The sequence below is a fragment of the Psychrobacillus sp. OK028 genome (genome assembly GCF_900103605.1).
Taxonomy (GTDB): domain Bacteria; phylum Bacillota; class Bacilli; order Bacillales_A; family Planococcaceae; genus Psychrobacillus.
In genome coordinates, this window is the sequence record NZ_FNHY01000003.1 from 402,994 (window position 1) to 458,752 (window position 55,759).

Annotated in this window: 68 protein-coding genes, 4 pseudogenes and 1 other annotated feature (1 of these 73 cut by a window edge); of the genes and pseudogenes, 16 read left to right on the forward strand and 56 right to left on the reverse strand. The window is 33.7% G+C overall.

The genetic code is table 11. From position 1 onward, the window contains the following. The 3 genes in view from BLR36_RS07830 to BLR36_RS07840 are tightly spaced (at most 32 nt apart) and all read right to left on the reverse strand, a layout consistent with a single transcriptional unit that may run on beyond the window. Positions 1-101, reverse strand: partial view of an antibiotic biosynthesis monooxygenase family protein gene (locus BLR36_RS07830; RefSeq protein WP_093061179.1) — the start only. Its footprint begins 196 nt before the window's first position; the window shows 101 of its 297 coding nt (coding positions 1-101); its start codon is at positions 99-101; its stop codon lies beyond the left edge, outside the window. Next, positions 98-766 carry an HAD family hydrolase gene (locus tag BLR36_RS07835; RefSeq protein WP_139185074.1) on the reverse strand — a complete coding sequence of 223 codons (669 nt, stop codon included), beginning with the start codon at positions 764-766 and terminating at the stop codon, positions 98-100. The genes BLR36_RS07830 and BLR36_RS07835 overlap by 4 nt, the downstream gene beginning before the upstream one ends. A 32-nt stretch (positions 767-798) precedes the next feature. Beyond that, complete coding sequence (locus BLR36_RS07840) at positions 799-1,581, reverse strand: phosphotransferase family protein (protein WP_175454000.1); 783 nt, start codon at positions 1,579-1,581, stop codon at positions 799-801. A 306-nt stretch (positions 1,582-1,887) separates the two neighbouring features. Between BLR36_RS07840 and BLR36_RS07845 the strand changes: the two genes are divergently transcribed. Further along, entirely contained in the window at positions 1,888-2,040 is a 153-nt protein-coding gene (locus tag BLR36_RS07845; protein WP_093061258.1) for a Spo0E family sporulation regulatory protein-aspartic acid phosphatase, read from the forward strand. A 153-nt stretch (positions 2,041-2,193) separates the two neighbouring features. Here the strand turns inward: BLR36_RS07845 and BLR36_RS07850 are convergent, their stop codons facing one another. Further along, entirely contained in the window at positions 2,194-2,946 is a 753-nt protein-coding gene (locus BLR36_RS07850) for an SDR family NAD(P)-dependent oxidoreductase (RefSeq protein ID WP_093061259.1), read from the reverse strand. Further along, entirely contained in the window at positions 2,933-3,877 is a 945-nt protein-coding gene (locus tag BLR36_RS07855; protein ID WP_093061182.1) for an MBL fold metallo-hydrolase, read from the reverse strand. The genes BLR36_RS07850 and BLR36_RS07855 overlap by 14 nt, the downstream gene beginning before the upstream one ends. A 120-nt stretch (positions 3,878-3,997) precedes the next feature. Then, positions 3,998-4,210 (forward strand) — a binding site (T-box leader). Between the two features lie 65 nt (positions 4,211-4,275). On the opposite strand from BLR36_RS07855, the gene proC reads away from it, so the two are divergent. Continuing rightward, positions 4,276-5,091 (forward strand): pyrroline-5-carboxylate reductase, encoded by an 816-nt coding sequence (gene proC, locus BLR36_RS07860; RefSeq protein WP_093061183.1) that lies wholly within the window; start codon positions 4,276-4,278, stop codon positions 5,089-5,091. Positions 5,092-5,132: 41 nt separating this feature from the next. Here the strand turns inward: proC and rnz are convergent, their stop codons facing one another. Continuing rightward, the gene (rnz, locus tag BLR36_RS07865; protein ID WP_093061184.1) at positions 5,133-6,077 is read right to left on the reverse strand and encodes a ribonuclease Z; all 945 of its coding nucleotides are present in this window, start codon (positions 6,075-6,077) and stop codon (positions 5,133-5,135) included. A gap of 212 nt (positions 6,078-6,289) precedes the next feature. Between rnz and BLR36_RS07870 the strand changes: the two genes are divergently transcribed. Then, entirely contained in the window at positions 6,290-7,741 is a 1,452-nt protein-coding gene (locus BLR36_RS07870) for a UDP-N-acetylmuramoyl-L-alanyl-D-glutamate--2,6-diaminopimelate ligase (protein ID WP_093061185.1), read from the forward strand. Here BLR36_RS07870 and BLR36_RS07875 read toward each other — a convergent pair. The 6 genes and pseudogenes from BLR36_RS07875 to BLR36_RS07900 all read right to left on the reverse strand — a co-directional run bounded on the left by BLR36_RS07875 (position 7,729) and on the right by BLR36_RS07900 (position 12,323). Beyond that, positions 7,729-8,970, reverse strand: a complete 1,242-nt coding sequence (locus BLR36_RS07875) for a DNA polymerase IV (protein ID WP_093061186.1) — start codon at positions 8,968-8,970, stop codon at positions 7,729-7,731. The genes BLR36_RS07870 and BLR36_RS07875 overlap by 13 nt on opposite strands. 397 nt (positions 8,971-9,367) lie before the next feature. Continuing rightward, the gene (locus BLR36_RS07880; protein ID WP_093061187.1) at positions 9,368-9,859 is read right to left on the reverse strand and encodes a hypothetical protein; all 492 of its coding nucleotides are present in this window, start codon (positions 9,857-9,859) and stop codon (positions 9,368-9,370) included. 106 nt (positions 9,860-9,965) lie between these two features. Then, positions 9,966-10,304: pseudogene (locus tag BLR36_RS19010) on the reverse strand (NUDIX hydrolase); the annotation flags it as partial. A gap of 229 nt (positions 10,305-10,533) precedes the next feature. Next, positions 10,534-11,048 (reverse strand): annotated as a pseudogene (locus tag BLR36_RS07890) (DNA topology modulation protein). A gap of 131 nt (positions 11,049-11,179) precedes the next feature. Further along, the gene (locus BLR36_RS07895; protein WP_093061188.1) at positions 11,180-11,695 is read right to left on the reverse strand and encodes a hypothetical protein; all 516 of its coding nucleotides are present in this window, start codon (positions 11,693-11,695) and stop codon (positions 11,180-11,182) included. 94 nt (positions 11,696-11,789) lie between these two features. Next, positions 11,790-12,323: a hypothetical protein gene (locus BLR36_RS07900; protein WP_093061189.1), complete on the reverse strand. Its 534-nt coding sequence runs from the start codon at positions 12,321-12,323 to the stop codon at positions 11,790-11,792. A gap of 171 nt (positions 12,324-12,494) precedes the next feature. Here BLR36_RS07900 and BLR36_RS07905 point away from each other — a divergent pair, with 171 nt between their 5' ends. Next, on the forward strand, positions 12,495-12,803 hold the full coding sequence (locus BLR36_RS07905; protein ID WP_093061190.1) for a DUF3784 domain-containing protein: 309 nt from the start codon (positions 12,495-12,497) through the stop codon (positions 12,801-12,803). A 171-nt stretch (positions 12,804-12,974) separates the two neighbouring features. Here the strand turns inward: BLR36_RS07905 and BLR36_RS07910 are convergent, their stop codons facing one another. From BLR36_RS07910 to BLR36_RS07920, 3 genes are all read right to left on the reverse strand, one after another. After that, a complete protein-coding gene (locus tag BLR36_RS07910) occupies positions 12,975-13,250 on the reverse strand; it encodes a hypothetical protein (RefSeq protein WP_093061191.1) in 276 nt (91 codons plus the stop codon). A 113-nt stretch (positions 13,251-13,363) separates the two neighbouring features. After that, entirely contained in the window at positions 13,364-14,020 is a 657-nt protein-coding gene (locus BLR36_RS07915) for a Type 1 glutamine amidotransferase-like domain-containing protein (protein ID WP_093061192.1), read from the reverse strand. A gap of 255 nt (positions 14,021-14,275) precedes the next feature. Next, on the reverse strand, positions 14,276-15,016 hold the full coding sequence (locus BLR36_RS07920; protein WP_093061260.1) for a class I SAM-dependent methyltransferase: 741 nt from the start codon (positions 15,014-15,016) through the stop codon (positions 14,276-14,278). 333 nt (positions 15,017-15,349) lie between these two features. On the opposite strand from BLR36_RS07920, the gene BLR36_RS07925 reads away from it, so the two are divergent. Together BLR36_RS07925 and BLR36_RS18760 are read left to right on the forward strand one after the other, a co-directional pair. Beyond that, a complete protein-coding gene (locus tag BLR36_RS07925; RefSeq protein WP_093061193.1) occupies positions 15,350-15,550 on the forward strand; it encodes a hypothetical protein in 201 nt (66 codons plus the stop codon). Between the two features lie 130 nt (positions 15,551-15,680). Beyond that, entirely contained in the window at positions 15,681-15,818 is a 138-nt protein-coding gene (locus BLR36_RS18760; protein WP_175454002.1) for a hypothetical protein, read from the forward strand. Positions 15,819-16,096: 278 nt separating this feature from the next. On the opposite strand, the gene BLR36_RS07930 is transcribed toward BLR36_RS18760, so the two are convergent. From BLR36_RS07930 to BLR36_RS07995, 13 genes are all read right to left on the reverse strand, one after another. After that, a complete protein-coding gene (locus BLR36_RS07930) occupies positions 16,097-16,507 on the reverse strand; it encodes a GNAT family N-acetyltransferase (RefSeq protein ID WP_093061194.1) in 411 nt (136 codons plus the stop codon). A gap of 225 nt (positions 16,508-16,732) precedes the next feature. Then, positions 16,733-17,413 carry a hypothetical protein gene (locus BLR36_RS07935; protein ID WP_093061195.1) on the reverse strand — a complete coding sequence of 227 codons (681 nt, stop codon included), beginning with the start codon at positions 17,411-17,413 and terminating at the stop codon, positions 16,733-16,735. A gap of 121 nt (positions 17,414-17,534) precedes the next feature. Beyond that, a complete protein-coding gene (locus BLR36_RS07940; RefSeq protein WP_093061196.1) occupies positions 17,535-18,059 on the reverse strand; it encodes a GNAT family N-acetyltransferase in 525 nt (174 codons plus the stop codon). 167 nt (positions 18,060-18,226) lie between these two features. Beyond that, the gene (locus BLR36_RS19015) at positions 18,227-18,886 is read right to left on the reverse strand and encodes a hypothetical protein (RefSeq protein ID WP_254771350.1); all 660 of its coding nucleotides are present in this window, start codon (positions 18,884-18,886) and stop codon (positions 18,227-18,229) included. Between the two features lie 69 nt (positions 18,887-18,955). Then, a complete protein-coding gene (locus BLR36_RS07950; RefSeq protein ID WP_093061197.1) occupies positions 18,956-19,195 on the reverse strand; it encodes a hypothetical protein in 240 nt (79 codons plus the stop codon). Positions 19,196-19,597: 402 nt separating this feature from the next. Then, on the reverse strand, positions 19,598-20,191 hold the full coding sequence (locus BLR36_RS07955; protein WP_093061198.1) for a hypothetical protein: 594 nt from the start codon (positions 20,189-20,191) through the stop codon (positions 19,598-19,600). 222 nt (positions 20,192-20,413) lie between these two features. Next, positions 20,414-20,833, reverse strand: coding sequence for a hypothetical protein (locus tag BLR36_RS07960; RefSeq protein ID WP_093061199.1), 420 nt, complete (start codon positions 20,831-20,833; stop codon positions 20,414-20,416). Positions 20,834-21,673: 840 nt separating this feature from the next. After that, positions 21,674-22,123, reverse strand: coding sequence for a GNAT family N-acetyltransferase (locus tag BLR36_RS07970; RefSeq protein ID WP_093061201.1), 450 nt, complete (start codon positions 22,121-22,123; stop codon positions 21,674-21,676). 194 nt (positions 22,124-22,317) lie between these two features. Then, positions 22,318-23,274, reverse strand: coding sequence for an NAD(P)-dependent alcohol dehydrogenase (locus tag BLR36_RS07975; protein ID WP_093061202.1), 957 nt, complete (start codon positions 23,272-23,274; stop codon positions 22,318-22,320). 286 nt (positions 23,275-23,560) lie between these two features. Next, positions 23,561-23,980: a hypothetical protein gene (locus BLR36_RS07980; RefSeq protein ID WP_093061203.1), complete on the reverse strand. Its 420-nt coding sequence runs from the start codon at positions 23,978-23,980 to the stop codon at positions 23,561-23,563. Between the two features lie 41 nt (positions 23,981-24,021). Further along, a complete protein-coding gene (locus BLR36_RS19230; RefSeq protein ID WP_139185075.1) occupies positions 24,022-24,225 on the reverse strand; it encodes a tetratricopeptide repeat protein in 204 nt (67 codons plus the stop codon). Between the two features lie 286 nt (positions 24,226-24,511). Further along, entirely contained in the window at positions 24,512-25,384 is an 873-nt protein-coding gene (locus tag BLR36_RS07990) for a DUF2785 domain-containing protein (protein WP_175454003.1), read from the reverse strand. A gap of 467 nt (positions 25,385-25,851) precedes the next feature. After that, positions 25,852-26,301: a GNAT family N-acetyltransferase gene (locus BLR36_RS07995; protein ID WP_093061206.1), complete on the reverse strand. Its 450-nt coding sequence runs from the start codon at positions 26,299-26,301 to the stop codon at positions 25,852-25,854. 297 nt (positions 26,302-26,598) lie between these two features. Here BLR36_RS07995 and BLR36_RS08000 point away from each other — a divergent pair, with 297 nt between their 5' ends. After that, on the forward strand, positions 26,599-27,537 hold the full coding sequence (locus tag BLR36_RS08000) for a sigma-70 family RNA polymerase sigma factor (protein WP_093061207.1): 939 nt from the start codon (positions 26,599-26,601) through the stop codon (positions 27,535-27,537). A 302-nt stretch (positions 27,538-27,839) separates the two neighbouring features. Here the strand turns inward: BLR36_RS08000 and BLR36_RS08005 are convergent, their stop codons facing one another. The 4 genes from BLR36_RS08005 to BLR36_RS08025 all read right to left on the reverse strand — a co-directional run bounded on the left by BLR36_RS08005 (position 27,840) and on the right by BLR36_RS08025 (position 29,914). Beyond that, positions 27,840-28,022: a hypothetical protein gene (locus BLR36_RS08005; RefSeq protein ID WP_093061208.1), complete on the reverse strand. Its 183-nt coding sequence runs from the start codon at positions 28,020-28,022 to the stop codon at positions 27,840-27,842. 176 nt (positions 28,023-28,198) lie between these two features. Further along, a complete protein-coding gene (locus BLR36_RS08010; RefSeq protein ID WP_093061209.1) occupies positions 28,199-28,420 on the reverse strand; it encodes a hypothetical protein in 222 nt (73 codons plus the stop codon). 550 nt (positions 28,421-28,970) lie between these two features. Further along, positions 28,971-29,258 (reverse strand): TIGR04104 family putative zinc finger protein, encoded by a 288-nt coding sequence (locus BLR36_RS19235; RefSeq protein ID WP_093061211.1) that lies wholly within the window; start codon positions 29,256-29,258, stop codon positions 28,971-28,973. 155 nt (positions 29,259-29,413) lie between these two features. Continuing rightward, the gene (locus tag BLR36_RS08025) at positions 29,414-29,914 is read right to left on the reverse strand and encodes a hypothetical protein (protein ID WP_093061212.1); all 501 of its coding nucleotides are present in this window, start codon (positions 29,912-29,914) and stop codon (positions 29,414-29,416) included. 385 nt (positions 29,915-30,299) lie between these two features. On the opposite strand from BLR36_RS08025, the gene BLR36_RS08030 reads away from it, so the two are divergent. Next, a complete protein-coding gene (locus BLR36_RS08030; RefSeq protein ID WP_093061213.1) occupies positions 30,300-30,719 on the forward strand; it encodes a hypothetical protein in 420 nt (139 codons plus the stop codon). An 84-nt stretch (positions 30,720-30,803) separates the two neighbouring features. On the opposite strand, the pseudogene BLR36_RS08035 reads toward BLR36_RS08030, so the two are convergent. Next, a pseudogene (locus BLR36_RS08035) lies at positions 30,804-31,397 on the reverse strand (YdcF family protein). Positions 31,398-31,641: 244 nt separating this feature from the next. Beyond that, the gene (locus tag BLR36_RS08040) at positions 31,642-32,166 is read right to left on the reverse strand and encodes a GNAT family N-acetyltransferase (protein ID WP_093061214.1); all 525 of its coding nucleotides are present in this window, start codon (positions 32,164-32,166) and stop codon (positions 31,642-31,644) included. A 525-nt stretch (positions 32,167-32,691) separates the two neighbouring features. Between BLR36_RS08040 and BLR36_RS18765 the strand changes: the two genes are divergently transcribed. Beyond that, positions 32,692-32,868, forward strand: coding sequence for a hypothetical protein (locus tag BLR36_RS18765; RefSeq protein WP_175454004.1), 177 nt, complete (start codon positions 32,692-32,694; stop codon positions 32,866-32,868). A 5-nt stretch (positions 32,869-32,873) separates the two neighbouring features. Here the strand turns inward: BLR36_RS18765 and BLR36_RS18770 are convergent, their stop codons facing one another. From BLR36_RS18770 to BLR36_RS08055, 3 genes are all read right to left on the reverse strand, one after another. Then, entirely contained in the window at positions 32,874-33,071 is a 198-nt protein-coding gene (locus BLR36_RS18770; protein WP_175454005.1) for a hypothetical protein, read from the reverse strand. 741 nt (positions 33,072-33,812) lie between these two features. Then, positions 33,813-34,742 (reverse strand): GNAT family N-acetyltransferase, encoded by a 930-nt coding sequence (locus tag BLR36_RS08050; protein ID WP_093061216.1) that lies wholly within the window; start codon positions 34,740-34,742, stop codon positions 33,813-33,815. 163 nt (positions 34,743-34,905) lie between these two features. Next, positions 34,906-35,181 (reverse strand): CD3324 family protein, encoded by a 276-nt coding sequence (locus tag BLR36_RS08055; protein WP_093061217.1) that lies wholly within the window; start codon positions 35,179-35,181, stop codon positions 34,906-34,908. 876 nt (positions 35,182-36,057) lie between these two features. Here BLR36_RS08055 and BLR36_RS08060 point away from each other — a divergent pair. Further along, positions 36,058-37,248: an MFS transporter gene (locus BLR36_RS08060; RefSeq protein ID WP_093061218.1), complete on the forward strand. Its 1,191-nt coding sequence runs from the start codon at positions 36,058-36,060 to the stop codon at positions 37,246-37,248. Between the two features lie 376 nt (positions 37,249-37,624). Here BLR36_RS08060 and BLR36_RS08065 read toward each other — a convergent pair whose 3' ends face one another. The 3 genes from BLR36_RS08065 to BLR36_RS08075 all read right to left on the reverse strand — a co-directional run bounded on the left by BLR36_RS08065 (position 37,625) and on the right by BLR36_RS08075 (position 38,966). After that, entirely contained in the window at positions 37,625-38,005 is a 381-nt protein-coding gene (locus tag BLR36_RS08065) for a hypothetical protein (RefSeq protein ID WP_093061219.1), read from the reverse strand. Positions 38,006-38,117: 112 nt separating this feature from the next. After that, complete coding sequence (locus BLR36_RS08070; protein WP_093061220.1) at positions 38,118-38,459, reverse strand: DUF6678 family protein; 342 nt, start codon at positions 38,457-38,459, stop codon at positions 38,118-38,120. A 168-nt stretch (positions 38,460-38,627) separates the two neighbouring features. Further along, positions 38,628-38,966, reverse strand: a complete 339-nt coding sequence (locus BLR36_RS08075; RefSeq protein WP_093061221.1) for a DUF3291 domain-containing protein — start codon at positions 38,964-38,966, stop codon at positions 38,628-38,630. Positions 38,967-39,362: 396 nt separating this feature from the next. Here BLR36_RS08075 and BLR36_RS08080 point away from each other — a divergent pair, with 396 nt between their 5' ends. Continuing rightward, positions 39,363-39,845 carry a hypothetical protein gene (locus BLR36_RS08080; protein WP_093061222.1) on the forward strand — a complete coding sequence of 161 codons (483 nt, stop codon included), beginning with the start codon at positions 39,363-39,365 and terminating at the stop codon, positions 39,843-39,845. A 410-nt stretch (positions 39,846-40,255) separates the two neighbouring features. Here BLR36_RS08080 and BLR36_RS08085 read toward each other — a convergent pair whose 3' ends face one another. From BLR36_RS08085 to BLR36_RS18775, 3 genes are all read right to left on the reverse strand, one after another. Continuing rightward, positions 40,256-40,663 (reverse strand): GNAT family N-acetyltransferase, encoded by a 408-nt coding sequence (locus BLR36_RS08085; protein WP_093061223.1) that lies wholly within the window; start codon positions 40,661-40,663, stop codon positions 40,256-40,258. A gap of 69 nt (positions 40,664-40,732) precedes the next feature. Beyond that, positions 40,733-41,389 (reverse strand): alpha/beta family hydrolase, encoded by a 657-nt coding sequence (locus BLR36_RS08090; protein WP_093061224.1) that lies wholly within the window; start codon positions 41,387-41,389, stop codon positions 40,733-40,735. Between the two features lie 599 nt (positions 41,390-41,988). Then, a complete protein-coding gene (locus tag BLR36_RS18775) occupies positions 41,989-42,147 on the reverse strand; it encodes a hypothetical protein (protein ID WP_175453984.1) in 159 nt (52 codons plus the stop codon). A gap of 175 nt (positions 42,148-42,322) precedes the next feature. On the opposite strand from BLR36_RS18775, the gene BLR36_RS08100 reads away from it, so the two are divergent. Both BLR36_RS08100 and BLR36_RS08105 read left to right on the forward strand, forming a co-directional pair. Further along, positions 42,323-43,423, forward strand: a complete 1,101-nt coding sequence (locus BLR36_RS08100; RefSeq protein ID WP_254771351.1) for an amidase domain-containing protein — start codon at positions 42,323-42,325, stop codon at positions 43,421-43,423. Positions 43,424-43,521: 98 nt separating this feature from the next. Further along, positions 43,522-45,057 (forward strand): oligosaccharide flippase family protein, encoded by a 1,536-nt coding sequence (locus tag BLR36_RS08105; protein WP_093061226.1) that lies wholly within the window; start codon positions 43,522-43,524, stop codon positions 45,055-45,057. Between the two features lie 864 nt (positions 45,058-45,921). Here BLR36_RS08105 and BLR36_RS18915 read toward each other — a convergent pair. The 10 genes from BLR36_RS18915 to BLR36_RS08150 form a co-directional block, all read right to left on the reverse strand. After that, positions 45,922-46,041 (reverse strand): SOS response-associated peptidase, encoded by a 120-nt coding sequence (locus BLR36_RS18915; RefSeq protein ID WP_139185069.1) that lies wholly within the window; start codon positions 46,039-46,041, stop codon positions 45,922-45,924. A gap of 126 nt (positions 46,042-46,167) precedes the next feature. Then, positions 46,168-46,662, reverse strand: coding sequence for a hypothetical protein (locus tag BLR36_RS08115; RefSeq protein ID WP_093061228.1), 495 nt, complete (start codon positions 46,660-46,662; stop codon positions 46,168-46,170). 193 nt (positions 46,663-46,855) lie between these two features. Then, the gene (locus BLR36_RS08120; RefSeq protein ID WP_093061229.1) at positions 46,856-47,170 is read right to left on the reverse strand and encodes a hypothetical protein; all 315 of its coding nucleotides are present in this window, start codon (positions 47,168-47,170) and stop codon (positions 46,856-46,858) included. An 85-nt stretch (positions 47,171-47,255) separates the two neighbouring features. Then, positions 47,256-47,630, reverse strand: a complete 375-nt coding sequence (locus tag BLR36_RS08125) for a hypothetical protein (RefSeq protein ID WP_093061230.1) — start codon at positions 47,628-47,630, stop codon at positions 47,256-47,258. A 156-nt stretch (positions 47,631-47,786) separates the two neighbouring features. After that, positions 47,787-48,293, reverse strand: coding sequence for a hypothetical protein (locus tag BLR36_RS08130; RefSeq protein ID WP_139185070.1), 507 nt, complete (start codon positions 48,291-48,293; stop codon positions 47,787-47,789). A 441-nt stretch (positions 48,294-48,734) separates the two neighbouring features. After that, the gene (locus BLR36_RS08135) at positions 48,735-49,184 is read right to left on the reverse strand and encodes a DUF4362 domain-containing protein (protein WP_175454006.1); all 450 of its coding nucleotides are present in this window, start codon (positions 49,182-49,184) and stop codon (positions 48,735-48,737) included. Between the two features lie 258 nt (positions 49,185-49,442). After that, positions 49,443-49,934, reverse strand: a complete 492-nt coding sequence (locus tag BLR36_RS08140; RefSeq protein WP_093061233.1) for a DUF2716 domain-containing protein — start codon at positions 49,932-49,934, stop codon at positions 49,443-49,445. A 216-nt stretch (positions 49,935-50,150) separates the two neighbouring features. Next, a complete protein-coding gene (locus tag BLR36_RS18780) occupies positions 50,151-50,324 on the reverse strand; it encodes a hypothetical protein (RefSeq protein WP_175454007.1) in 174 nt (57 codons plus the stop codon). Between the two features lie 13 nt (positions 50,325-50,337). Continuing rightward, positions 50,338-50,706, reverse strand: a complete 369-nt coding sequence (locus BLR36_RS08145) for a YolD-like family protein (RefSeq protein WP_093061234.1) — start codon at positions 50,704-50,706, stop codon at positions 50,338-50,340. Beyond that, entirely contained in the window at positions 50,703-50,924 is a 222-nt protein-coding gene (locus BLR36_RS08150) for a transcriptional regulator (protein ID WP_093061235.1), read from the reverse strand. The genes BLR36_RS08145 and BLR36_RS08150 overlap by 4 nt, the downstream gene beginning before the upstream one ends. 143 nt (positions 50,925-51,067) lie before the next feature. On the opposite strand from BLR36_RS08150, the gene BLR36_RS08155 reads away from it, so the two are divergent. After that, positions 51,068-51,832 (forward strand): ATP-dependent DNA ligase, encoded by a 765-nt coding sequence (locus tag BLR36_RS08155; protein ID WP_093061236.1) that lies wholly within the window; start codon positions 51,068-51,070, stop codon positions 51,830-51,832. An 81-nt stretch (positions 51,833-51,913) separates the two neighbouring features. Here the strand turns inward: BLR36_RS08155 and BLR36_RS08160 are convergent, their stop codons facing one another. Further along, complete coding sequence (locus BLR36_RS08160) at positions 51,914-52,099, reverse strand: hypothetical protein (RefSeq protein WP_093061237.1); 186 nt, start codon at positions 52,097-52,099, stop codon at positions 51,914-51,916. A 311-nt stretch (positions 52,100-52,410) separates the two neighbouring features. Next, positions 52,411-53,268, reverse strand: a complete 858-nt coding sequence (locus tag BLR36_RS08165) for an SDR family oxidoreductase (protein ID WP_175454008.1) — start codon at positions 53,266-53,268, stop codon at positions 52,411-52,413. A gap of 198 nt (positions 53,269-53,466) precedes the next feature. Here BLR36_RS08165 and BLR36_RS08170 point away from each other — a divergent pair, with 198 nt between their 5' ends. Together BLR36_RS08170 and BLR36_RS08175 are read left to right on the forward strand one after the other, a co-directional pair. Next, positions 53,467-54,042, forward strand: a complete 576-nt coding sequence (locus BLR36_RS08170; protein WP_093061239.1) for a TetR/AcrR family transcriptional regulator — start codon at positions 53,467-53,469, stop codon at positions 54,040-54,042. A gap of 582 nt (positions 54,043-54,624) precedes the next feature. Continuing rightward, complete coding sequence (locus BLR36_RS08175; RefSeq protein ID WP_139185071.1) at positions 54,625-55,134, forward strand: hypothetical protein; 510 nt, start codon at positions 54,625-54,627, stop codon at positions 55,132-55,134. Positions 55,135-55,241: 107 nt separating this feature from the next. Here BLR36_RS08175 and BLR36_RS19020 read toward each other — a convergent pair. After that, a pseudogene (locus BLR36_RS19020) lies at positions 55,242-55,466 on the reverse strand (group II intron maturase-specific domain-containing protein); the annotation flags it as partial. Between the last annotated feature and the right edge of the window lie 293 nt (positions 55,467-55,759).

The window sequence follows — 55,759 nt, forward strand, 5'->3', positions numbered from 1 at the left end:
CCCGGCATTGAAGATATTATTTTTGATGCTTGTCGAAAAGCATTCTCATAATTTTCTTCTAAACCCGTTTTAACTTGTAACATCACAGCCTCTAATATCATTTTACTGCTCCTTTACGTTCTAAATTCTTTAATAAATCACTTAATGTGATTTCCGCCATGGAGTCAATTCGAGCATCAAAATTCTCAAATTTAAGGTTTCTTGTAACATTATTTGGAACAATAATACATCGAATCCCTGCCTGTTTTGCTGCACTCAATCCATTAAGTGAATCTTCAAATACTATCGTTTCTTTTGGTGACAACCCCAAGTCCATAAGTGTTTTATGATATAGTTCAGGATCTGGTTTAATTTTAATCACATCATCTTTTGTATTAATAACTTCAAAGTAATCTATTATATTAAGTCGCTCTAAGTAGGTGTGCACCCACTGCTTTGAAGAACTAGAAGCTAGCGCTATCTTCATATTACTTTGTTTAGCTTCATCTAAATATTCTTTCACACCTTCACGAAGTACAGGTACTCCCATCTTTTCTTCATATCTAAGTGTTGCATACTCTTCAATCAATTCACAATTGACTAAATCACCAGCGATTTCCCGAAAGTAAGTGTATAGAACATCATTTCCAGTTCCAATACAATGAGAATATCCTATTAAATCCAAACTAATATGATGACTTTCCCAAAACACTTCTTTGAATGCCTCATACCAAGTGGATTCTGTATCAACAATTAAACCATCAAAATCAAAAATAACTCCTTTAATCAATTACAACACCTCATTTTTATATTGTTTTGTTAAAAAAATTCGTAAAGCCCACCATCGAAATAATTAAACTCTTCGTTTGTAATCTGTTGTAATCTATATCCTGTATAAAAGGCATCTAGTAATTCCTTATCAAAAAGAAAGGATCGAATAGCAAGCGCTATATCATATCTTGGATCACCAAAGGCGGTCTCAGATAGGTCAATAAACGTATGAACCTGATTATCCGTAACTAGTACGTTATCTATCGTACAATCTCCATGTATAAGCGTTTGTGGTATAGTTTCCGGTTTGTTTAATATCAATTTTTCTAATAATTGCTGATTTCCATCCACCTCATAGTTATTTAGATTGTATGCTGCTCTTTTAAGTTGCATATCTAACCAGCATGCCTGTTGTTTCCATTTTAGTGGTGGATCAGTTTCGTGTACTGTTCTCAACTTTGTGCCAAAACTATGAATTAGGTTCTTTTTTTCCTCAACTGTTTTAGCAACAATTAATGCCTCCCTTAGGGGAATTCCTGGCTCCATACTCATGAGAAGGTAACTATTATTTTCATCCTCTTCAAAGTCGAGATACGTGGGTATAGATAAAGCAGTTTTAGCGTTCAATTCTTGCATAACTTTTGCTTCCTTTAATAACCATGATCTATACTTTGGTAAAGAGGAACATTTGCAAACATAATTCCCTTGTTCAGCATGAAAAAATTGCACTTCAGAAGTTGCGCCCTGCCTTTTAGGATAGGAAGTCTGCAGAACATTTCCAATTATTTTTTTAAATTTCTCTGGAATAGATTGATTTTTAGTGTTTTTCACCATGGTCACCTCATTTGCAACATTTCGGTTATCATAGTTCATATTCTCTACCCACATACTATAATCCTGTTATGTTCTAAGATAATGTGGACACAACACACAAATAAATGTCTAGTTAAATTGTTTAAATGTTACGATTATTATGCAAATGTGACATTTTTGTGAAAAAAGGATATTTTCCACAATCCGACAAACTTTGCAATTTCCCTATTATACAATGAACAAGTTGCTACATTACCTACAAGAAAAATACTCCAAGAAATGAAGCTAAATATACAATACGGAGGAAATATTGTGAACAGTCATATGCACCAAAAATCATTATTGCTACAAATCGAATTAAAGAAAAAGGAAATGTATAGAAAGGCAAGTATTCTTGGATTTACCCATCCAATTGTCGTTACTTGTAGTCAGGAGCTAGATAAATTACTGAATAGATACCAACAAAAAGCTTCATAAATATGAAATATACAGGTACCTGCTTAGCTTCTAAACTAAGTTAAATAAATTTACTTTTTCTTTTAAAAAAACCGATTTCTCCGCTATTCGAGGAAATCGGTTTTTCTTAATAATTTTCATATTTTTTGCTCAGTATTTGTCGCTAATCTTATGTTATTTTTTTGTAAAATACTTTTTCCCGACTGTTTCGACAAAAGATGGAGCTATCGCATATAGTTTGCTTGTAATACTCATATAAGAAGGTAGATCAATCTCTCGGACCGGTTTTTCAATTACTTGTTTTATAGACGCTACCACTTTTTCTGGTGTCAACAGATGTTTCTTCATACTATTTCTATAACTACCAGTCTGATCAGCTAGATCGAGAAAAGGAGTATCTATTGGTCCAGGATTAATAGTGGTCACCTCAATATCAAACTCCTTCAGTTCCATCCGGATAGCATTTGCAAACCCAAGTATGGCATGCTTTGAAGCAGCGTACACAGACGCTTTAGGAGTAGCAACTTTACCTGCTTGAGACGCAACAAATATAAAATGACCACTTCCGCGATTTTTCATCTTTTCTGCAAAGTACTTCGTCAACTGCATCGGTGCGAGTACATTTACTTGTATCATTTTCTCCATATCTGTTTCATCCATCTCTAATAAATAGGAGAAAGTCCCAACACCAGCACAGTGGATTACCGTATCAGGTGTACCCATGCCATTAAAAAGGGCATCATATAACGGAGCATTTGTTAAGTCTGCTTCAACTGTATGTATACCACTGGTCGATAAATTGTTTAATACAATTGTATTACGACCCGTAGCCCAAATCTCGTGACCTGCTTCATGTAGTGTTTTTGCCAGCAATAAACCTACTCCACTCGTCGCACCGGTGATTAAAATTTTTTTAGCATTGTTCATATAAGAAAATTCCTTTTTCATCTCGATTTGCTGTTATTAGTTCTTCCTCTATTAAATAATCTATTTGTCCAATCGTTTCAGAAAGGGTTAAACCAAGTTCCTTTTCGTAAACCTTCGGAAATAGTTGTTTTGTCAGTTCGAAGATTGTTTTTTCACCATCACTTAACATATCTAGTACTTTAAGCGCTCTCTCTCTTTGTTTTTCCAGTCTATATGTAACAAGCTCTTGAATATTATACACTTCGTTGCCATGACCACTATACACCTTTTCTACAGGGAGCTGTTGAATCTTTTTCAATGATGCATTATATTGTAACAACGATTTCTGACGGCTTTGCTGAGGGTCTAAAGGAGGTTCAATTAAAGGATTAGATGAAACCTTTTCCAGTATAAGGTCACCTCCAATTAGTACCTTTGAGCTTTCAGACCAAAATGCTAAATGGCTTTGCGCATGTCCTAATGTTTCAAGCACTTGAATATTCGGATGCCCAGGCAATGAGTCGCCGTCGTATAAATAGTTGTCTAATGTTCGACTACCAAGGAGGCTTAAAGGTCTTCTCATTTTTTCTACCCAATGAAAATAGTCCTCCGGTACACCTTCCTCTTTTAAGCATTGCAGATAAAAACGATCATGATACTCTAAAAATGCTTTATCACGCGTCATCCATACTTGATTGTATTTGTGACCTAGAATGGTTGCTTGCTCAAAAGCATCTGTCCACCCAGCATGGTCGGGGTGATGGTGTGTTAACACGACCTGTTCAATATCGGATAGTAAATAACCAGCCTCTTTAATCCCTTTTTTTAATGCTATCAATGCTTCTTCTGTTTTGGGTCCTGCATCGATTAGTGTCAAAGCATCCCCTTTAATTAAATATGCGTTTACGTCTCCTACCGCAAAAGGAGTAGGAATAATTATTTTATGTATCATTTGCATTCTCCTTATTAATGAATAGTCATTCATTACATTGTACTCCTAATTGTGTAAGTCGTCACGAAAACTTAGTTGACTTTTTATAACAAGATGCATATAATTTCATTAATTCAGAATATAAAAGCTAAGATGAAGATTAGTACATATATGATGGAGTTAAGAGAGTGAAATGATCCGCTGCAAGTTTCACCTCCCGCTCGTATATAGAACCTACTTCGGAGCTACTATGTAAACATGGTCGTACCTTCTCGATACGAAGGAATTAAGTTGTGCTGGAAATTTCAGCAAATTTAGGTGGTACCGCGGAAAACAAGTGTTTTCGTCCTTAATATATATGGGATGAGAGCGCTTTTTTATTTTGTTGAAATTAGGCATGACTATAAGGAGGAATTCCAATGACGAACATTGTGTTTGTAGGGGCTGGTGCTATGGCGGAAGCAATTATAAATGGTTTAACTAAAGAAGAGAAAATTTCGCCTGCATTTATCCATGTAATGAACAAATCAGATGACAGACAGCTTGCGCATTTAAAAGAAACGTACAATGTGCAGATCGTATGCGGACAGAAAAAAGCGTTAACGGAAGCTGATATCATTTTTTTAGCGATGAAACCAAAGGATGCGAATAATGCGTTAACAAGTCTGGCGCCATATATAAACAACAAAGCAACGATCATTTCAGTTATTGCCGGTATCAGTATCCATACCATTACAAATTATCTTGGAAATAGACCAATTGCACGAGTAATGCCAAATACATCGGCAACTGTAGGCATGAGTGCATCTGCTGTCTGTTGGAATGAACTCGTTTCAGAAGAATCTAAACTACTCATCATTAATCTCTTAGAATCGATTGGCACAGTCAAAGCAGTAGCTGAAGATGATTTACATATTGTTACTGCACTTTCAGGAAGCGGTCCAGCCTACTTCTACTTTTTTGCTGAACAGTTTGAATCCGCTGCTGTTGAACATGGTTTGAACAAAGGAGATGCTCGCCAATTATTCATTCAGACGATGGAAGGTGCAGCACAAATGCTCAAAAAAGGAGATGTGGAACCAAAAGAACTTCGTAGAAGAGTCACGAGTCCTGGCGGCACCACAGAAGCAGGCATAGAACAATTAATGGAACATCAAGTGAGTGAAGCTATCTTTGCTTGCATCCATGCAGCGCAAAATAGATCTCGAGAGCTAGGTAAATTATTCGAGTCCTAAAAAAAGATTCCGAATGAAGTACAACTCGTTCGGAATCTTTTTTATACCCTTAGTTTAACTAAATCACCATTTATCCAACTATATTCCGCAAAATCTTCTGCGATATAAATAGGGAAACGATAAGCTTCTACTTGCGTAATCATCTTGTTCAGATCGGATGACAAAAAACGAGCGCTAATATGGTTGACAATCAAATGTCTAGCATTCGCTTTTTGACAAACCTCTGCTGCATCCACTATTGTGGAATGTCCATAAAGACGTGCAAGCTCAGCAGTTTCTACGTCGAATGTTCCTTCATGAACGACCACATCAGCAGCCTCACTTAACATTATAGAGTTTTCACAGTATTTTGTGTCTCCCAATATCGTTACCTTAAATCCTTTTCTCGGTTCTCCAGTTACCTCTTCACTCTTGATCACTCTGCCATCGGGAAGTACAACATCTTGTCCATCCTTTAATTGTTTTAATAAAGGACCTCTCGGAACTCCTAATGCATCCGTTTTATCAATAAATAATTCCGGTGCAAGTGCTTTTTGTTTGACGGTATAGCCGAAGCAAGGCATAACATGCTCTAATAGTTTTGCCTCCACGATAAATTGTTCATCTTCAAATACGATACCCTCATCTATTTCTATTATAGAAAATGGATATTTAACATGCGTTCTTGATACAGCGAGCGTTACTTCTATCCAATTCTTAAGTCCTGTTGGTCCATATATTGTAAGTGGCTCTTCCCCACCTAAAAATGAGCGGGAGCCTAGTAATCCAGGGAGTCCGTAAATATGATCTCCATGTAAATGTGTGATAAATAGTTTTTCCAGTTTACGAGGCTTTAATGACGTATGTAAAATCTGATGTTGAGTTGCTTCCCCACAATCAAACATCCAAAATGTCCCTCGCTCCTCTAATAGTTTCAATACAGTGGATGTCGTATTACGTTGTTTCGACGGCATCCCTGCACCAGTACCTAAAAATAATAACTGCATTTTTGCTCACTTCCTTTAACAAGACTGGACATAAAATAACTATAGAAACCTTAGTAATTACAACCTGTAGTTATTTTTATAAAGTCCTATAAATTATCTACATTTATTGATTATTTAAATAATATTAACATTAGTCTAACTCTAAATTTCGTGTATGTAAAAAGTAAAACTGCAAACAATAATTAAACAACTTAAAGGGGCGTCCAAAACTTATGAAATTAGAGTCATTGATAAAGCCATTAGGTATTCACATAAGTCCAGAAGACGTGTCCATTGACATAAAAGGTCTGGCTTTTAACTCCTCTAAAGTAAAGCGAAATTATATATTTGTTGCAATACCAGGGACCATGACAGATGGACATAAGTATATACAAGATGCTATTTTAAATGGAGCTTGTGTTGTTATTGGCGAAGAGAATCTTTCAGCTTTAGGTGTGCCCTATTTTCGGGTACCCAATTCACGAAAAACCTTAGGATTACTAGCAAAGATCTTTTATAATAATCCTACTCAACATAAAATAATGATAGGAATCACAGGAACAAATGGGAAAACGACTACCTCTTATATGCTTAGACATATTTTGGAATCTGCAGGAATATCCTGTGCATTATTCGGTAGTGTTTCGACGATAATTAACGGAATTGAAAACGAGTCTACACATACAACTGCTGATGCAGTAACTATAAATGAGCTTTTAGAAATGTGTAACGACTCGGTTGTCATAATGGAAGTTTCCTCTCACGGTTTGGTTCAATCTCGGGTGGAGGGTCTTCAATTTGATTTTTGTATTTTCACTAATTTAGAGCAAGAACATTTAGATTACCATGAAAATATGGAATCATACTACTTAGCTAAACAATCTCTATTCAATTATTTAAAACCCAATGGCGTTGCTATAATCAATTCGGATTCATCATGGGGTGAGCGACTATGTTCGTATGTAAGCTCTTTAAATAAAGAGGTTATCAAAATTAATGGAAAAAATCCAACATATATCGTAAATGATGAGGAACTTGTATCAATGAAGGAACCAATACAATCATATTCACTAAACAGTCAGATGAAAGGGAAGCATAATTTAGAAAACGCTTCGCTTGCATTTTCAACGGCAATCTCCTTAAAACTAGAACCTTTGAATATTGAACGTTCATTAGAAAATTTCAATGGGGTACCAGGAAGATTTGAGCTTTTCAAGCATCCTAGTGGAGCAAACTGCATAGTTGATTATGCTCACACAGCGAATGCCTTTTCGCATATTTTAGAAACGGCTAACTTATATAACCCCAATAGAATCATACATATTTTTGGATTTAGGGGAAATAGAGACGTCCAAAAAAGAAAAAATATGGTTCAAATCTCTCTAAATAAATGTCATCTTTGTATTTTAACATTGGACGATCTAAATGGCGTACCAGCAGAACAAATGATTCAAGATTTATATTCACTGGATCCATTGAATAGATGCATTATTATTCCAGACCGAACTTTAGCTATTCAGTATGCATGGGAAAATGCTCATAAGAATGACCTACTAGTTATCACAGGGAAAGGCATTGAAAATTATCAACAAAGTTATAGCTTACCTACCATTTCTGACATAGACACGCTAAATTATCTGAACGATTCATCTTTAGTTCAACAACAGCATTCTCAATTATTGTGATCATCTAAGAAGTCTTTGCTGAAGCTTGTTTTCGATTCTAGTGAAGGCTTCTTTTTCGCCTTCATTCCACGCTTTATACTATTTTCTCCAAATTTGCCCTGCAATTGCTCCACGAGCTTCAGAATAGGCTCTTCTTTTGCATGTTCTTCAAAGTTAAAGATAGATAGCTGCTCTACTGATTCTCCTTTATCGTACACATTGTTGACTGTTATACCCAATAAGCGAATCGCATCACCATTCCAAGAGACATGGAATAAGTCTAATGCTAATTGATTTATTTCATGTTCCTTGTAGAGATTGCTAGTTACTGTTTTACTTCTCGTTTTGTTTTTCCAATTAGCATCCCGTATATGTATAGTTAAGGACCGTCCGGCCAAATTTTTGGCATCAAGTCTAGCAGCCACCTTTTTTGATAGTCGATTAAACACTTTCTCCAGTTCTTCTATGTTGGACACATCATAAGGCAATGTTGTTGAATTGCCAACACTTTTCGTATCATAAATAGACTCGGGATCAACGGCTCTATTATCTGTACCATTAGCTCGATTTAGCAGTCGAATACCGTTCTTCCCTAGTTTTTCTTTCAGTAAATTTGAATTGGCATTGGCCAAATCTCCTATAGAATTAATACCGATAGATTCCAATTTTCGAGCAGTGCTTTCTCCTATACCATGCATCTCTATTACGGGAAGTGGCCATAAAATATCACTCACCTGTCTTTTCCGTAATACAGTTATTCCCATTGGTTTTTTAAGATTGGACGCCGTTTTAGCTAGAAATTTATTAGGGGCAATTCCAATTGAGCTAGGCAAATCTAGCTCTCGTAAAATGCGATCCTGGATTGATTTGGCAAAGCCGACTGCATCATTATTCAATTCAACGTCTGTCACATCCATGTACCCTTCATCTATAGAAACAGGCTCAACGAGATGCGTATAAGATCTTAAAATCTCGAACATTGCTTTGGAAGCGATTCGGTACCGTTCAAAATTCGGGGGCAATAAAATCAGTTCTGGACATTTTCGTTTTGCTTCCCATACAGACATCGTAGTATAAATACCTTTGGCTCTTGCCTCATAAGAGCATGTAACTAGTATGCCCCGCCTTTCTTTAGGATTACCCGCTATAGCAATAGCCTTTCCTTTTAAAGAGGGGTCATGTGCTTGTTCAACCGATGCATAAAAGCTATTCATATCCAGGTGAAAAATAATTCTATGTTTACTAGACAACACATCCCCCTCCTTCCCACTCACGTATAATAGATAGTATGTTCTATATAACTCATTATACAATAAATTTAATTAGTGATATATCCGAGAAACGTTGATTTGCGCTTCAATCAACATTATCTACTTTAAAAGAATTAGGCTATGTTAAATCTAGAGGATCTGAACAAGATTATCCATTTAATGAAAAGCTACTTTTCATAGAAGATAAAAAGAGGTGGAAACCGATAATGGAATAACGTTCCTACCTCAATCATCCTTCTTGACTATTAACTTTACTTGTATTTTTTCGTTAATTTGTATTCAATAAATATTACCTTTACATATTTCGCACTCTATACGAGTAGCACTCATGAGGCAACCCAATGCAACCGTCAGTTGAACAGATAATACAACTTCACTAAATTCTCAAGTCTCCAATCTTTTCACATAAATCTTTAGCTCTTTTAGACAAAAAAATCTTCTGACGCAAATATATAGTCAATTTAGACCTAAGAAACTCATCAATACAGTAGAACAGAAATGAAGAAAAAAGAGAAATAATGAAATAAAAGTTGAAAATTTCGCTACCTGAAAATAAAGCTGGGGTTACAACAAACAAAGTGGCTAGGAATAAGTGTATTATTAATGCAAAAATCACTCTATGAAAAGAAATTAATTTATTTGTGACGAAATCAGAGAGAATAGATACTGGTACTCCATAAATCAAAAGAATTGGAAATAGATAAATACCTATTATGATTGCAAGATCTTTCTGTGCTGTGAGGAAAAAACTTAACATAATTAAGACACAAGCCATTACCGCGGAAACAAGTTTTCTAATAATTATGTTACTCCCCCCAATCCAAATAATCTCTTTCCGAATATACTTATTGGTTATTTCACCAATCATCTTCAGAACTCCTTCTTCAACTAAACTGCCGCGTTAGTTCAATAAGAAAAGGCAACCCTTATTGGCAGCCACTTGTTTAACTAAAGCACCAATAGTTGAATAACAATCACATTACTTTTCCAAATACTCTTAAAACCATTTTTAATAAAGTGACTTTAAAAGTGGAAACAAATATTAAATCTTTTATGATCGTATCTTTATGTTTCAAAAAGTTTTTAATTTGTTTTCTTCTATTGAGAATCATAAACATAGGTAACTTTTTAGGTTTAAACCACTCCAACTTTTCTGTTTCATGACCATTCTTAATTGGCAACCCTTTATACACTTCTCCTAAGAATAAGTGTTGCAAATCATCATATTGAGGTTGATAATATTCTCCAATTTTTCGTTTAATTGAAATGATATATCCTGTTTCCTCCTCAGTTTCCCTAACAGCACAATTTTCTAAAAGTTCATCTTTTTACAATGTACCTCCTGGTAAATCCCAGAGAGGATAATCTTTTCGCTTGACTAACAATATACGACCTTCTTTATCTATAACAATAGTAAAACAACCAGAAGTTTTTGCCATATCAATTATGACCCCTTTTTAAAATCTACTGCGCAGCTAAATGAATGAGAAAAAGCAACCGTTAGTGCAATAAAAAATTTCCTTTACACCTTTTAAAATAAGATTACAACTCATTATTCACTTTATCTAAAAAAAGTTGTACTTCTCTTGGAGATTTTAAAATAATGACTTTCTTATCATTAGGTAATTGTTCAAGTTTCTTTAAAACAACAGGTTTCTTTGTTTTCGGGTAATACCAAACCCATTTCAGAAATTCTAAATCAAGCCTCTCATTGACGCCCTCTGCCATATCTGGTCTTGATTTTCCACGATATTGAATCATTCGCTTGAAAACTCTATAGATGCATATTATCCTACTGATATCAACAAAGATAATGGTGTCTACTGCATTCAGTCTTATATCCATTGTACCGTTATAATTCCCATCAATAATCCATTCTTCTTTTTTAACCAATTCATTTTGAACTTTTCTTTGTTCCTCTTTGGATGTTGGTGTCCAATTTGGCTTCCAAAACAATGCATCTAAATGATAAACTTCTATGTTCAATTTCCCCCTAATCTTCGTGCCAGGGTAGACTTCCCTGACCCTCCTGAACCAATCAATGCAATCTTTTTCATTGTACGCCACCTCTATAAATACTAACTGGTACTTTTGGTGAACAAAAAAAGAGCTATATTATCAGCTCTATATTTCACTTAAACACCCGTTACTTTTAGTACAATCCTTCACAACCTCTTTAATAATTCCATTAATTATTATTTGGGGATTCTACTTTCTCTATGGTTATTATCACAGCTTTGTTTTCCTTGAATCCAATCTCTAGGTTACTCATATTTTCTTTATCAAAATATCCAATTGTAATTAATCCACTTTCAACTCTTTCATAAAAGTTTTCACCATATGCTTGAATTACATTTTCTTTTGTATCGCCCACTTTTATTCCTTTTACAGTTTGATAATTGTTGGTGAAATAATAGCTGATAACTTTATCTTCAATAATCCCAAACTCGATTCCTTCATAAAATAGATATTTTGATTTTGGGTTTGCAACAATATTAACTTCAATTGGTTTGCCAAAAGCTCCTATTACATCATTTGGAGTTGAGTTTAATGTAATTGAATTTATATTTTCTTCTGAGAGGTTTATACTGTCCATATCATTATAGAATTCCATTTTGCTCTTAGCTAAGGGGTCACATCCCATTAATAATAAAAGTATAAATAAGCTAAAAATTTGGATACTGAATTTCGTTTTACTCTTCACTATAAAACTCCACCTTAATATTCTTATTAATATTATATTTAAGTAAAGCACCAGTTTGGTTAAGATGAAAACCTTATATTTTCTTTTTTGTTGTCTATTTATGAACTTGGTCATTTATTGTTTTAAAAATCCGCGTGTAAACATCTTTTATGTTCACTTCGTTTTTCACATCGTTATACAAACCATATTGCCAAACATCAGTATTATTTTCTTCTTCTGTTCCACCATGTAGGTAGCCTGTTGCATAAACCCCATCAATTCCAGGTGCAGTTTCATATGTTAGGTTTTCATTCACAAAAGGAAGATGTCTTTTTGGGGATTCAATAAAGAAAGTTGGAATTGTTAAACCTTGATAAGTTTCCACATATTTGTCATCATCAGCTTCAGCAAATTGTACAGGTGTAATAAAAACTGCGTCAAATTCATTTGAAGTATTCTTTACGTCTCCAGCAATATCTTCTAATGATTTTTGAGTAAATGTAATATTTTCTTCTATTACTTCGGGAATATCACCAATAACTATAATGGACAAATCACGACTGTTATAAATTTCAGATTTCACTTCATCTTTGTTACAAGCCCCTAAGATAAACGTAAGTACTATAATAAATGACATAATCTTTTTCATACAATTCAATCCAATCTTTTGATGTTTTGTTCCTATTCCTATTAAAATAAACCCCTGCGTTAGTTTAAGTGATTGAGTTGACAATCACTTAATTATTCAATAATCGTTGAAACTTTTTTAACATGCTTACGTATGTGTAGTTAAGTAGTAGCTTTTAGGAGATGTGTCGCCATGTTATTATGTATTGGTATTCTTTCATTTACTGTTTTAGGAGTATTTTTATTGAATGGAAAAGGAACTTTCCTTATAGCAGGATATAATACATCATCTAAAGAGGAAAAGGCGAAATACGATAAACTAGCGTTGAGTAAATTCTATGGAAAAACATTTCTTGCTTTATCAGGAAGCATGGTATTTTGGTTATTAAGCGATATATTACAAAACAATTCACTATTCATTATTGGTTTGATTTTATTTATCAGTATTATTGTATTTAGCTTGGTCTATTCTAATTTGGGGATTCTATTTAAAAAGGAATAAAATAAAAGTGATGCAATTTCGCTGCGAAATTGCATCTTTTTTATGGAAATAATCGACCAAGCTAGTTTAAGTAACCTGCCACTATAATTAAATAAGAATGATGGCTATACTCCTTCTTAAAGTAACTCACCTGTTAGTTGAAGAAGTAAAGTTAAGCATATTCTACATTACTTAGATTTCTCCTCCGAATATATAAGAGAGGAATACAACAAACAAAACACCCAACGAAATAGAAATTAACGAAAAATATTTAATAACCCCTTTTTCTTTCTTAAAGAAAGCGATAATTCCAAGTGTTATGCCTGTTAAATAGATAGAAAAACCGATCGGTATGGCTATCATAGACCACTTTCCAAAAGTTATATTGATAGGAGGAAAAATCATGTACGCAATAAAAATCCCAATGAAACTTAGAATAATTGAGTACTTACTATACTTCATTTCCAAGTTTCATATCCTCCTTAGTGAACTAAACTGCGTCGTTAATTCAAGAAAAAAGTGTCTCCCCAGACTTGAAGTATAGCATCGAATAGGAATTAATCCATAGCGATTCGCTAGAACTAGAGCGTCTCATCCAGTTTCTGAATCTTTGAATCTGAAATTAAATATACATTACCAAAAACGTCCATTTTGTCTCCTTTTACACGTACAGCACAATCTTTGTTCGACGCATAAATATTTATTTCTTCCGACAGGGGGGATAGTTCGCTTTGAACCAGTGCCATGTTATTTTCAAGATCAAAATGAGACAGGACGGAAAAATTGTCAAGACCGATTCCGTCGTAAACAGCGCTCATTTCAACTTCATATCCAAAGTTTTTCGAGCATAACCATTTAGCAGACATGTTGATTGCTCCAGCGCTTGCTCCCATTACAACGGCGTTGCTTTTTTTAATCGAATCTGATAATTCATATTCCATCAAAAAACCATTTTGATTAAGAATATTGCCACCCAACAAGAAGATGACGGAAGCATTTTGAATTATCGTTTGGGCTTCTTCCTTCTGTATGTGGTAATTAAGTAAATGATACTCATCAAACATAATGCCAGCCTGATCGAGCCACGACCGTTCAATAGCACCATCATCTTCAAAAACAGATGGATTCGAGCTAATCATAGCAAGCGATTTTCTATCAGTTATATCCTCCTGAATCGCCCTACTCAGATTCTCTGGAAAAAAATTGTTAAACCAACCTAAATAATAGTGAGTTTTCATAAGTACCTCCTCGGCAAAGTGTGAATAACATTTACTCCTTGCGTCACTCATTCTGTTTTCTTGTCTCTCTTACAATATGTCCAATTGTTAAACACAATTTAAACAACACTATTCAACTTTCCTATCCCTTTAGTTTAAGTGTAAAATTTCACAATATATTTCTGAGATTTACTTGAAGTTTTGACTAAAAACAGATCATCGAAAATGATGATCTTGTCTAACTAAACACCCTTTAGTTGAACATGAAATATTTTTTTATTTTATACATTCAAATACATGAAATGAACTACCCTCTCCATATCCGTTAATAACTTCATGGAGAATAATTTCATCAAAGCCATTATTTTTTAGAATATTTTCAAATTCGCTAGATTCATAAAGGCGAATAGGGAAATCCATTATTTCTGATTTCTCTATTTGATCATCTTTAACTAATTGATAGTTCAATTTTGTATTTAACATCTTATTAGCTTGGTCATAATGGACTTTCTTATATTCAATAATCTCGTTGTTACCAAAGTAATGTCTGTTCGTTTCAATCCATTCAGGAATTTCCTCAACTATACCTGTGTTTGTCATAACAGTTAAAAGTAATTTCCCACCTTCTTTTAAAATTGTTTTCATGTTATTAAGGCTATCTTTCACTAATTCATCTGGCAAAAGTGAAAAAGAACCAAATGGTATCATTATTAAATCATAATTTTTATCCCCATTAAATTCTTCTATTTTTCCATAAGAAACATTTGGTTTAAGGTTTAATTTCTGACCTTTTAATTTACATACTCGCAACATTTCTTCTGAAATGTCAAATCCCTCAATGTCTATTCCTTTTTCCATAAAAGGAATAAGCATTCTACCGTTTCCACACATAGGTTCTAACACTTTCATCTTTTTATCTTGGACAAAAGACAGAAAAAACTCAAGTTCTCTTCCGTTTGCTATAGATTTACTTTTTTCGTATATCTGTGTGCAAAGTTCACCATAATATTTATTCAACATAATCATATTTTTTTGTTTCATTTCTAGTCCGCCTCTATATAAAAATTTATAAATTAACCATTCGTTAGTTAAAGTGAAATTCTTTACAATCTATATTTATTTTAACATAATTATCCAACAAAAAATCACCTCTCAGAAAAACTAGAGAGGTGATTTTAACATTCTTTGATAAAATTTGTTAGTCAAAAGCGATATATTAGTACTTATTCCACTAAACTGCATCGTTTGTTCAATAAGTAATTTTTTTCTTTCCACTTAATAAATATTACTTACGTATATTATTTAAAGGTCCATGATATTATAGAATACCGATTTTAAAGGAGGACATATTTGAGTACTATATTAGATATATTGAATTTCTTTCTTATCAGCGTGTTAGGTAGTATGGTAGGAACGATGATTGTGATGCTTATGTTCTTGAATCGTATCGTAGAAGCTATTGCAGCCAAAGTCTCTTCAGGAGTTGGTCACGGAATCGCAAAAGGTATCGATGACTACCGGAAGCAAAGCGAAAAAAAAAGAAATGGCTAATATTCTCTGATATAGGACGGTAGTCACTTGATGATGGAGATGCTGGAGCAAATGAACAAAACACTTTTAGAGGTGAACAAGAAGATCGATAGGTTAGACGAAATGCTTAATACACACACTGGATGAAAAGATGTATTTATTTAAAATTGAAATGAATGAACGTTTTGATGCAGTTGAAAGCCGTCTTGAATCTGTCGAAAAGAATGTTAAAAATCTTGGTACAATTTTAACTGTACAACAAGAATCAGATGAAAATCATAAGCAATAACAAACAGTATCCGAAAGGGTGTTTTTTAGGCTATGTTAAAGTTACTTGTTTAATTTCATTAGTTTAGAAGAAATAAAAATGACATAAAAAATGAGCTGGGAAATGTATCTCCAAGCTCATTGTATATTGATGTCAGTTTTTTTACTAAATCACCCGTTAGTTAAAGTACTGTTTACACAAGAACAGTTTTTTTCATAAAAAACAGAGTTACACCTATAAGGTGAACTCCGATTTTTATGTTTTTCAACAATAAAACATTAAACAAATTTGAATGAGCCTTAACTTAACTTAGCAAATGCCACTGAAGAACCCTGATCGCAAGATTGGAAACCATTCTTTTCATAAAAATGTCTTACATCAGGGGCTTCTTCAGTTAATAAAACTTTTTGACGAACATTTTTATATTTCTTCAGAACCTGCTCCATCAGTTGAGTAGCAATTCCTCGATTTTGATAAGCATTTAACACAAGAATATCTTGAATATAGATAATTGTTAATCCATCACCAACAATACGAATTAACCCAACTAATTCTTCACCATTCCAAGCTGATATAACTTCTAATGACTGTTCTATTGCTTGTTGAAGAACTTCTAAATCTTGTGTATAAGCATACCATTCTACATCATTATATAATCTTTCTAATTGTTTTCTATTTATATTTTTACTATTAACAAAATTTACAGTCATTCATTTTTCCTCCTCAAAATATATTATTTCGAAGAGTTGTTCCACAATTTTTCCACTGTCTTATACCTCCTTTCGTTTTATTGCAGTTGTTGTATATTACTATTTCAACATTGTTCTTTATTTTCCTTCTTACTACCCAAAAAATATCTTATTGCACTAAACTGCCTCGTTAGTAAAAAAGGCTTTACTCCTTCTTGAAGTTAAGCACCAAGTTAGTTCAAGTACTCATAATTCTGGTGATGGTTGAAATTCAATTGTTTCTGCTTGATACATTTTGTCACGATATTCATACACAATTACAAGTTGACCAACAAAGCCAGCTGGAGAAATTTGACCTGAGATTGTAGCAATAAGTTGATGGTCTTTTACTTCATATTTAATTACACCACCAAAAGAAATATCCTCAAATAAGTTTGTAGGTTTTATTTTTAAAGGGGTTATATCAACTTTATACACATTGTCACCTATTTTAATTTCGGCTTTATCTGTTGTTAACTTGGTTTTTACGTTTTTATAGATAATTGCCATTGGGTCATCAACAAGCACATCAATCAATCCATTTGTATATCTATAAACATAAACTTTTTGCTGTAATACACCAGTACCGTATCCTTGGTTCAGAATTATGATTAGTTCTTGCTTTTTATCTTTGTTAATGTCTTCGTAATATATTTGTGGGGCATAAGTTATATTATTGGCAACGTTTATCCAAAAAGGTCTTGAGTAAACCTCCCCCTTGAAATCAAGTTTGAAATCATAATATAGGTCATTCATTTGTTTAGCATATAAAGTTATGTCCTCTTTACTTGACCTCGCAACGATATCATATCCTTCCATTTCTGCCCTTGGATTATTAGGGACAATAATAAGAAGAAAGGCCATTATAAAAGGAATGCACCTTTTCATTAGTTCAACACCTCATTTTAGTGTTCCCTAAAATGTTTTCTTATTCAATTAAACTGCTGCGTTAGTAAAAAACGATTTAATCCTTCTTGAAGTAAAACACCTGTTAGTTGAAGAAAAAGAATTAAAATATATTCCTAATATCTTCCCAACCATATACAAGTTCGGAAAATTTCTTTCCTCCAATCTCCACTTCAACAGTATCTATTTTTCTACCTCCAAGTGATTCATAAAATAGACGAGAAATATTATCTTTTAAGACAAGAACAAGCATAGAGTTTAATCCCATTGCTTTAATTTCATCTATGACTGGTTTAACAAGGTCTTTTCCAATACCTTTACCTTGATACTCTTTTAAGATATAGATAGCGTATATCTCTCCGTCGTACCCATTATATCTACTGCTTCTTTCTTTACCACCTTTAGAAAAACCAACTATTATTCCCTCATGGCTTTCTGCTACATAAACACCTCCACTCGGAATGGCATTGGTCCACATTTTTTCACGGCCTTCATACGAAAGACTACTTAAATATTCATCAGAAACTATGTTGGCATATGTTGTTTTCCAACTATCGACATGTACTTTAGCTATTCCTTTTGCATCGCTTAAAATTGCTTTTCTAATTTTAATAAACCCGTTATCCATTTATTTCACCCCTCCATAAACCACATTAACAATAAGAGCTGTCTCCTGACCAGCCTTGTTCTGCTAAAGCACTCGTTAGTTTAATTAGAACAGAGACGCTTTTTAAACAATCGCGTTCTATTCTTAAATAAGGAACCACGAAGTATCTTACGAATTCGCTTTAAGCCTTAATTTCTATTATCGAGAGAATTACCACATTTTTTCTCACTATATTTTGTTTCAGTTTCAACTATGTCTGTAACACCATCAGATGATAATTTGTCTTTTTCACAAAATTGCTTAACCAATTTCCCCTTTTTGGTTATACCATAATAATACGTCACATCTGGTTCGGCTTGAAAGATAACCATATAATGACCATGATAAAAGTCATTGTTTATGATGTGTTTCGGTTCTACATAATGCGATTCTTCTATATCGTAACTTGGTAATAGAAATAAAATAATCGCTACCAGTAATGAAGAACTTGCCCATGTTATAAGTATTTTTTTCTCAAACTTCATCGAAGTATCAACGATAATATGTACTATCGATAAAACAAAAAGATTAATCACAAATAAAAAGTAATCAACTACTATGAACATAATCCAAGCGTGTGCTGAGATTAAATCCCCCAAAGGTGTCGTAAAGAACAACAGAAAAAATACAAAAAATGAAATCATTAACCAACCTAAAATGAGGATAAACATTTTATTCCAAATCTTGTGTTGCATAAATTTTTCTTCTTTTTTAGCATAATTATAAATGAGTTGACTACAAACAAAGAGAAGGATTGAAATAACTATAAACATAATCAATTGCTTAAGTAAGACACTTTCTATATCCACAATCTCGTTTTGAATATAATAATCAACTACAAACTAGGATACTAACAAACTGCTTGAATGCGTAAAACTTCACGATATTTTAACTGATGATCTAGAGTCTTTTACTAAATTCTTCACCATGTGAATACTCCAAAGGGCTAATGTTACCGTTATAGCTGAAATGATGTATTGCAGAAAAGTCGCCATTTCTTGAACACTTTGTGAGTAGGGGTTCGGTGTGTTCATTAATGTTAAAATAACGCCTTTTAACATATCAGTTATCCCTATTGAAATCAGTACAACTACGAATATCCCAATTATTTTTTTCACTTGTCTTCCTCCTATTACTATATACTTACGGAATATGTATGAAAAAGTTTCACAATTCTATCTATACTATTTCCTGCCATTTATAAATTCAGCTTATTCAACTAAACTGCCGGGTTTGTAAAAAAAGGCTCTACTCCTTTATTGAAGTAAAGCAGCAGTTAGCCATCCACGCAGCACAAAATAGCGCTGCACCAAAGAGAATGAAAATTGTTAATGGAGTGAATACTAGAAGTCTACCAAAAACAATAGACTTAATAATGTCTGCTCCCCTCTTTTTTTTACGGTTAAGTAGGGGCTTCTTAAGTGTTGTCATTTTTCTTTTCTTAAAGAAATTAATTTTCAATGTAGTTTAAGAAGAACAGAGATGCTTATTAAACAATTGCGCCCAATTGCTTCAAACTTTTATTTATGAGATACATCATAAAAAACGGTGGTATAGTAATCAAAACCTGCCCAGAAATCTCCTTGTAAATTACCTAACATCCTTTGCAAATCACTTCTCGAAAAATATTTTCCGTTTCTTATAAATCTAATACGCTCTTCCAGGTTCAGAAAATTATTTATGCTATCAACCAGGTATATCCTTTCTTCTCTGGAATAATCTCCTTCAGAAACAAGGTCTAACATGGTATTTCTTGCCTGTTGTACATTGAAAAGCATTCTATCCAGTTTATCTTTGTCAATTGTTTTGGAGTCCGTGCCGATCAGCCATTCTTGTTCAAAAATCGGAAGAATAAATTGAGTTCGATTTACCGTAGGATTGTAATGATCACTTTCTAAATCCTTTTTTAGATCTTTCTCATAGGCAGCTTTAAACTCGCCAATCTCTTCTTCGTAGGTTTTGCCATTATGAGTTTCCGAACCAGGATGATATGTAAAGCTTTGATGGACGCTAAAAAGCGATAATGGATAATACCAAGATATGAAAGCTATAACAAGTACAATAAATACTCCTGTACCTATCCCCCAGACCTTCCTTTTACGTTTTGTATTCATATAAATCCCCTTTATCTTCAGACTAATCCGCTTACTTGTTTATTATGATGGTTATATAACAATCTGGCCCGGAAGTTGAATACAAGTTAAACAAACCTCTTAAACTAACCTGTCGCTTTAGTTCAAAATAGAAAAAAAGATTTACCCCTTCTTGAAGTAAAGCAGCCGTTTGTTGAAGAAGAAAATTGCACCGGATATTGGACAAACATACCCAAAACACCCCTAAGCCCCAATTCCTCCAAAATGGGTTTCCTCACCATTCTTAAATACTTTCAAGTACTCATAGTCCCCTTTGAGATTTATTTTATATAACTTATATGTGTCTGCTTCTTCCTCAGAAATAGAAATGTCGTTCAGGTAAATGTTTATCGAATTTTCGTCCGTTTTAATATCTATATCTCCAAACCCTTTACCATCGTCCAAGAAATCTTGATTAAGATACAAATAGCGGTGGCCTTTAGAATCGTTGTATATATAAATACCAGTTCCTGTACCTTTTTCATCATTTTCTACATTCTCAATAAAACTTTTCACATTGTCAGTTGAGTTTTCTAAATTAATTTCTGAAATAGTTACTTTATCCATCCCACATCCAGTTAGAATGCCGCAAACCATTAAAGTTAGTAATAATATTCGCTTCAAATTTTTCCAACCCCTTTGTTTGTTTTACCACATCTTTTCACAATCTGACCGATTGTTGAAGAAAGGTTATTCAACTAAATCTTCCATTAACATTCGTAACATTTTCATTTGTTTTAGAATATAGATATCCTATCAACGAAAACGAAGCCAACATAATAGTTAAAATCAAAAAGATATTCATAACTCCTATCATTATAAAAGGGCTTAATACAATAATAGTTAAGGATGATAAAACCAATACTACAAGGAAAAATTGATTGACTCCTTTTCTTTTTTCAAACGGAATAAAATAAAATACAGGGTATAAAATAATCGCACTAATAAACATAACAAATAATATCAAGACCAAATAAAAGACTAAAAACATAATAATCCCCACTCTTTTCTTATTCAACTATAGGGCCGCTTTAGTTGAACAAGCAATAGCACTATTATGATTACTATAAAAAAAACAATCTTCTATTCTATTTTATCGTTTAATATTGATTTTATTTCCTCTAATAATTTATACTGCTTTTCTTGTTTCTCTAAAATCTTGCCTGTTAATTTTCTTAATGTTATTGTAATAGACCATAAAAATACCCATAAAAATATTATTATTGCTAAGGCTTCTATAAGAATCACCTTCCCTTTACTTTTACTTCAACCTAATTAAACATGCCCTTTTACTTAATACGTTTGGAATAAATAGAAGTTCCAAAATTAAACAATTTTCCTTTTAGAATTTTTTAAAAATTCATTTGACTTATTGAAATAACCTGCATCGTTAGTCAAATAAGAAAAAAGCTTTACTCCTTCTTGAAGTAAAGCACCCGTCAGTTAAGGGTATTCAATTTACTCTCATTTAATTGTGTACTTAAATAAAAGCTCTCCATTATTCGGGTCTTTCTCATTCATGAACTCAAACCCTATATTTTTGTATAAGTTATAAGCTGTTCTATTTTCTTCAGTGATACTTAAATATATAACGTTTACTCCATATTCTTTTGAAACCATATCAATGAGTTTCATCATCGCAAGTTTCCCATAGCCTTTGCCTTGATGTTTTTCATCTATTATTATTCTATCAATCCAAGTATCTTTATTAAGACCAAAACAACCGTACATAGCAAAACCAATAATTTCATCATCATAATATATAGCTACTGGATGCCATTCATGAAAGGTTTCAGCTTCTTTTAAAGATTCATCTACGGTTTCAATGAATTTTTCTTGTGCAGGCTTTAATTTAATATTTCTAACTTTATATTCATTTGTATCATCAATATTTTTAAAATGCACATTATTCATGCAATCACTATACCCCCACAACTAAAAATTTTTTAAATTATCCTGCCGCGTTATTTCAATAAGAAAAAAGGCTTTACTCTTTCTTGAAGTAAAGCACCCGTTAGTTGAAGAAGGAATATTATCTAACCAGTCTCTATAGTTAAATTAAATTCAACAAAAAAAGCGTTAATCCTTTAAGGAACAACGCATGTTAATTAAGATATGATTTGAAGGACTACCTTCCCTTTTGTACGTCCGCTTTCTACATGCCTATGAGCCTCTACGATTTGATCCAAAGGATAACACTTCTCTATAACTGGTTTTACTTTCTCTTCCTCTATAAGCTCACACAAGAATTCTAGATCCATGTTATTAGGCTTTGCTAGATGCAGCTTAGCTTTCTTTCGACCGAGCAAGGAACCTACCAATAACTGAACTGGGTGATACATAGGATAGAGGGGGTTTTCTGTTATATAGACACCATTATCGGTTAGTGAACCTAAACAACCAAAAAAGGTCCGTTTACTTACAGCATCCAGTACGATATCGTACTTTTGTCCGTTTTTCGTGAAGTCTTCTTTCGTATAATCGAGCACGTAATGTGCGCCTAAATCTTTCACCCACTGCAGATTAGAGGTGCTACAAACTGCGGTTACCTCAGCCCCGTAGTAATTGGCAAGCTGAATTGCAAAGTGCCCGACACCCCCCGAAGCTCCGTAGATCAAAACCTTTTGCCCCGATTTTATCTTCGCTACGTCCCGCAATGCCTGAAGAGCTGTTTGAGCAGCACATGGCACGGCTGCAGCCTGTTCGAAGGTTATGTTTTTCGGCTTATGACTCAGTCCACTCTGTGGAGGGCAGACATATTCTGCGTGGGATCCGAAACAGCTTCCGTAGACATAGTCGCCATCTTTAAATCTTTGTACATTTTTACCGACCGCTTCAACGATACCCGCAACGTCAATCCCCAATATTGATGATTTTGGTTTATTAAAACCATTATCTAATCTGGTAGGCAAATAACCCTTCCGATATAGACAATCAAACTGATTGACCGAAGCATTATGTACTCTAATCAGTACCCGATCGTCATTCTTTATAGAAGGTAGTTCAACTTCATTTATCCTAAGTACCTCCGGGGATCCATACGAACTGTAAACGGCTGCTCTCATCTTACAACCTCCCAGTATATTTTTCAATTCGTTATTAGTTATACATTTAATATGATTCGCTTAAATAGCTATAAATTCACTTAGTCAATTTAGTCATGCTATTTTGAACAATAATTAGTTCCCTGTATCTATATACTTATTGACCTTGTTTTAGAACAAATTTGGATTGCATTAACTAAAACGCTTTTTATTTATTGTTCAACTAACCTGCCGCATTAGTTTAATAAGAAAAAAGGCTTTAATCCTCCTTGAAGTAAAGCACCCGTTAGTTGAATAACCAGAGGAACTAACGCCACCATTCTTTAACTATTTTTTTATATGCTTTGCCATTTTTATCAACTATTTCAACTAGACAATTATAAGTTTCTAATTCTTTACCTGAAATACCAATGTGGGGGTTTTCTAAATTAAATTCTATAGCTGCTGTTGCAGATTTAACATTATCTAGTGAAATATTTTCACCTTTTAAAAGTTTTTCAAAGTTCTTCCCTAGATCATTCAAAGCACCCTTTATGACAGGGATTTCAAAAGCTTTAGGATTGATACTTCCACCTAGAATATCTATAACTAAACTCTCCATATTTTTCTCTTTAGCAATATTAAATAAATGTTCAATAACATATCCATCATCTCGATAATTCATTAAGCTTAAAAAACTATGAACAGTGTTATGTCCTATGCTTTTTAACAATTTTAACTTAGCCATTTTGTCACCCCTCTGTTCTTTAACTAAACTGCTGCGTTAGTTCAACTTTCCTTCAGCTTTTCAAGTAACTTATGGGCATGATTGTATGTTGTATTTCGTGAAATTATTTTTTCTAATACTTCAATCGCAAGTTCCCTATCTCCTTCTTCAATAAGTGATTCAGCATATTGGACGCCAACTTTATCGTGATTAGCATTTTTGGAAGTAAGCTGTTTGAATATATGTTTTTGCTTCCGAATCTCTATTTAATTTCATTAGACATTCATAGATTCTTGCATATGTTCTTGAGTGCTCGGATAATTCGTTTGATTTAAGAAAACAATTCAAAGCTTTTTCATATTCCATTTTCTCAAACTGCAATAACCCTTCTTGGTACAAAAGGTATGACTGTTCGTTGTTATCCATATTTTCTCGTTCCTTTCTGAAACTCTTGTTCAACTAAACTGCACTGTTAGTTCAATAAGAAAAAAAAGGCTTTACTCCTTCTTGAAGTAAAGCACCCGTTAGTTGAGTAAGCTATTTTAAGGACTTCTAATACAAAGAAATTTCGGATAGACACTTTTCAATACTCTTATTAAGTGGTATTAATTCACAATTCATATTAACTTTGATGTAAAAACTCTTCAAGAATGTCTTACAGTTAGAATATAATAACCAATACTCTTCTTCCGCCAACTGTTCTTTTTGAATTTTCAGTTCTGTTGGCACATTTTGTATTAATGTTATTATTTCTGCTTGATCTAACCCGTTATTCACCATTTCTAGTATAGGAATTAAAATCCTTTCATCTTCATCGTGGATATAAACACTAGTTGAAACAAATACCTTATTCCATAGTACTTTAAATAATTCCAAGTAAAATTTCTGATCTATTTTTGAACTCTTTACAAGTTCATCAATAGCGTCAGATACATGAGCTATACTATGAGCCCAGCCTTTTGCAGATATATATCCCCGTAAATCCTTCTCCAAGTATATATAATCGACTAATTTATCTTTTATTTTTAACATCATTTCGCGAGAGAGAAAGTTATCTACATTATCCCTATATAGAATAAGTGCTATTAAAAGAGTAGTAAATGACCTAGTAAAAACAGTATCAGTTTCATTTTCTCCAATTCCCTTAAATAACAAGTCACTTAAGCACAATTCAAGTAGTTCATTTAATAACTCATGCTCAATTTGATTTTTTTCTACAATTAATTGATAAAAAGAGCTATAAATTAATTTGTCTCTAAGTTCACTATCAGTTGAGCCAATATGCTCAACCATAGATTTGACTATACTAGCTTTATATTCTTCTTCCCAAGTTCTACTCCCGCTCTTAATTTCCATTAAGATTTTTTTCAGTTCAATCCCCTTCAATGGAACAGCATTTCTATAACTTAATTCTAACCTTTCCATATTATCTATCCCCTTTTCTATTATCATAGACCTCTTTTTAAACTAAACTGCTGCGTTAGTTCAATAAGAAAAAGAAAAAGCCACCTCTAAAGGCAGCCACTTGTTCAGCTAAAGCAACCGTTAGTTAAAAAATACCATTCTCACCATTTAACCGTTTTACCTCTTTCTCTAAATAATCTAGACGTTTATGGATTCGATAAACAATTGGCAGATATGCAATAACGATAATAATTAACCATCCCATTGATTAATTTCCCCTTTAATCAAACTGTATTATTTTTCATTAATTGTAACATTTTATTCATTTCGATACAGGTTTCTTTTGTTCAACTAACCTGCTTCGTTAGTTGAATAAGAAAAAAAAGCTTTACTCTTTCTTGAAGTAAAGCACCCGTTAGTACAATAACAAAAAGAGTTACCTATTTACCTAGTGCTAACTTCCTTACCACTAAAACAAATAACATCATTTATTTGGATTTCCATTCATATTGAATATCTGGTAAATTTTCTTCATTTTCATGTCCTCTATTTATGATTTCAAATCCTTGGTTTTCATAAAACCGTTGTGCTTTTTCATTTACTTCGAATGTGTACAATGTTAGTTTCCCACTTGATTGTGCTTTCGCTTTATCAAGTAATGTCCGACCTATGCCGATACCCTGATACTCTAAATGAATATATAGTTGGCTTATTTCCCTATCGTTATAGGCAATCATTCCAACAACATCTTCATCAATTAACGCTAAATCTATTTGAAACTGTTCAGGTAATATGTGATTTAAAAAATAGACGTGATTTTCAAAGTCATGAATTTCTTTTTGACCAATAGCCTGTTCCTTACTAACTCGCCACATTTCCACTGTTTGATCTGCGTATTTGGTGTTATAAGGAATAATACTGATATTATGTTGCTTCATGTTATGCCACCTCAGAATTTTTTTTAGAATGTCCTGTTAAACTAAAGCACCCTTTAGTTTAATAAGGAAAAATTAATCTTATTAAGACATAATAGAATAGTATCCTGTTAGTTGAATAAGCACCTTCTCTCTTACTACACATTATAGTCGTAATGTGTAGTAACACTCTGCCTATTTAGTCTTTCTTGCTATTGCTTTGGAACAAATTTTAGTATCTTTAATTTTTATTTAATAAGCCGTATAATTTTTCTATTCTCAAACGTCTATTTATTGTAAGTACATTAGGAGGGAAAATATATGGAACTTAGTAATAACATTGACAAGGTTTTTTTGGATGAAACTCGAAAATTAAGAGATGAATTTGAAGAAATAGTTTCAGTATACTCATCAGATCTGTGGAACTATTGTAAATATGTAACTGGTTCCCCTTGGGATGGCGAAGATCTTTTTCAAGAGACAATGATTAAGTCCTTTGGATTGCTGCCACAACGTTGGAGTGAGATTACTGATAAAAAATACTATCTCTTCAAAGTTGCAACAAACACCTGGCTAGACCAATGTAGAAAGCTCAAACGTGAAATAGGAACTTTAGATGAAGTACCTGAGCCAAGTCTTGATTTTTCAGATCGTCTATTATTAGAAGAGATTCTAATATCCTTAGAGTCGAATTTGACGGTTAAACAAACAGCAGCATTTCTACTATTAGATATTTTCCAGTTTAGTGCAGATGAAGTAGCTGGTATTGTCCAAAGCACTCCAGGTGGTGTATATTCTTCAGTTCAACGAGCAAGAAGAAAATTAGCTTCTTTGGATTTTTCAGAATCAAAAACTAAAATAGATACACAAAGTCATAGCGTAACCATTCAAGCATACTTAGAAGCCTTTAATAATGGAGATTTAAATAGTATGTTAAGATTATTTAGTGATCAAGCACAAAATGAAGCGTTCTTTGGATTCCAGGAATTTTCTAAAGAGGAGATGCGAAAAGGTTCTCTAAGATTTGGATTGCCTGGCCATACTGCTAAAGAAATAGAACTTTGGGGTAAACCAGTTATTATTGTGCTAACTACTAATGGCCATAGTCCTGAAATACATGACATTCAGATACAAGAGATTGAAAACGGTAAAATAGTAAGCCATAAAAGTTATTTTTTCAGGAAAGAATTTATTTTAGCTGCTGCTGAAGAACTTGGAATAAAGGCACAATTAGTAAAACCACCAGTAAGTTGGAATTAAATATTTTGAAATGTCAAAAGACCTCTTTGGTGCTTTCTTTCAAAGAAAAGGGTTGAATATTTACTTTCTGGATTTTGATGGAAATGTATTAAATATTTTGAGCAAAGGTTAGATTTATCTAACATTGCTCTTTTTTATTTCTCAGTTAGTTTCTAATGCATCATAAAAAATAGAATTTTCTTCTTCAACAAACCTGCTTCTTTAGTTCAATAAGAAAAAAGCTTTACTCCTTCTTGAAGTAAAGCACCCTTTAGTTAAAGAAGAAAGATAAAGCATTTTCAACATCGCATCCGTTGTCGGAACTAAAACGGCAGGCTTTGATAAAGCGAAATGGTTATAACTAATGCCGATAAAGTTCCTGCGGACAGCAAGGTTATCATTTTTCGCCAATTAATCTCTTTGGAAGGTTTTGCAGCCTCTCGGGAAACCGCAATCCATATCACAAAAGAAATTATGGCTACTATGGCAATAACATCTTTAGACATAATTAATACCCTCTTGATTTATATTTTGTTTAAATCTATATCATGTATTATTCTGTTAAATGCCCCGTGTGTTGAATACAAAGTTAAACAACACTATTCAACTAACCAGCCGCGTTACTTCAATAAGAAAAATGCTTTACTCCTTCTTGAAGTAAAGTAACCGTTAGTGAAATTAACTATATATCTAATGTCAAAACAATTATTACGATAAATGCCAACGTGAAGAAAATGCCTCTTATTATTAGAGAACGCCTCACATATACCTCATCTACTTTAGGTTCCTCAGTATATGCAGGACTAAACCACAAACGAATAGCCTTAGTTGGATTTATAAATTGCCAAATCGAAATAGCATAGAATGCAATCACTACGATAATAAATAAACTTGTTTTAAACATATAATTTCCTCCTGCCCCGTTACTTTCATACGTTTGAAACGGAATGAGGTTCCATTTTTGCTTGTTCAACTAAACTGCTGCTTTAGTACAATAAAAAAGAAAAAGAGTTACTTTTTCTTACCAAGGCGAGAATGTCTTTTATCAGCCGCACTTGCTATAAATAAGAAAGCTATAAACCATATAATGCCTCCTACAATCCACGTAGCCCCATTACCAATATGGAAAAAAAGTGATATCAAGAATAACAATGCTCCACTAACTAATATTAAAGTTAAGCCAATTGCAAATGCAACTTTTCAGGTAATTCTTTAATTTTATCCAACATTTATCCTCCAATCTAAATAATCTAAAAGGCAAAGTAATTTTTATCTACTCATTATTTTTATACCAGAACTATTATGGGTTCTTATTTAATTATCCTGCATCGTTAGTTTAAGTGTAACATTTCACAAGTCAATCTGAGATCAACTTAATATTTTGGACATAAAAATGGACCATCGAAATGATGGCCATATTTCGCTAAAGCACCCGTTAGTTTAAGTACATTAGTTCACAAAGACTCTTTATAAGTAACAAGAAAAGGTGCCAACAATGAACCAATTATAAAAATAAAAGTAGCTACGCCAAGTGTCACAAGACCAGTGCTAAAGGGAGACAGAAAATAACCGAATGTGAGGATTGGAAGAATAGTAAGAATGGTAAAAATAAACCTGCTTGGTATTGTTATCTTATGTGTTGTATCGCATACGTTACATTTAATAGGTTTATAATTCAGCCAGAAGGATTCATAGATTTTACTCCAACTAAAATGTGCATTGCATTTCTTGCATTTTTGCAAAGCTAATAACCTCCATTATAATTTCTGAATTTTCTAAGGCATTGACTTATAACCTGCTACTTTAGTTGAAGAAGAATAAAGGCTTTCCATACAGCCTTGTTCCGCTAAAGCACCCATTAGTTGAAGAAGGACTAATTGGGTTAAGTAACTAAAACTTATTCTTTTCCGTAGATAAGTGTCCCATCTTTATCATAGGCATTTAGAAGAACCGGTAATTTAACTTCTCCTTCATAAGAATGGTACCATAACCATACTCCATCATACCTTATCTTATTGGGCTGTATATCATTATCACCAGTTATTAAAATGGATTGTATCTCTTCCTTAGCAAATCCCCACAATAGTGTGTTGGATGCTTTCCATATTAATGGGTCATTTGGGTTTAGTTCATTTAAATCCAAAATTCCTACACCCACATTAACAACACTTAGGTTATCATTCACTAATGCATACCTTAAATTGTTTTCATCTTTGAAGAACACTAAGTCATTGTTGTTATCGACAAATACGACCTCAGTACAAATCAACCCATCTTTACTTAATTCATTGCATAGTTTTTCTTCTAATGAAGATGAATTACTAACTAAAGAAAATACTAATGATACACACAATATAAGTATTATGACTACAGTAAACCACCCAGTTTTAATCTTCATATTTCCTCCTAAACTAATTAATATCTACCCATTTCCATTAGTACTTTCTTCAACTAAACTACCCATCTATTAGTAAGAACACTCCATATGTCTCTATAAATTTCCTTCAAATTTGATTGAATTATCCTCATGTAATAACTATTTCGACAAATCTTATATATATACCTCTTATTAAACTAAACTGCTGCTTTAGTCCATAAGAAAAAAGCTTTACTCCTTCTTGAAGTAAAGCACCCGTTAATTGAGGAAGGATTAAAGTCGTTGCTATAGCCACAACATCAATAGCCGTCTCACAGTATGACAGGCAAGTATTGATCAAACTCATATACATAAAATTCTTATTTCTGTAGATAACTAAACCAAATACAGAAAGGAAATATATAATATGAAAAAAATAATAATCATCTCAATCTTATTATTGAGTCTACTGGCCATAAATTCAGTTTTAGCAAAATCAAATATAGAATATTTACCTCAGGATCAGCCACCTAGTGTGTTAGAGTTAGCATTTTTACGTGAATTAGGTCCATCTATTGTTAAAGCAATGTTTTCAAATGGAAATGAACAATTATTTACTTCTGAACGAATTGAAAAAATTGAAAGAAATATACACCATGACTACTATGACGTTACGTTAAGAGTGGTGGGTTACGAAGGTCCCTTGAATCCTCCTTATAAACTAATTAACATTACTTTTCGTATCCCCGCTGATGACTTTACAAATAAGAATAAAGTTATTTCATATAATGCGAAAAGTATTACTGGAGAGGAATTTAAAAAGTTATCCGAATTTTCTAGTCCTTAAAAGCTTTGCCTCTTCTGATAAAGCAGCCATGATTTGAATAACATTATGACTTTTCTGTTATCAGTTCCTTTTCTTAAATAGTAATTACCTAAATGGGAGACTGACAACAAAACCTACATAGAAAAACAACTCTCGACAGAAGAACGGAATTTTACTGTTCAATGTTTTATATACGGAGCTTTGGGTAGGAGATGAATATGCTTCCATTCCAGTATTTTTTGCCATTAAAATGGCTCTTTTCATATGCAATGGGTCGCTTACAATAGTAAAAGTTTCAAGTTTTTCCTTAGTTGCAATTTCGTATGCGTATCTGAGATTCTCCTATGTTATTTTTGATTTCGTCTCAATCAAAATATCTTCCGACCTGACATTGTTTTTGATAGCATAATCCTTTGCAACTTCTGATTCTGCAAACTTATCCCCATCCCCCTTACCACCAGTAAATATTATTTTATCTACATAACCATTCTCATAAAGCCAAATTGAATGATTTACTCTTTCACGTAAAACAGGTGATGGTACATCATCCCAAGCCGCAGCACCAAGCACCACAGCTACATCAGTTTTAATTAATTCAACTTTCTTACCGAAAGACCAAATACTAAATGCTGAATAAGCTGTGAAAATAAGAAAAAAACATATTATGAGGAAGACAAACCTGAACAAAATTTTCTTCAATTAATTCCCACCTTACGATCACTCAACCTTTAATAGAAAAAACTATTTAATATATTCGTCTCTTGTACTCCATAACCTTTCTTTCACTAACCTACAAGGTCTTACTTCTTCTTGAAGTAAAGCACCCGTTAGTTGAATAATAAAAAGAGCTACCTAATGTTGGTTTGGAATAAATTTTTTTATGTAAAATATCCCAAAATCAATATTTTAAGTTAAATTAGCTTACATTTCTTTCCGAGAGAACCTATTCTACTACTGGTTCTGCTATTTTCCTATCTAGATTTTTAATCGCCAACATCGAATTGTCCTGAATGATGCCTGTATCTACAAAACCAAATGAATCGTATAATGTTTTAGCTATGACATTACTTGTATGATAAAAGAGGTTTACATATTCTGCTTCCCCATATGGCATAGTTTCAATATCCATCAACATTTTTTCAAAAGCAAGCTTGCCATATCCATTCCCTTGGTAACTTTTATCAATCATATAATGCCAAATAAAATAACTCTTCTTGCCATAAAAAACTACATTTTCAAATGATTCATGATCCATCGTATCGTAAATATACATCAAAAATCCAACGATAGTTTCATCAGCATAAATGGCTAGTGGAGTCGCTGGTATACTGTCTGTATTCAACATATGAGCGTCTGCAAAGCATCTGAGGTTTGTAGTTTCTAATATAAATTCTTTCTGTTTTTCTCCAACTTCAAGTGCTATCACTTCATCTATGTTATCCCCTGTTATCTTTCGTAATTCAATCATTTTTTATCTCCTCTCCTAAGAAAAGCCACTTCCACAATTTTTTAGTTTTTCCGCGTTCAAGACCTCTTTTTTTCAAGTACATATTTAATTAATCATTCGGCATTCCACTTAGTAATACCTGCTTGTTAACTAACCTGCGGATTTAGTTCAATAAAAAAAGGCTTTAATCCTTCTTGTAGTAAAGCAACCGTTAGTTAAACAAGCAAGTTACAAATCGCAAGTGTCATCCGTATTATTCTTCTTTTTATCACCCAAATAATTCCAAAGATGATATGTCATAGTTCCTCCTTTGTATTATTTACTAAACTGCCCCATTAATTTAAGTGTAACATTTCACAATGCATGTCTAGGATTAACTTAATGTTTTAGTCATAAAAAAATAGACCATCGAAATGATGGTAATGATTTGCTAAAGCACCCGTTAGTTGAATATATTCCTTCTCTTATTACTCATTATAAATTGGATTTACTAAATACAATCTTTCCCATTTATGTTATACTCCTCTTAAAAAGGGGGTTAAATAAGTGGTTAAAATTCTTGCTATCTTGCCTTTACTGAAGTTCTTTTTTTATGTAGCTGTTATTGTTTTTATTATTTGGTTCGTTGTATGGATTTTTCAATCTCAAAAAGAACGCAATATCTTACTTAAAGAAATTTCAAATAAACTGGACTATCTAGAGAATTTTAAAAAGGGAGATTGATTATCTTACTCTATGAAGCGAAATAAGAAGAGAACAATCCTCTCTAATTGTTTCGCTTTTTTGGTCAAACGCATCAAACTAAGCTGCCACTTTAGTTCAATAAGAAAAAGCCTTACTCCTTCTTGAAGTAAAGCACCCGTTACTTGAACAAGCAAGTTACAAATCGCAACTGTCATCCGTATTATTCCTCTTCTTTTTATCATCAAAATACTTCCAAAGATGGTATGTCGACCAGAATAAAACTATAAATATAAGCATTGAAAATGGTACAACGTAAGTTTTTTCAAGAATATAATCCGGGGTAAAAACAGCGAACAAGACTAAGATAATTATAGCTGGAATTAAAAGAATCCAGTAACGTTTGTCTTTAAAAGTGCTAAAACTCCACATAAAATCCTCCCTGTACCAACATGTGATTTTCAAACTAAAGATATCCATTTATTATACAACACACTTAAACTAACCTGCGGCGTTAGTTCAATAAGAAAAAAGGCTTTACCCCTTCTTGAAGTAAAGCACCCGTTAGTTGAAGAAGAAAGATTGAGTTGTAAATGAATTACAATAGAAACATCAACATCCAAGTTATACTAAATATGATATAGGTAGCTGAAATAGTCATCCAAAATGTATTTTTAGAGGTACTAGCATTACTATCACTACTAACTTTTTTGATTAATGCTACTAAATTTAAGCAAAATACTATTGCTAAAATTGGATTTAAAAAAAATCCTGCTTGAACTAATAATTCGATATTGTCACCCCTCATTTGTAAAAGAAAATACTCAAAAACTACACTAATATTGACAAATTCGTCATTCTTCTAATAATATCCTCTAATTGAACTAAACTGCGGCGTTAGTTCAATAAGAAAAAAGGCTTTACCCCTTCTTGAAGTAAAGCACCCGTTAGCTTAAAGCATTTAGAAAAAAAGGTAATAGTAATGATTATTTTTTATTTAATTGATAGTAAGCATCGATTAGTTTTTCTACTGAAACATTATCTATTTTCATACCAGTCAAGTCACTATTTTGTATTTCCACATTCCTAAGATTACAGTTAATAATTTTACTTCCTTCAAGGTCACATCTTTCAAATGAGATTGGGATATTTTCATCTCCAAGATTTGTGTCCATGAAACTAACCCCACTTAAAGTGACAAATATCATCTCACTGTTAGAAAGATTTAAATCGGCATATAGTGAATTTCTAAGATTTATATTTTGGAACTTTGAGTGGCTAAGATTACAGTTACTAATATGATTACTCATTAGATTACTGTTACTGATTGAACTTCCTTCTAAATTTACTCCATAACACTCCGTTTTTTCCATATCGCAATTCACGTATTGTTTATTTGAAATGTTTTTATTTTCAACTAGGTTTTCTTTTTCTGAAGAAGTTCCTAGTTTCTTTATATAACCATATTCCTCTTCAGTTTCATAGGTAGTTCTATAACCCATTTTTTCATAAAAATAATGATTGTTAATTTGTCTACTTGATGTCTCAAGATCCCAAGTCCTTACATTAGGAAACTCTTCCTCTATTAAATTTATTACTCTTGAACCAATTCCTTTACCCTGGTAATCAGGGTCAATGAAAATACGGTCTATTCTCCCAAAACTTTTACCAGAAATAGTTATTATAATTCCACCGATAATTTCTTCGTCTTGTAAAACTTTAAAATATTCCATTTCTCTAATCATATACTTAGTCATTTCAATAGATGAATATCCTGGTGGCTTAATATTGGAATCGATTACATTGTTTTGATTTGGAAGCCACCTTTTCACTTCTTCGTCAAAAGTTCTTTTCTTTAATTTTGTTAGTTTTTCAGCATCCGTAATGGTTGCTTTTTCAATTGTTATAACTGACATTTAAGTGCCCCCCTTAAGTATGTTTATGTATCATTTCTTTCCAGCATTTTAAGTGTTGATTAGATTGTAACTTACATCATTACTTGAAAAAACCTCATACTTATTTCATAAAAGAAAATAAGCTAATGTAGTATGTAACCACATTAGCTTATTTCAAAAATTTTTATCTTTTTCTTTTTTCATTTAATACAATTCTTTGAATACTTTTTGATGACAAGTAATATTTTACACCCAAAGTAGCAATATCTATTCCCGAAAGATAATCAAAATAAATACTAGAATTTCTTAATTCCAATTCTCTTCTGGTAGCAGTACTAGAACCCCAATTCTTTTTATTATCTTCTTTTCTTGGAATATAAATATACTCACCATCAACATATTTTTGTATCAACTCTACCAACTCAGATGGTAGAAGGTTCTTTGCTTTTTTATAGCTCATTTCTGCACTCCTAAATATTAATATTTCTATTAGGAAGAACAAAGGCTATCTTTATTTATTTTTTATGTAATAGCCTTTGCTATGCAAAAATAGTATTCCTTCTCATACAATCAATCCACCTTCCATTTTAGCTACCACTTCGAATTGTTCTTAATCCATATTATACCATATTTTTCTTTGAATTCTGTAAGAACTATATCCCCTATATTCTGTTTCAATTATAAGTTGTTACAAAAGAGGATGATAATCAAACCTATAACCAGAAAATCCTTCTTCAACTAAACTGCCGCGTTAGTTCAATTAGAAAAAAGTTGCAGATTGCAGCTCTATAATCTACAACTAACGCTCACCTTCAGAGGATGTGTTATTCCCATAAACATCGATAATGATTTTTTTAGCAATTTTTTTAACTTATACTTTTTCTTCGACCCAAACTCCCACTTCATCACCAGCTCTAAAACCACCATTCAAACTATCACTCTTACCTTCTATTTCGGTATCTTCAGTAAGAAATATTTCATAAGTAGGCCAATCATCCATAGGATTAGAAGCAGGTACGTTGATAATTAGGCTAGTTTCCTTAACGGCTAGTATATATCCTTTATAATCACTTGATTCATTTAGAATCCAAACTAATAAACAAATATGGTTATGATAAAGATAGTCAGAAGTTTCTTCAAGTGTTCCCCCCTTGTATTACTCTTAATTGACAAATGATTCAGATTTAAAATTGTTACATTCTTAAATGCTCTTATTAAACTAAACTGCTGCGTTAGCAAGAAAAGGTTTTTCTCGAAAAAATATTTTATGGTAAGATGTTTAGGTCGTGTATCTACTATCTGACACATTTACATTCATCTAAGAAAAGAGGTATTTATGCACTCCACAAAATTATCCAAGCGACACTGGTTGCTCATCTTAACGCTTTCTTTATTAACATTTGTTCTCGGGACAAGCGAATTTGTTATTGTCGGAATCTTAACCGATATTTCAGCTAGTCTTCAAATGACAAATGCAAAAGCAGGCACACTCGTTTCTGCGTTTGCAATTACGTTTGCTATCGCCACACCACTAGTGATGTCAGCAACAAGTCATTTTCCAAAGCGTAAATGGATGTTGTTTTTGATAGGTTCTTTCATCGTCCTGAATGCTTTGTGTATAATCTCGACAAGCTATACCACGCTGCTAGCACTTCGGATTATGACAGCAATTGTAACAGGAGTATTAATCTCTCTAGCCATGATTGTTGCTAGTGAAACCATGCCGATTAAAAGACGCGGACTTGCTATATCATTCGTTTTCGGTGGTTTCACACTTGCAAATGTTGTTGGAGTGCCTGTTGGTATTGTCATTGCCGATTCGTATGGCTGGAATGCCACTTTCATGTTAACTACCTTCCTAGGAGGGTTGGCGTTTTTGGCATCCTATTTCGTCTTGCCTAATAAGCTCAGCCAAATACGCAGTTCAATACGGGATCAATTTTCTTTAATGACCAACCCAAGAATTTTGATGGCTTTTTTCATTCCTGCTCTAGGATTTGGAGCAACTTATACCGCCTTTACGTACCTTGTTCCTATCTTGAAGGGAATGGAAGTACCAAATCATTCAATTAGTTTAATCTTATTTGGTTACGGATTTATTTCCATTTTCAGCAACATCCTCGCCGGTAAAATTGCCAACCATAATGCAATTGGTCGCCTTCGGTTTGTTTTTCTCGTGCAGGCATTTGTTCTGACAAGTTTATTTTGGACTACAAATCATTTTATTTTAGGACTGGTAAACATTGGCTTGATGTCGTTAATGGCCATCCTCTTAACAACTTCTACTCAGCTTTATTTAATAGACCTCGCCGGAATTTATCAGCCAAAAGCAACAGGTCTCGCTGCTTCACTTATGCCAGTGGCAAGCAACGTAGGTATCGCTTTTGGTTCTGCATTAGGCGGAATTGTGTACCATCAAGGGAATTTAATGAATATAACATGGGTCGGTGGGATAGTTGCAGTCTGTGCAAGTCTTCTAACTTTCTTTAGTCATCGTTTAGATCAAAAACAAAAGAAATCAGCTTAAAAGGTAAGCAACAAACGAAAGCCATGCTTCCTATTGTATATCCAGAAGAACCAAAATCTTTTCATGCCTAGAAATTAAAAAAAGAAGTATCAAGGACGTTTAGTTTTTCTTTGATACTTCTTTTTAACAAACAAATACTGCTTACTCTTATTTATAATGTAATTTTTTGCTTCCTAAGAAATGGGAGTTTATATTTAACAATCAAATATATGATCTTTAAGTCTAATTAAAAAAACCTCATTCAGTTATGATACTGTTCACCGTAAGTTATCTTCAACTATCCTGCTGCTTTAGTTCAATAAGAAAAAAGGCTTTACTCCTTCTTGAAGTAAAGCACCCGTTAGCTTAATAAGCGGGATGCTGATATTGTTTAGCCTCATAAGTTGACATTATGTTTGTTACCCTTTTTGTATCTATTAGCTAACTTCAAAGAGAAAAACTGAGGAATCAAATTGAAAAAACTAACTAAGATTAATAATTGATATGGAGTTAGTGGTTTGAAATAGCCACCCCATCGTTCGTTCACTGTCATTTCGCTTATGAAATAAAATGAAATTATTACAGATAATATATTTCCAATAATAAGAGGGATGGAATTACTAAAGAGTTTGCCGAAGAAAGCGAGTAGTGAAGTCACTACAATCATAGTTAAATAGCCATGCATTGAACGGTTAGCAAAATCCTGGTGCATTGAAAAATAAACAAAAGGAATGCAGTATAAACAGACAATCAGAATACCAATTACTATTTTTCTCATATTGTGACCTCTCTTTATATAGTTATAAATAGAAAAAATATATAGGTTGCGTGGGAAACTTGACACCCTGCTGCTTTTTTCGCTAAAGCACCCGTTAGTTGAATAAGATTCTTTAAATATAAACCATAAAAGTTCCGTCCTTTACATAACCATAAACCTTGATAGAATTACCTAATACCTCACCTGGAACGTGTATCTCTTTTAGGGTTTTCAACAATTTATTTTTCATTTCTTCACTTTCAAATTTAATTTCCAACCATTCAATTGTTTTATAGCTTTCCTTATTTCCATCTGTTTTGAAATGATGAAACCATTCTGCATCCCAATCACAAATATAATTAGTCTCAATATCCTTCTGTCGCCAATAGATAAGTTCTGGTATATCAATCATTGCTAACCAAATTTCTTCCCATTTTGTATCATTCATTAGACTTTGGTATCCAGCAAAACTCATTTTTCGCCTCCTATTGTGTATTTTATAATTAGCACTTTACTACTCCTTCTTGAAGTAAAGCACCCGTTAGTTTAATTACAATATTTCACAATGTGCTTCGTTAGTCGTAATTGGAACAGGTGATAGTATATTAAAGTATGGCACCCATTCGTTTGAGAAAATTGAACCTCACTCAATTCTGCCAAACTTCTTATGTAGTCTGTCTTTACATTCATTCCAAGTAGGAATAGCTTCTGCTTCCCAATTAAATAATTCTAATTTATCTGCAATATTTCGTGATAGTTTCATTGCTTTTAAATGATTACCATTATTTCGATAGACCTTCATATGTTCCTTGCTTTCCCATACTGTCAGAGTCCAGTATGTGTCCCATCCTTCTTTGTTAAAAGAAGAAAATTTTAATCCTTCTGCTTTTTTTGACTGAATAATCGATTTAATTGTATGAAAAGAAAAGCTAGCTAACTTTCGCTTACCTTTTAAATGCAACCTAGTAACTGAAATATACATATCGTATTCGTCCTTTCTCATAAAAACTATAATAGTAATATTCCATTTATAGGTATGCAAATCCTTCTAGTAATGTTTTCTTCTTAAACTAACCTGCCGCGTTAGTTTAAGTGTAACATTTCACAATGGATAGCCGAGATCTACCTGATGTTTTGGACAAAAAAATAGACCATCGAAAAATGGTCGTGTTTAACTAAATACTAGCGTTATTTTACATTTTTTAGTTAAATCATTATTCTACCTTGAAATTCTAACTATTAATATTGATAATAGAATTATAATATATAAATGGAAGGTAGTGGAATTATGAAGCGTTTTTTTCGATTTATTGTAATGTTAACAGTGTTAGAGGGCGTTAATGAAGCGTTAGTAACTCACACGATTGGAATATAACATATGAAACGTAAAAAACTTTTGTCATGCCTTCTTATAGGAGTTCTGTTAACCACAACTATTATTAGCGTAACTTGGGCTTACAACTTGAAACAAGAATTGGATTCTTATAGACTTTTGGTAATAAATAGCCCTGAAAACTTAATCACACAATTCGAAGCTATTTTAGCATATGAAGAAGAAATTGTTCAGAATCAAAATGATAAAGAACAAGAACAAATGTTAGAAAGCCATGTCGCTCTTACAGATGCATTGCTTTTGCATATGAATACTATGAGGGGCATTTTGATGCGGGAAATCAATCCAAGAGAAAACTATTCTAGGCTAGAAGATCAGATATTAAAAGAAATGGCTAATTTCCGGGAATTTTCGTCCCAGTCCGATAAAAGTGACAGTATTCATGCTTTAAAAAATGCAATCGAAGAATACAAAGAATATATTATTCAGATTAAAAATGAAACCGGTATTGAAGAAGAAGTAATATAAACCTACAAAAGAAGTTTCAGAGGAAGTTATTACTATCCTTTGTAACTTCTTTGTTTATAAAAAATTATATTTGCTATCCCTATCCTCTGACCTACCGATATGGGACACACATAAAACACCTATGTAACTTGCCCAATCCCAAATTCTATTGCCTTTAGGTAGCCTAATTTTTCTTGGATACGCTCTTCTATAATAAAGCATATACTCCGCAATTATTTGCATAACATTGACATTGCTTAAGGAATTTTTATACCCCCCTAATAAATAAAACTTCAACAGATAAAGCCTTAGCTTAACACCAGAATTTTGCAAGCTCTTATTGAACTAACCTGCTTCTTTAGTTCAATAAGAAAAAAGGCTTTACTCCTTCTTGAAGTAAAGCACCCGTTAGTTAAAGAAGAAAGTTAAATCTATCTATTTATACTTTTTGACATACCAATGGTAAATTTTTTAAACCCAAAGGTTTCATAATATGGTTCCAAACTTTCCACACACATTAGTTGAGGAATTACCCGATTTTGCTCACAATGGTGAATTATTCGATTCAAGATTTCTTTGCCGATTCCTTCGGACTGATAGCTTGGTAGAACACATAATCCACAAACTAATCCAGTAATTACACCATCTGAAATAACACGTCCCATACCCACTAATTGTCTTTCATCAAATGCGTAAATGGCGTACCAGCTTTGATTGCACATTCGTTCCAAATCATTACTTGTTAATTTAAGTGAATTCCATCCTAAAGATTCATATAGGGTTAGTAATTGGTCAAAGCTAATAGGGGGTTCTGTCGTGTAATTTATATATTTCACCATATAATTACCTCCTGAATTTTCTTCTCATTGCTTATTCAACTAAACTGCCCTGTTAGTTCAAGAAGAATATTAGAGAAAACATTTAATCATTTTCTTCAAAGATTTTATCACTTCTATTAAAAAGGAAATAGAAGTTAGTGTGTCATACTCCACATCATCTAACGAATGATTTGCTCCATGAATTACTTCGATTTTAAAGGAAGTATGTTGTGCCATTTGTTCAACTTGTTCTGAATTGTAATGAGGGTCTTTGTCACCAATGACTAACAATCCTTCGTGATTACTCTTTAAAATTTCTTCATATATTCTTTCCAGTTTCAGTAAAGGGGTAAGTAATATCATCTTGGACTTCTTAAAAGCTTCTCTTTTCATAATTTCACTAACAACTGGAATTGTACCAAGAGATTTCGCAAGAAAAATCGTTTCCTTGTAATGAAAATTATCTATAATATTATTTATAACGGGGTCAATATCATTCATAATGAATTTTTTTATATCTTCGAATGATTGTTCAAATAATTCTTGTTCATATGAATAGTGAATTTGAACAACATCAATATTATTTTCAAGCATTACCATTGTAGCGTAATAGAGCAAGGGTTTTTCATAGGTATAACCAGTACCTGAAAACATAAAGCAAACATTTTTAGAACCTGTTTGAATATGCGTATACTCTATCTGTTTAAGACTATCATTTGTATCTACTTTGATTCTTTTACCCTTCATAGATATTCTCCTGACTTTGAGTATCCATTTTTATTTTTACCTTTCTCATTAACTAAATCACTAAATTCAACTTCGACATAATTGCGAGAAAACCTTCTTGTTAAACAAACCTGCCCCTAGTTCAATAAGAAAAAAGCTTTACTCCTTCTTGAAGTAAAGCACCCGTTAGTTAAATAAGAATATTACTTTTTCTTTTTAATAGCCCAAATGGATAAAACCCATAGTATGATAACGCACACGATTAAAAATAATTTTAAAACAACAAGTTCAAATAAAATCATCAAAAATACTATAATACTAAACAAAATTGATAGAAATACTGACATTTTCACCTTACTTTGTTTAGCTAAGAAAAATTGCCATATACAAAGAACAATTCCTATTACAATCAATAAATTAGCCACAATCTTCACCTCAATTATTCCATCTAATCAAACTCGACTTTACTTACAATCTAACATGAAACTATAACTCATTAATTCAACAAAAGTGCTACCCTCAGACTTAAAGTTAGGAACCTCTCTCATTCCAAACTTACATATATTAACTTATTCACAATCAAAAAAAACCTTCTTCTTCAACTAAACTACCGCGTTAGTTCAATAGGTTGTTTTCGCATAAAGTAACATACCTGCAACCGTTTCATCCGGCTCTTTTTTCCAATTATTTATATATGTAAATATTTGATAAAGGTTACCGGATTTTTGTTTTGCAGCTCCCCCTTCAAATCGATTTGGTATGCTTGGTAAAAACTTCACCTTTGCTCCGAGTATATTACGATATTTTCGGATTAAATATCGGAAAAACGGCTTGTTTCCATGTTTGATTAGGAAACGAATAATTTATATTGAAGTGAACCATCATAAGTTGGATTGAAAAGTAGGGCACCATCAACAAATATAGGAAAATAAATAAAGTAAGGGGGAGTTTGGCTTGTTCCGCTTGGTTCTATTGTTCGGAATGACTTTATTAGTCGGGTTGATTCCATTGAATTCTTATGAAACTTTTGCTCAAGAGGATTACGACAAAAGGGAGGTTGATTCTTTCCTGACAAAGTTGTTTGTTGATCGTAATGCCTTTCTTGTCAATGGGCTTCCTGAATCCATTAACAAGTATTATATCCATACGGAGAAGTTAAGCCGCTACGCTTATCAAATGGAATTAAGACGTGGAAAGTACATCAATACTTGGGCAGATAAACGTGGTATATCGCTTATAGGAGCAGAACCCAGCATTCGTATTACTCGTTTCAAAAAAAATGGGGATGTAGCGTATGTTTCCCTGATACAGATGGCCAAAATATCGTATGACTACAATACAGTTTATCCACCACCCCAATCCTTTGGTGTCGGTACGCGGCATGCTCTTACATTGAAGAAAATAGACGGTAATTGGATGGTATTAAAGGAATGGTATTTGGATCCGCTTGAAGAAAACTCAGAGTTAATAGCGGATTCACCAGTGGGCTTCCCTCATCTTTCTCCCGACAACGAAACTTCGCAGAATAAAGGGCGATATAATCGTGAACGTGCAGTGGCCTATGCCAATAAGTACGCGGGCCTAGCTTGGGGAGCCGGGAATAATAATCGTTACAATTCGAAATATATGGATTACACACCACTTGGCGGAGACTGTACCAACTTTGTATCCCAAGTTCTTGGCGACAAGGAGGAAGGCGGCGGCTTGCAGAAAACGCGCAATTGGAGAAGTGGAAGTAAAGCATGGGTACAAACGGATGCTTTTGAACATTTCTTGCTCTATTCCGGATATGGACGTTTGATTGCAAAGGGGACATTTACAGAAGTTACTGAATCAAGCGACAAACATCCACATGGAGCAATCTCAACATTAAAGCCAGGTGACGTGATCGGCTACACGCTAGATGGAGATACGGACCATTTTTCGGTTGTGGTAGGGCAAGATGCTAACGGTTATCCGTTAGTGAATTCCCATACTGCGGATCGGTATCGTGTACCGTTTGACCTCGGCTGGGATAAAACAACGAAATATATCCTCGTTCATATCAATGATTAATCGAAAAATCGAAAAAGGTCTTGGTAAAAAGTCTCCGTAGTCTACCTCTGTGATCTTGTTCATATAGTTATTAGGACAAGGTCACTTGGGGTGAAAAGATGAGACTGCCTACCTTTATTAAACAAACAGCGCTGCGTACTGGTGCTATATTTCTCGTTAAAGTTATCGGCCTCGCCATTCGCATTCCTTTGTTTAGGCTTCTCGGCTCAGAAGGAATGGGAATTTATCAAATTGTTTATTCTGTTTATGGATTCGCACTTACGTTGCTCTCAGGTGGTTTTCCTACATCGTTGGCATTATTGACCGCTAAGGATAAAAAACAGGGTTGGCTTGTTTATAAAAGTCTGGCTGTACCCATTTTGTTCCTTGGAACTGTTTCCAGTTTGCTTTGTTTCGCCATAGCGCCAAATATTGCACATTTTCTCGGAGATAACAGCTTGACGTTTCCCCTCCGCTGCCTAGCTCCGGCGCTTTTTATTGTTCCACTGCTTCAGCTATACCGAGGATTCTTACAAGGTGTGGAGTTCTACGGATATGTGGCCGTTTCTGAACTAATAGAACAAACGGTTCGTGTTGGAACAATGCTTTTGCTTGTCGTTCTATGGATGAAACAAGGCACTTATGCTGCCGCAGGGGGTGCCGTTTTAGGTGCATTTACAGGTGCCTGTATCGCATTATTGTTTCTTTGGTTGCTGAAATATAATAAAAGATTGAAGCTGATACCTGCCACCAATAACGGAACATATAATAAATCCGCCCGGTGGCTGATCCTTGGACCTGGGATTTTTTTGTTTTTCAAATCATCCTTTGCTATTACATTAACGCGTATCGTTATGCCTGCGTCCGATTTTCTTGATGCGTTAATCATTCCTAGCCGTCTGCAAGTTTCTGGCCTAAGTCAATCAGAGGCTATTGCCATTTTCGGAGAAGTTTTCGGAATTGCGACAACTATCGTGTATCTACCTACTATTGTTACCGCGGCAATATCATATACGATGGCTGCTAAGTTAACGGCCAATTGGCAAAACGGGAAAAAAAGTAGTTTTGTTGAGCGTTCCAGTCTGTCCTTAGAAATCGGGTGGTTCTGGGGAATCAGTTCCATGTTAATCCTTTTTTTTCATGCAGATGATTTATCTATGCTAATTGTGGGTAGTCAAGAGGCAACCGAAGCAATACGCTACATGTCTTTTGCTCCTCTTATTGCCGGCATGCGGGAGCTAACGACAACGATCCTTTGGGCGGCTAATCAAAAAAAGGCTCCCATAGTCGGTTTACTAGTAGGCCTTATTTGTTCTGCCATCGCCGCTTATTATTTAACGGCAATACCGGGATTCGCTTATGCAGGTGTTGCGATTAGCGCTTTTATCTTGGAAATAACATCCCTCCTCTGGAATGCGCTCATTATACAAAAAAGATGCAAAGGCGCGTTTCCTGTAATGACGTTATTGGCATATTTAATTTTTCTTGCGTCAATAGGCTTTCTTAACGTTCCGTTCAAAAAATTTCTGTTGTATATCGGTATAGAATCAGGAACCATGCAATCGCTCGGCAGCATGCTATTTTTTATAGGATGCATTGCCTTATTCTTGCTGCTACGATTTTGGGGAAGGGGAAGCTTTAGAAGGTATCGCTAACTAAATGGAAATTATATGAACCAACGTTCGCCTCAGACCTCTATACACTCTTTTTATTAAGATGATAGGTACGTAGCACATAGCAAAATCCGAGATATAATGGGCATCTTTGGAAAGAATGATCTAATCGAAGGAGGAGAACCTTACGCATACGGTTTCAAAGTCGAAGCAGCGCTTGCTAACAATACAAACCTTCGTAATCTCATCTATATTAAAATTTAAATATCTATTTTTCTTTAATGGTGTTATTCCATGAAGAAAGACGCTTTCCTTATTTCAGAAAAGCGCCCGATTGTTGAAGATCTTTAGTCTACTAAATTTCAGGGGTTACACCTATATCTGGTGTTATACCAGAATAGTCCAGAGGTATTGGATACCTTCCCCAATAATGACGCACGAAATTTCCCACTCCAATTTACCATTTCTTCTTTTGGTGAGAAACCCGGTAAATTGACATTAACAGATAGTTATCAAGGTGAGGATTTTGTAGACGGTCTTATTTACCTATTGATTCTTGATTTAATACCATAGACATGTAATTAATTGAAAATGTACTTGTTTTAACATCATAATCAATAATTATTTGCGGAATAATATAAGATACTCATGCGAAAATAAATCCTAATTAAAAATCTATCGGACTTCCTTCCTCTTGTTTTAAAACATGCATAACAGGAGTTTTAACTTTTTTAACATTAAGATTGCCTCTTTTTCCCGTTCCATTATTTCGCCTATTTAATCCAATAAATGTGATAATAGCATATTCCAAGATTAACTGTTCAACTAAGCTGCATATTTAGTTCAATCAGAAAAAAGGCTTTACTTCTCTTGAAGTAAAGCACCCGTTAGTTTAAGTGTAACTCTTCACAAACTCTGTGCTACATTAAAGTTAGGGGAGTAGTCGGATTCTTCGAATGCTGCATCTATATCAAAACGCTCTAAGAACTGTTCATAATCTGCAAATAACGTAAAACGACCACACACAATAATCCCACCTTTTTATAACTTAATAAAACGAAAATCTAGCTAAAAAATATAAACACTTAAATAAAAAACTTCATTTCCGTTACCAAAATTAAGAATGTCTTTTTATCTTTATGTTACTTCCAACTATTTAAAACTTTCTTTTTCACTTATTTCTGTCAATACTTCATCAAATGCAAGATACTTAAGAGAATTTTTATCTGTATCTCTTAACAGTATTTGCAGGTCATTCAATACGGAATCACTGGTAGTTCCAGCGATAGAATTAAACTTTTTCTGCTCATTTAATTCAAGCAGAGAGATTATCATATGATTATACAAAGCAGGAAAATCAGTTTTTATAGATTCTTTATTATTTATAAAAGATTTTATATAATCTTCAAAAATATAATCTGGAGAAATTTCATTATATGGAGTAAAAATTGCTGCGGATTCTACGATCCAATTCTCGAGTCCCGCTGCAAAAACAAGTAGTGAATATTTTCTAGTTTCTTGATTAGTATCGGCAAAATATTTAAAAAAGTAATCGAAATTTTGTTCATTCCAATCTTTGGCTGTGTCTAAGCCTATTGGAATATATCCTAAAATGTGTTTAGCTTTGCCTATTATTAAATCTGTCATAACGTATTTCCCCCCAGAAATAATTAAGATACTTTAATTAGAATAAAAACGCCATCCTGCAAAGATGTTTACTTTGCGGAGTGGCATTACTTGTAGATGCTAAACTCTTACGTAGGGCATTCAACTAACCTGCATAAGAAAAAAAGGCTTTACCCCTTCTTGAAGTAAAGCACTCGTTAGTTGAAGAAGAAGGTTAATTTTTGACTGTTTTTATATCAAATTTCATATTGTCTAAATCCCAAATATCATCATCCGTATTAGAGAAGACAGTTATCTCAAGTTTCTGTCCAATGCTATATCTCTCTATATTATCAACAGGTATTTCGTATACATTTCCGTCTTTTCTACCTTCATCCATCCCATCATACTCTTTAATAACTAACATTTCTTCTTCAACAAGTATTTCCTCAACTGTACCAGTGAAAGTAAATTTTTCTTGATAATTAGAACAACCAGCAATAAATAAACAAATTAATAATATAAAACCTACTGTGATTTTGTTTTTCACAATCACACCCCCTTGAAAAATTAGAAGCCCGTTAGCTCAATAAGAAGTCGGATATAAATACCCGTTTTTTCCACAGTCGCAAAGGTTAATCTTCTTTTTTAGGAGTAAAATTAATTTTAGCAACATCACTAATAATCGGTAGTGTAGGCTGGTCTGCCACCTGCACCTGACTACCAACCCATATTTCAACGTATTGGTCTTTTTCAAAATTTGCAGCTGAATAATACTTAGTATCCAACTGAATAATTCCCTCGCCATCATCATTCAACCCAAAACCATTTCCCTGAATTAACAGTTGAGTTTTATTTCCATCAACTTTTACTATTATTCCTTTAATATCTGCTGAACGATTATATTCACTACTATCCTTTGAATTTGCAGGGTCTTCAACGGTATGTTGATTACAAGCAGATAACAATAACACTAAAATAAAAGTAAAAAACAACTCTTTAATTTTCATATTATATCCCTCATATATTTTAGACATCAAATAGTCATTTAGTTTCGTTATTGAATTAAACTGGACCGTTAGTTCAGAAAAAGCTACCCTTGCAGACAGCCACTTGTTAAACTAAAGCACTCGTTAGTTGAAGACAATTATAAAAGTAAGCATTTATTACTTCTCCCAATTAAGCATATATAAATTTGAAAGTTTAACTTCTATAATGGAATCCTTTTCAATATCAACTTCTACCTCTTTATCATGTGGAAACAAATAAAATGCAAATGAATCTCCATCCTTATAATTTAAACCAGATGAACTAGAAGGATATATTTTATAAATGTCATCTTGAAATGTCGCTGTTGCGTTAACTTGGTTAATATGTGTAAAACCATTTTCGGTTCGTGCGTGTTCACTGCCTGATACTACTGTTGCACCTCTTAAACTATAAGTCCCACTGGACATAAAGCTAACTTCGTAATCTGAATTACCATTGACAAATACTTTTTCTACGTAAATTTGATTCTCCCCATCATCATAAAGCACTTTCCCCTCATTACTATCAAAATCACTCAAATCAATCTTTACAGAATACTCTCCATCAACAGGATAGGATTGCACTTGATAACCTTCAACATCATCAGCAATAACACTAATTCCGTTTATCCAAAGGTTCAGCAATCCACTAATCCAAAGTGTTAATACAATTGTTCCTACACCAATTATTAACACTTTAATAAAATGTGTTTTTGCTTTAAACCCCCACTTTTGTGCAATAATTTACATATATTAACTTATTCAACACAATCAATAAAAAACCTTCTTGTTCCACTAAACTGCTTCTTTAGTTCAATAAGAAAAAAAGCTTTACCCCTTCTTTAAGTAAAGCACCCGTTAGTTGAAAGAGAAAAGTGAAGTTTATTCAATAATGACGCCATTTAATTGAATAACTAAAATATCATCTCAGTTAGAATAAATTATGTATTCCGGTTGTTCTATCGAAAGGAAAGTATCTTGCCAACGGTAAACGAACGGTCGGAGCTTACATATCTGAAAAACGCGTCCGGTCTACAAATCAGTTTGGCTCCTTTATTGCGATTGAAACGATTGTTTTACGTAGAGTCAATGCTCGTGGTCCTCTACTTGTTCCTTCATGATGCTTAAGATTGTGAAGCTTTCAACGGTGGAATCCTGCTGACACCCTTCCAATGTATAGGTGAACAATTGCTGTCCCTCCTCTGATATCAGCTCCGAACAGGTCATGTTCACTTTGGCGGGGCTGTCTCCCAGATCCTTATTTTTTGAAAGATCAATTTCCAAATTGAATACAGATCCATCGAAAGATAAATTGTACAATGTTGGATTTCCTTCCGGTGTATAATTGGCAATCCGTACGTAAGCCGCTTCTTTCGCTTCGATGTTGTCCAAGAATCGTTCAAAGCGGTGGAAATTGTAAACAGGTCCATTCATATTAATAACATCGCCGTTTTTTGCCGCTGTTTCGCTATCATATGAACAAGCGGATAGCATACACGTTCCGAGAAACAGTAGTAGACACAAAAGTTTTCGCATAGTAATTCCTCCCATGGTATCCATGACATTTCACCTTCACTGTATGCGCTAAACCATCAATCTATCCCACAGCAATACATAAAAACATTTCAGAAGGCGGTTTTTATGTTACCTTCCGCAAGATGCCATAAACTGTTCACAGACAAATTTGGCGTAATTCTATGCTTCTTTTGGTATGATTGAGACATCGTATTTTAATAAGAAAAAAGGCTTTACTCCTTCTTGAAGTAAAGCACCCGTTAGTTGAACAAGGTTGTATTACCCCTGACGTAATATTTTATGAAACATTCTTGGTTTATGTTTTTCAAAACCCATTATCAATTCTTTTCCATATACAGTTATGGTTCTTTCCCAAGGGTGTCCTAAATATCCCCATTGAAAATCCTTATGAATAAAGAAATAATAATCGCCGTTTGGAAAAATTGGTACTGTCCATTCATCGAATTCGTTTTTATGAAATTCTAAACTGGAATTTATCCAATAGCATTCATGTTGCCAATCCAAAGCATAAATATTTTCATCTTTGGACGTAATTTCTTGAAAAACAAGTAATGCTTTTTCTTCTAAGTCAACAAACGCATCCAAATCTTCAGATTCTCCAAAATATAGAGAGACATCGTAGGTAATAAAAGGTGATGGTACTTTAAAAGAAGGGAAATCGGTAGTGCTAGGTTCAAACTTCAATTCGTCATATATTTTATTCCATACTTTTTCATACTCAGCATTGGATAGTTTAAGCCAATTTTTCATTTGAATTATTACCACCTTAACGACTTTTAGTAGCGTCTATTATAACATTCCTTCTTAAACTAAACTGCTGCGTTAGTTTAAGTACATTCTTTCACAAACTTTTTTATATTCTAACATAAATATCCAATTCTAGATGTAGGATAGTTGTCATAAAAGCATTTTACGAAAAAACAACCATCACCTTTAACATAGCCTAAAATAAAAAAACACCTTCCATTAGTCTGGTTGGTGGTTTTTAGCTTCTTCAGCTCTATTTATACTTTCGCATACCTTACCTAAAGCAATCAATTCATTTTTACTCATCCTCGACATTTCATCCAATGCACCCAGTATTAATTCTGGATCATACTTATCAAGCATTTCGTTAAAGAGTTCTTCTGTTCTATCCAATTCATTCCCACCCTTAATCCATTATAGTTACGTCTACTATTTCATCCAATTTTAATTGTAGCAAAGAAAATGGATCTTCTAATTCAATTACTCTTCTCCTTAGATCCACACTCTCCACAATCCCTCTCTTGTAAATAAACGTTCCATCCCTCCACAACTTCACTTTAGTATCAGCTTTGCTTTTAATGGCCTCATCCAGCGTGTGATTTATTGCATCATAGTCCCATTCATTCAAATCTGGTCTTGGCTCTCTTTTAATTTCTTTGCTATATTCTCTTAGTAAAGCAACATGTTCTGGAAGCATCATAGCAACCCACTTCTTGTTTCCCCTGTCTTGTAACTTGGATAAATCAAAAACTGGTTCGTAAAATTCGTCATTCATACAACTTCACGCTCCTTGTTTATGATGGGAACAAATGCAAGTACATTTTCAATTTTAAAAAACCTCTTAGCATTGCGTGAGAAACAAATAGCCTTGAATGTATTTCCTTCCACAGATAACACCTTAACCTTTCGCTTGCTGATTTCTCCATTGTTTTTCATGTAAATCATTTCGCATATTTGGTTATGTTGCATCGCTTTTAAAATATTTATACGCACGCTTGTTCCCTCCTTCTTTAAATTAGTATACGAACAAACATTCTGTTTTACAACAAGTAAATTATTCTAATTTAATAACCAACCTGTTAAGCGTATTGTAATTTTTCTAATTGGAAACAATATAACTTGAGGTGAAATAGATAATGAAAATCGTGAAGCCAATGCTATTAGAGTACCAAGAAGAAGCAACTTCGGAAGAAGGTTGGATATATGAACCTAAGTACGATGGTATAAGACTTTTAGTAGGTAACGACTTCTCGTATACAAGACATGGCACCATTACAACAAATCGTTTCCCAGAACTATTATTTTCAGGTACTGATGTTTTATTGGATGGAGAGCTAATAGCACCTGGTACAGGATCGCCAGATGATTTTGAAGGTGTTATGTCGCGCTTTATTGGTAATAAGGAACAAGAAATAATCTTCATGGCATTTGATATTATTACCTATAAAAATGAAACAATAACAAGGTTGCCAATCGAAGAAAGAAAAGGATTACTTACTGAAGTGTTGTCAAATATCGACTCTCCATATATGAACTTAGTTCCATACATATACACTGAAGGTGAAGCGGTCTTTAATTTAATGAAGGAAAATAAAATGGAAGGTGTAGTTGCAAAACGATTAGGTACACCATATTTAACAGGCAAACGTTCAGACAATTGGAGGAAAAGTATTGTTTGGAGTTATCATGATTGTGTAGTTTTGAAGGTTACATATGGTCCTTTAACTGTGCAACTATGTAGTGTAGAAGGAAGTTATTTAGGAAGTGTGCAAATAGGTTTTACAAGTGAAGTTAAAGAAAAGATATTTTCAAGAACTCCACCTTATAATTGCAAAGTGAAATCTAGAGGGTGGACTAGCTCGGGTAAGTTGAGAATACCTCTAATTGTTTCTATAGAATAAAAAAAGCGACTAACTCAATTAAGAGAAAGTCGCTCTTTTTCTAGCCATTAAACTAGCCGCATAGCCGCATGAATCGTTCAACTATTTATTATCCATATTAGGGTTTTGTTTACGAAGCATCCAGTAATGCTCAACAAGTTGATTCTCATATTTTATGTGCACTTGGTAAAAATACATATGCAATTTTGGATCTGAATGTTCATAGTACATCGCTAAAGTGCCATACAAACTTGTCTTTTGAAGTAGATCTGCCAAACGTTGGTCCATTTACTCTCTCCTTTTTACTTTTCACATACAACCAACGTATGCAACAGCCATTGTTACTGATTAGGCAAATAAAAAAAGCAACCTACTTAATTACGAGAAGGTTGCTACTTTATTTTAATTATTTATTACTGTGTAGTTATTATTGTCCTTATTCAACTAAAGCACCCGTTAGTTGAAGATGATTTAATTATTTATTCATAATAATATTTGTATCTATATGTCTTATATTATCCATATAAACTACGAGCAACCACTACCATAAAAAGAGCCACCATCAAAATGGTGGCTCTCCTTTATATCAAAAGAGTAAATTACTGGAATGTAGTGGTTGACAGGATGGATTCAAGGCTTCGTGCTGGACGACCTGATAATTTTTCAATGTCCCCCGTAACGATATCGTAATCTCCATTAGAGAAGTTTTGCTGAGTATTCACGACTAAATTGATGATCTCTGCCGGAAGTTCCCCTTGCTGAAGCTGATCTTGTAGCGTCTCAACTGGTATTGTGATAAATGAAAGTGGTTTACCGCTAACTTTCGCGATGAGTTCTGCACGCTGTGCACCTGTTAGGCTTTCTGGTCCAGTTCCGTTATAAATTGCACCTTCGTGATCATTGCCGAGTAGCAAACCAGCTGCTGCAGTGGCGATATCATCGCGTGAAACGAATGCGACTTTGCTTTCAGTGAGACCTGAAAGAACGCCATAAGCTAATGACATTTGCGCATCCATGATGAAATACTCTGAATAGTAGTTCATGCGCAAAATGCTCCATTTGCTTGCTTTACGCATCAAATGCTGTTCACTGACAAAATAGTCGTATGCAATATTCGTTTTTTCTGTGTTGCGCGCGCCTGTAGACGAAATAAGGACAATGTGTGGAACACCTGCTTCTACAGCTGCATCAATAGCTGCAATAAATTGTTCTGAACGACGACCAGGTTTTACTTCGGACGACGGAATAAGCAGTAAGCGATCTAAACCTTTGTATGCCTCAATCAGCGAAGATGGTTGATCGTAATCACCGAAACGTGCTTCCACGTCATCAATTGCAATTTTCTCCGGAGTACGCGTGATTGTTACAACACTATGTTGTCCAGCCGCACGCTCCAACAATTCTTTTACCGTTACTCCACCTAAATTTCCGCTTGCACCACTTACACCAATTTTCATAATTTAATTACCTCCAATTTGTTATTATGTTTCATTTTTCTAAAGTTCTATAGCCTTACTTTAACACCTTTCGTTTATACAACACATGTTGTATAATCAATATATCAAGATGAAAAATCGTATGCAATAGACAATTTAACGCATCTATCGCTTAAACGACAGATTGCGAAAAATGTCTATTAAGTAGGAGGGAATTTGATGGCAAGACAAATAGATCCCCGGATTCTTCGCACTAGGAATCTTATTATGGAAGCATTTATTGAGTTATCAATGCAAATGGATTTTAAAGATATGACCATTAAGGATATAACAACTTCTGCAACGGTTAACCGTGCGACTTTCTATAATCACTTTTATGATAAGTACGACTTGCTTGAAAAAGTGTTAAGTGAAAGTATCATGAGGGAGGTTATTCAAGAGGTAAGTACCCATGAGGTAATTAACGAAGAAAGCATAAAATCAATACTTTTATCAATTATAAGGTTCCAAACATCAATTAGTAACCAATGTCATCGCAGTTATAAGGCATTTACACCACAAATAGAAACACTTTTTAAAAATGTACTTCATGCTTCCTTTTCAAAATGGGCACATAAACAATGGCCTAACCAAAATAATACGGATATTGAAGTATTTTCGGTGGCGTTAAGCTGGGCGCTTTACGGGGTAGCAATGCATGGGATGCAAAATCAACAAACAGAACCAGAAAAGTATTTGCAACAATTGATGCCCTTAATTGATACGATGAATAAAGAAGATGCCCATCAAATATAAATTCAACAACTGAATTCATACTTAGTATTTCTCTTTTCCAAATTCAATGGAGCCTGTTTTTATATTAAATAGGCTCTAGATTGTTTCTTAACTATACCTTGTTCAACTAACCTGCTGCTTTAGTTGAAGAAGAAAAAAGGCTTCACTCCTTCTTGAAGTAAAGCACCCGTTAGTTTAATAAGAGCAGCGACGCTTCTTCCACAATCGCGCCCTTTAGCAGAAGACTCAATTTCAAGATATCTTAAAAGGCAACATTAATGTTCTTTCACTATTTCACCCGTTACTTTAAGTACAACTCTTCACAAACACTTTATCTTCAAAAGAAATTCTTACATCTTTATATTGGGTTATCATTGGTAAAGATAGGTACTTATTTTCAACCTACATACAATCACCGATTTAGAGCAAAGTAAAACATGTATCAAAATTATATGTTTTACTTTTTGTTCTTAACTGTGTGAAAAAGCTAACTGGAAGGGGAATCAAAGAAGAATGATTTGGCGTATGGGTATTTACACTTTCACCACGTGTTTGATCTGTTTCCTTTCTTTCCTTTACACTCCTATCTATTCAGCAGAGAGTGTGGACAGTTCGAAACAGGGGTTGTTTCCGGATTATAAAAAGAAGGTTCTGGATATAATCGACTTTGGTATAGAACCATTGGAAAAATTAGACGGGGTACAAAACGAGGAGGATCTTTATAATATTGTCTTGTCGGCAGAGCAAAACCTAGCCAAGAGTCACTTGGACTTATCGGAGCTTAAGGTGCCAATTGAATTACCTAACGATACAAGGGTACTACTGGGAAGGTCTAAGGAAGACTTATCTACAGGTCTCAAGGCACTAGAGGAAGGGATGAACTACTATGCGCAATACATCGTCAAACGTAGCCCAGAGCAATACGATAAGTATGTCAAAAAACGTGATAAGGGCATTCGCTATATTAATGGTGGTTTAACCACGTTGACATCGGCAGAACTACAACTAGATGACCCATTAGAGCCAATTCAAAGCGTTTGGGAAGTAGGTAAAAGAAATCTTTATAAATTGGAAAAGGCAATTCCAGTAAAAGGTGTATCAAATGATAATTGACCCACCTTTCATTGGCGTGCTGCCCAAAATGGGTTAGCACCTTTTGTATTATTGGGGTAGCGTAGGAAATGCGGATTTACAACGTTAAGCAAATTATGAGGGAATGATTAACTCCCATAGGAATTGCCGAGGGTTTTGTTTAATATGGGGCTATTTGAAATGCGCCAGTACCCTTTTCGGGTATTTCCCCATTCGTAGGAATTTCCATATGGTACGTTTAAACGAAGGAGGTTTCTGACTCTTGTTCGGGGATACTTCCCTTTCTTCCAAAGACATATGCGAAGCCTTCTTCTAATCCAACTATCTAGCCGCTTGAAAACAGTAGGTGTATCAATTTAACGTGATATTCCCCAAACCCTCAATCAGATTATGGAATAATTATATTTCAAATCTTCTTATATACCCTCACTCTCAATACTTTCATGAAAATTATAACATTCCTTATTCAACTAAACTGCCGCGTTAGTTCAAGAAGAAAAAATGCTTTACCCCTTCTTGAAGTAAAGCACCCGTTAGTTGAATAACAACTTCATACAAATTGATTAGGGTATATAAATTTCGGAAATGAATACAACTTTTCCGTTTTTTTCGTAGATTTGTAGTAATCCTCTATGGGTAACAACCT

Bases quoted from the DNA above. Each gene is read 5' to 3' on its own strand.
- BLR36_RS18770 (WP_175454005.1), bottom strand. From the start codon at position 33,071: ATGATAAAAAGAAGAGGAATAATACGGATGACAGTTGCGATTTGTAAC.
- BLR36_RS07940 (WP_093061196.1), bottom strand. From the start codon at position 18,059: ATGGATAACGGGTTTATTAAAATTAGAAAAGCAATTTTAAGCGATGCA.
- BLR36_RS07900 (WP_093061189.1), bottom strand. From the start codon at position 12,323: ATGAAAAAGATTATGTCATTTATTATAGTACTTACGTTTATCTTAGGG.
- BLR36_RS08160 (WP_093061237.1), bottom strand. From the start codon at position 52,099: ATGGACCAACGTTTGGCAGATCTACTTCAAAAGACAAGTTTGTATGGC.
- BLR36_RS08145 (WP_093061234.1), bottom strand. From the start codon at position 50,706: ATGAATGACGAATTTTACGAACCAGTTTTTGATTTATCCAAGTTACAA.
- BLR36_RS08040 (WP_093061214.1), bottom strand. From the start codon at position 32,166: ATGATTGAATTACGAAAGATAACAGGGGATAACATAGATGAAGTGATA.
- BLR36_RS08060 (WP_093061218.1), top strand. From the start codon at position 36,058: ATGCACTCCACAAAATTATCCAAGCGACACTGGTTGCTCATCTTAACG.
- BLR36_RS08170 (WP_093061239.1), top strand. From the start codon at position 53,467: ATGGCAAGACAAATAGATCCCCGGATTCTTCGCACTAGGAATCTTATT.
- BLR36_RS08055 (WP_093061217.1), bottom strand. From the start codon at position 35,181: ATGAGCTATAAAAAAGCAAAGAACCTTCTACCATCTGAGTTGGTAGAG.
- BLR36_RS07915 (WP_093061192.1), bottom strand. From the start codon at position 14,020: ATGAAAACTCACTATTATTTAGGTTGGTTTAACAATTTTTTTCCAGAG.
- BLR36_RS08050 (WP_093061216.1), bottom strand. From the start codon at position 34,742: ATGTCAGTTATAACAATTGAAAAAGCAACCATTACGGATGCTGAAAAA.
- BLR36_RS07880 (WP_093061187.1), bottom strand. From the start codon at position 9,859: ATGATTGGTGAAATAACCAATAAGTATATTCGGAAAGAGATTATTTGG.
- BLR36_RS08155 (WP_093061236.1), top strand. From the start codon at position 51,068: ATGAAAATCGTGAAGCCAATGCTATTAGAGTACCAAGAAGAAGCAACT.
- proC (WP_093061183.1), top strand. From the start codon at position 4,276: ATGACGAACATTGTGTTTGTAGGGGCTGGTGCTATGGCGGAAGCAATT.
- BLR36_RS08165 (WP_175454008.1), bottom strand. From the start codon at position 53,268: ATGAAAATTGGTGTAAGTGGTGCAAGCGGAAATTTAGGTGGAGTAACG.
- rnz (WP_093061184.1), bottom strand. From the start codon at position 6,077: ATGCAGTTATTATTTTTAGGTACTGGTGCAGGGATGCCGTCGAAACAA.
- BLR36_RS07905 (WP_093061190.1), top strand. From the start codon at position 12,495: ATGTTATTATGTATTGGTATTCTTTCATTTACTGTTTTAGGAGTATTT.
- BLR36_RS08140 (WP_093061233.1), bottom strand. From the start codon at position 49,934: ATGAAAAATTGGCTTAAACTATCCAATGCTGAGTATGAAAAAGTATGG.
- BLR36_RS08030 (WP_093061213.1), top strand. From the start codon at position 30,300: ATGAAAAAAATAATAATCATCTCAATCTTATTATTGAGTCTACTGGCC.
- BLR36_RS07975 (WP_093061202.1), bottom strand. From the start codon at position 23,274: ATGAGAGCAGCCGTTTACAGTTCGTATGGATCCCCGGAGGTACTTAGG.
- BLR36_RS08080 (WP_093061222.1), top strand. From the start codon at position 39,363: ATGAAACGTAAAAAACTTTTGTCATGCCTTCTTATAGGAGTTCTGTTA.
- BLR36_RS07995 (WP_093061206.1), bottom strand. From the start codon at position 26,301: ATGAAGCAACATAATATCAGTATTATTCCTTATAACACCAAATACGCA.
- BLR36_RS08000 (WP_093061207.1), top strand. From the start codon at position 26,599: ATGGAACTTAGTAATAACATTGACAAGGTTTTTTTGGATGAAACTCGA.
- BLR36_RS07850 (WP_093061259.1), bottom strand. From the start codon at position 2,946: ATGAACAATGCTAAAAAAATTTTAATCACCGGTGCGACGAGTGGAGTA.
- BLR36_RS08065 (WP_093061219.1), bottom strand. From the start codon at position 38,005: ATGAGAAAAATAGTAATTGGTATTCTGATTGTCTGTTTATACTGCATT.
- BLR36_RS07870 (WP_093061185.1), top strand. From the start codon at position 6,290: ATGAAATTAGAGTCATTGATAAAGCCATTAGGTATTCACATAAGTCCA.
- BLR36_RS18760 (WP_175454002.1), top strand. From the start codon at position 15,681: ATGTATTTATTTAAAATTGAAATGAATGAACGTTTTGATGCAGTTGAA.
- BLR36_RS07955 (WP_093061198.1), bottom strand. From the start codon at position 20,191: ATGAATACAAAACGTAAAAGGAAGGTCTGGGGGATAGGTACAGGAGTA.
- BLR36_RS08010 (WP_093061209.1), bottom strand. From the start codon at position 28,420: ATGTTTAAAACAAGTTTATTTATTATCGTAGTGATTGCATTCTATGCT.
- BLR36_RS08115 (WP_093061228.1), bottom strand. From the start codon at position 46,662: ATGACAGATTTAATAATAGGCAAAGCTAAACACATTTTAGGATATATT.
- BLR36_RS08085 (WP_093061223.1), bottom strand. From the start codon at position 40,663: ATGGTGAAATATATAAATTACACGACAGAACCCCCTATTAGCTTTGAC.
- BLR36_RS08105 (WP_093061226.1), top strand. From the start codon at position 43,522: ATGAGACTGCCTACCTTTATTAAACAAACAGCGCTGCGTACTGGTGCT.
- BLR36_RS07990 (WP_175454003.1), bottom strand. From the start codon at position 25,384: ATGGAAAGGTTAGAATTAAGTTATAGAAATGCTGTTCCATTGAAGGGG.
- BLR36_RS08125 (WP_093061230.1), bottom strand. From the start codon at position 47,630: ATGAAAATTAAAGAGTTGTTTTTTACTTTTATTTTAGTGTTATTGTTA.
- BLR36_RS07970 (WP_093061201.1), bottom strand. From the start codon at position 22,123: ATGAATAATGTGCATTTTAAAAATATTGATGATACAAATGAATATAAA.
- BLR36_RS08075 (WP_093061221.1), bottom strand. From the start codon at position 38,966: ATGTATATTTCAGTTACTAGGTTGCATTTAAAAGGTAAGCGAAAGTTA.
- BLR36_RS08005 (WP_093061208.1), bottom strand. From the start codon at position 28,022: ATGTCTAAAGATGTTATTGCCATAGTAGCCATAATTTCTTTTGTGATA.
- BLR36_RS07855 (WP_093061182.1), bottom strand. From the start codon at position 3,877: ATGATACATAAAATAATTATTCCTACTCCTTTTGCGGTAGGAGACGTA.
- BLR36_RS08135 (WP_175454006.1), bottom strand. From the start codon at position 49,184: ATGCGAAAACTTTTGTGTCTACTACTGTTTCTCGGAACGTGTATGCTA.
- BLR36_RS08025 (WP_093061212.1), bottom strand. From the start codon at position 29,914: ATGAAGATTAAAACTGGGTGGTTTACTGTAGTCATAATACTTATATTG.
- BLR36_RS08070 (WP_093061220.1), bottom strand. From the start codon at position 38,459: ATGAGTTTTGCTGGATACCAAAGTCTAATGAATGATACAAAATGGGAA.
- BLR36_RS07845 (WP_093061258.1), top strand. From the start codon at position 1,888: ATGCACCAAAAATCATTATTGCTACAAATCGAATTAAAGAAAAAGGAA.
- BLR36_RS07980 (WP_093061203.1), bottom strand. From the start codon at position 23,980: ATGGCTAAGTTAAAATTGTTAAAAAGCATAGGACATAACACTGTTCAT.
- BLR36_RS07935 (WP_093061195.1), bottom strand. From the start codon at position 17,413: ATGAAAAGGTGCATTCCTTTTATAATGGCCTTTCTTCTTATTATTGTC.
- BLR36_RS08090 (WP_093061224.1), bottom strand. From the start codon at position 41,389: ATGAAGGGTAAAAGAATCAAAGTAGATACAAATGATAGTCTTAAACAG.
- BLR36_RS07930 (WP_093061194.1), bottom strand. From the start codon at position 16,507: ATGACTGTAAATTTTGTTAATAGTAAAAATATAAATAGAAAACAATTA.